45 protein-coding genes and 5 pseudogenes (1 of these 50 running past the window's edge) are annotated in these 57,671 nt (G+C 71.4%); 19 read left to right on the top strand and 31 right to left on the bottom strand.

Going from position 1 to position 57,671, the window contains the following annotated elements:
- On the top strand, positions 1-1,273 hold the 3' portion of the coding sequence (locus tag ACTWP8_RS13860; protein WP_443322443.1) for a VWA domain-containing protein. It extends 620 nt beyond the left edge of the window; the window shows 1,273 of its 1,893 coding nt (coding positions 621-1,893); its start codon lies off the left edge, out of view; the stop codon is at positions 1,271-1,273.
- 167 nt (positions 1,274-1,440) lie between these two features.
- Complete coding sequence (metG, locus tag ACTWP8_RS13855; protein WP_443322442.1) at positions 1,441-3,156, top strand: methionine--tRNA ligase; 1,716 nt, start codon at positions 1,441-1,443, stop codon at positions 3,154-3,156.
- Positions 3,157-3,294: 138 nt separating this feature from the next.
- Here metG and aspS read toward each other — a convergent pair whose 3' ends face one another.
- Complete coding sequence (gene aspS / locus ACTWP8_RS13850; protein ID WP_443322441.1) at positions 3,295-5,082, bottom strand: aspartate--tRNA ligase; 1,788 nt, start codon at positions 5,080-5,082, stop codon at positions 3,295-3,297.
- A 237-nt stretch (positions 5,083-5,319) separates the two neighbouring features.
- Between aspS and ACTWP8_RS13845 the strand changes: the two genes are divergently transcribed.
- Entirely contained in the window at positions 5,320-7,506 is a 2,187-nt protein-coding gene (locus ACTWP8_RS13845; protein WP_443322440.1) for an ATP-binding SpoIIE family protein phosphatase, read from the top strand.
- Here the strand turns inward: ACTWP8_RS13845 and ACTWP8_RS13840 are convergent.
- The 3 genes from ACTWP8_RS13840 to ACTWP8_RS13830 all read right to left on the bottom strand — a co-directional run bounded on the left by ACTWP8_RS13840 (position 7,410) and on the right by ACTWP8_RS13830 (position 10,367).
- Positions 7,410-8,537, bottom strand: coding sequence for an AI-2E family transporter (locus ACTWP8_RS13840; RefSeq protein WP_443322439.1), 1,128 nt, complete (start codon positions 8,535-8,537; stop codon positions 7,410-7,412). The genes ACTWP8_RS13845 and ACTWP8_RS13840 overlap by 97 nt on opposite strands.
- A 234-nt stretch (positions 8,538-8,771) precedes the next feature.
- Positions 8,772-9,746, bottom strand: coding sequence for a pirin family protein (locus tag ACTWP8_RS13835; RefSeq protein WP_443322438.1), 975 nt, complete (start codon positions 9,744-9,746; stop codon positions 8,772-8,774).
- Between the two features lie 147 nt (positions 9,747-9,893).
- On the bottom strand, positions 9,894-10,367 hold the full coding sequence (locus tag ACTWP8_RS13830; protein WP_443322576.1) for an SseB family protein: 474 nt from the start codon (positions 10,365-10,367) through the stop codon (positions 9,894-9,896).
- A gap of 480 nt (positions 10,368-10,847) precedes the next feature.
- Between ACTWP8_RS13830 and ACTWP8_RS13825 the strand changes: the two genes are divergently transcribed.
- Both ACTWP8_RS13825 and ACTWP8_RS13820 read left to right on the top strand, forming a co-directional pair.
- Complete coding sequence (locus ACTWP8_RS13825; protein WP_443322437.1) at positions 10,848-12,674, top strand: acyl-CoA dehydrogenase; 1,827 nt, start codon at positions 10,848-10,850, stop codon at positions 12,672-12,674.
- Between the two features lie 306 nt (positions 12,675-12,980).
- Positions 12,981-13,166, top strand: a pseudogene (locus tag ACTWP8_RS13820) (BBE domain-containing protein); the annotation flags it as partial.
- A 61-nt stretch (positions 13,167-13,227) separates the two neighbouring features.
- On the opposite strand, the gene ACTWP8_RS13815 reads toward ACTWP8_RS13820, so the two are convergent.
- Positions 13,228-14,052 (bottom strand): maleylpyruvate isomerase family mycothiol-dependent enzyme, encoded by an 825-nt coding sequence (locus ACTWP8_RS13815; RefSeq protein WP_443322436.1) that lies wholly within the window; start codon positions 14,050-14,052, stop codon positions 13,228-13,230.
- A 159-nt stretch (positions 14,053-14,211) separates the two neighbouring features.
- Between ACTWP8_RS13815 and ACTWP8_RS13810 the strand changes: the two genes are divergently transcribed.
- Positions 14,212-15,018, top strand: a complete 807-nt coding sequence (locus ACTWP8_RS13810) for a carbon-nitrogen family hydrolase (RefSeq protein ID WP_443322435.1) — start codon at positions 14,212-14,214, stop codon at positions 15,016-15,018.
- A gap of 22 nt (positions 15,019-15,040) precedes the next feature.
- On the opposite strand, the gene ACTWP8_RS13805 is transcribed toward ACTWP8_RS13810, so the two are convergent.
- Positions 15,041-15,544, bottom strand: coding sequence for an LURP-one-related/scramblase family protein (locus tag ACTWP8_RS13805; protein WP_443322434.1), 504 nt, complete (start codon positions 15,542-15,544; stop codon positions 15,041-15,043).
- Between the two features lie 74 nt (positions 15,545-15,618).
- Here ACTWP8_RS13805 and ACTWP8_RS13800 point away from each other — a divergent pair.
- Positions 15,619-17,515, top strand: a pseudogene (locus tag ACTWP8_RS13800) (NHL domain-containing thioredoxin family protein).
- Positions 17,516-17,776: 261 nt separating this feature from the next.
- On the opposite strand, the gene ACTWP8_RS13795 reads toward ACTWP8_RS13800, so the two are convergent.
- Complete coding sequence (locus ACTWP8_RS13795) at positions 17,777-18,133, bottom strand: hypothetical protein (RefSeq protein ID WP_443322586.1); 357 nt, start codon at positions 18,131-18,133, stop codon at positions 17,777-17,779.
- A 621-nt stretch (positions 18,134-18,754) separates the two neighbouring features.
- Positions 18,755-19,000 (bottom strand): annotated as a pseudogene (locus ACTWP8_RS13790) (helix-turn-helix domain-containing protein); the annotation flags it as partial.
- 244 nt (positions 19,001-19,244) lie between these two features.
- Between ACTWP8_RS13790 and ACTWP8_RS13785 the strand changes: the two are divergent.
- The 5 genes and pseudogenes from ACTWP8_RS13785 (at position 19,245) to ACTWP8_RS13765 (ending at position 24,503) form a co-directional block, all read left to right on the top strand.
- The gene (locus tag ACTWP8_RS13785; RefSeq protein ID WP_443322433.1) at positions 19,245-20,279 is read left to right on the top strand and encodes a peptidoglycan-binding protein; all 1,035 of its coding nucleotides are present in this window, start codon (positions 19,245-19,247) and stop codon (positions 20,277-20,279) included.
- 220 nt (positions 20,280-20,499) lie between these two features.
- Entirely contained in the window at positions 20,500-21,027 is a 528-nt protein-coding gene (locus ACTWP8_RS13780; RefSeq protein WP_443322432.1) for a hypothetical protein, read from the top strand.
- 1,133 nt (positions 21,028-22,160) lie between these two features.
- Positions 22,161-22,301 (top strand): annotated as a pseudogene (locus ACTWP8_RS13775) (helix-turn-helix domain-containing protein); the annotation flags it as partial.
- A gap of 567 nt (positions 22,302-22,868) precedes the next feature.
- Positions 22,869-23,525 (top strand): annotated as a pseudogene (locus tag ACTWP8_RS13770) (sensor histidine kinase); the annotation flags it as partial.
- 306 nt (positions 23,526-23,831) lie between these two features.
- On the top strand, positions 23,832-24,503 hold the full coding sequence (locus ACTWP8_RS13765) for a DUF2690 domain-containing protein (protein ID WP_443322431.1): 672 nt from the start codon (positions 23,832-23,834) through the stop codon (positions 24,501-24,503).
- Here the strand turns inward: ACTWP8_RS13765 and ACTWP8_RS13760 are convergent.
- The 6 genes from ACTWP8_RS13760 to ACTWP8_RS13735 all read right to left on the bottom strand — a co-directional run bounded on the left by ACTWP8_RS13760 (position 24,494) and on the right by ACTWP8_RS13735 (position 31,365).
- Positions 24,494-24,724, bottom strand: a complete 231-nt coding sequence (locus ACTWP8_RS13760) for a hypothetical protein (RefSeq protein WP_443316214.1) — start codon at positions 24,722-24,724, stop codon at positions 24,494-24,496. The genes ACTWP8_RS13765 and ACTWP8_RS13760 overlap by 10 nt on opposite strands.
- Before the next feature lie 164 nt (positions 24,725-24,888).
- Positions 24,889-25,659, bottom strand: coding sequence for a DUF4232 domain-containing protein (locus ACTWP8_RS13755; protein ID WP_443322430.1), 771 nt, complete (start codon positions 25,657-25,659; stop codon positions 24,889-24,891).
- Between the two features lie 82 nt (positions 25,660-25,741).
- Positions 25,742-27,853 carry a BTAD domain-containing putative transcriptional regulator gene (locus ACTWP8_RS13750; RefSeq protein ID WP_443322429.1) on the bottom strand — a complete coding sequence of 704 codons (2,112 nt, stop codon included), beginning with the start codon at positions 27,851-27,853 and terminating at the stop codon, positions 25,742-25,744.
- A gap of 1 nt (position 27,854) precedes the next feature.
- Positions 27,855-29,150: a M18 family aminopeptidase gene (locus tag ACTWP8_RS13745; RefSeq protein WP_443316211.1), complete on the bottom strand. Its 1,296-nt coding sequence runs from the start codon at positions 29,148-29,150 to the stop codon at positions 27,855-27,857.
- A 194-nt stretch (positions 29,151-29,344) separates the two neighbouring features.
- Positions 29,345-30,706: an MFS transporter gene (locus ACTWP8_RS13740; protein ID WP_443322428.1), complete on the bottom strand. Its 1,362-nt coding sequence runs from the start codon at positions 30,704-30,706 to the stop codon at positions 29,345-29,347.
- Positions 30,703-31,365: a GntR family transcriptional regulator gene (locus tag ACTWP8_RS13735; RefSeq protein WP_443316209.1), complete on the bottom strand. Its 663-nt coding sequence runs from the start codon at positions 31,363-31,365 to the stop codon at positions 30,703-30,705. The genes ACTWP8_RS13740 and ACTWP8_RS13735 overlap by 4 nt, the downstream gene beginning before the upstream one ends.
- A 206-nt stretch (positions 31,366-31,571) precedes the next feature.
- Between ACTWP8_RS13735 and ACTWP8_RS13730 the strand changes: the two genes are divergently transcribed.
- Both ACTWP8_RS13730 and ACTWP8_RS13725 read left to right on the top strand, forming a co-directional pair.
- Positions 31,572-31,832 (top strand): hypothetical protein, encoded by a 261-nt coding sequence (locus ACTWP8_RS13730; RefSeq protein WP_443322427.1) that lies wholly within the window; start codon positions 31,572-31,574, stop codon positions 31,830-31,832.
- A 14-nt stretch (positions 31,833-31,846) separates the two neighbouring features.
- Positions 31,847-32,764: a hypothetical protein gene (locus ACTWP8_RS13725; RefSeq protein WP_443322426.1), complete on the top strand. Its 918-nt coding sequence runs from the start codon at positions 31,847-31,849 to the stop codon at positions 32,762-32,764.
- A 38-nt stretch (positions 32,765-32,802) separates the two neighbouring features.
- On the opposite strand, the gene ACTWP8_RS13720 is transcribed toward ACTWP8_RS13725, so the two are convergent.
- The 4 genes from ACTWP8_RS13720 to ACTWP8_RS13705 form a co-directional block, all read right to left on the bottom strand.
- Positions 32,803-33,132, bottom strand: a complete 330-nt coding sequence (locus ACTWP8_RS13720; RefSeq protein WP_443322425.1) for a hypothetical protein — start codon at positions 33,130-33,132, stop codon at positions 32,803-32,805.
- 118 nt (positions 33,133-33,250) lie between these two features.
- Entirely contained in the window at positions 33,251-33,523 is a 273-nt protein-coding gene (locus ACTWP8_RS13715) for a hypothetical protein (protein WP_443322424.1), read from the bottom strand.
- A gap of 77 nt (positions 33,524-33,600) precedes the next feature.
- On the bottom strand, positions 33,601-33,804 hold the full coding sequence (locus ACTWP8_RS13710; protein ID WP_443322423.1) for a DUF397 domain-containing protein: 204 nt from the start codon (positions 33,802-33,804) through the stop codon (positions 33,601-33,603).
- On the bottom strand, positions 33,801-34,682 hold the full coding sequence (locus tag ACTWP8_RS13705) for a helix-turn-helix domain-containing protein (RefSeq protein WP_443322422.1): 882 nt from the start codon (positions 34,680-34,682) through the stop codon (positions 33,801-33,803). The genes ACTWP8_RS13710 and ACTWP8_RS13705 overlap by 4 nt, the downstream gene beginning before the upstream one ends.
- A 236-nt stretch (positions 34,683-34,918) precedes the next feature.
- Between ACTWP8_RS13705 and ACTWP8_RS13700 the strand changes: the two genes are divergently transcribed.
- Positions 34,919-35,449 (top strand): ATP-binding protein, encoded by a 531-nt coding sequence (locus ACTWP8_RS13700; RefSeq protein ID WP_443322421.1) that lies wholly within the window; start codon positions 34,919-34,921, stop codon positions 35,447-35,449.
- A gap of 96 nt (positions 35,450-35,545) precedes the next feature.
- Here ACTWP8_RS13700 and ACTWP8_RS13695 read toward each other — a convergent pair whose 3' ends face one another.
- The 3 genes from ACTWP8_RS13695 to pdhA (ACTWP8_RS13685) are packed head-to-tail and all read right to left on the bottom strand — an operon-like array spanning position 35,546 to position 39,360.
- The gene (locus ACTWP8_RS13695; protein ID WP_443322420.1) at positions 35,546-37,198 is read right to left on the bottom strand and encodes a dihydrolipoamide acetyltransferase family protein; all 1,653 of its coding nucleotides are present in this window, start codon (positions 37,196-37,198) and stop codon (positions 35,546-35,548) included.
- 21 nt (positions 37,199-37,219) lie between these two features.
- Positions 37,220-38,200 (bottom strand): alpha-ketoacid dehydrogenase subunit beta, encoded by a 981-nt coding sequence (locus ACTWP8_RS13690; RefSeq protein WP_443316199.1) that lies wholly within the window; start codon positions 38,198-38,200, stop codon positions 37,220-37,222.
- A 2-nt stretch (positions 38,201-38,202) separates the two neighbouring features.
- Positions 38,203-39,360, bottom strand: coding sequence for a pyruvate dehydrogenase (acetyl-transferring) E1 component subunit alpha (pdhA, locus tag ACTWP8_RS13685; protein ID WP_443322419.1), 1,158 nt, complete (start codon positions 39,358-39,360; stop codon positions 38,203-38,205).
- Positions 39,361-39,681: 321 nt separating this feature from the next.
- On the opposite strand from pdhA (ACTWP8_RS13685), the gene ACTWP8_RS13680 reads away from it, so the two are divergent.
- Together ACTWP8_RS13680 and ACTWP8_RS13675 are read left to right on the top strand one after the other, a co-directional pair.
- Positions 39,682-40,338 (top strand): response regulator, encoded by a 657-nt coding sequence (locus tag ACTWP8_RS13680; RefSeq protein ID WP_443322418.1) that lies wholly within the window; start codon positions 39,682-39,684, stop codon positions 40,336-40,338.
- A 102-nt stretch (positions 40,339-40,440) separates the two neighbouring features.
- Positions 40,441-41,478, top strand: coding sequence for a phosphotransferase (locus ACTWP8_RS13675; RefSeq protein ID WP_443322417.1), 1,038 nt, complete (start codon positions 40,441-40,443; stop codon positions 41,476-41,478).
- 60 nt (positions 41,479-41,538) lie between these two features.
- Here the strand turns inward: ACTWP8_RS13675 and ACTWP8_RS13670 are convergent, their stop codons facing one another.
- On the bottom strand, positions 41,539-43,149 hold the full coding sequence (locus ACTWP8_RS13670; RefSeq protein ID WP_443322416.1) for a protein kinase domain-containing protein: 1,611 nt from the start codon (positions 43,147-43,149) through the stop codon (positions 41,539-41,541).
- Between the two features lie 332 nt (positions 43,150-43,481).
- Between ACTWP8_RS13670 and ACTWP8_RS13665 the strand changes: the two genes are divergently transcribed.
- Positions 43,482-45,233 (top strand): protein kinase domain-containing protein, encoded by a 1,752-nt coding sequence (locus ACTWP8_RS13665; protein WP_443322575.1) that lies wholly within the window; start codon positions 43,482-43,484, stop codon positions 45,231-45,233.
- 58 nt (positions 45,234-45,291) lie between these two features.
- Here ACTWP8_RS13665 and ACTWP8_RS13660 read toward each other — a convergent pair whose 3' ends face one another.
- The 9 genes from ACTWP8_RS13660 to pdhA (ACTWP8_RS13620) form a co-directional block, all read right to left on the bottom strand.
- Positions 45,292-45,855, bottom strand: a complete 564-nt coding sequence (locus ACTWP8_RS13660) for a bacterial proteasome activator family protein (RefSeq protein WP_443322415.1) — start codon at positions 45,853-45,855, stop codon at positions 45,292-45,294.
- Positions 45,856-46,026: 171 nt separating this feature from the next.
- Entirely contained in the window at positions 46,027-46,767 is a 741-nt protein-coding gene (locus ACTWP8_RS13655; RefSeq protein ID WP_443322414.1) for a hypothetical protein, read from the bottom strand.
- Between the two features lie 194 nt (positions 46,768-46,961).
- Complete coding sequence (locus ACTWP8_RS13650) at positions 46,962-47,939, bottom strand: NAD(P)H-quinone oxidoreductase (protein ID WP_443322574.1); 978 nt, start codon at positions 47,937-47,939, stop codon at positions 46,962-46,964.
- 235 nt (positions 47,940-48,174) lie between these two features.
- The gene (locus ACTWP8_RS13645; protein WP_443322413.1) at positions 48,175-49,260 is read right to left on the bottom strand and encodes a potassium channel family protein; all 1,086 of its coding nucleotides are present in this window, start codon (positions 49,258-49,260) and stop codon (positions 48,175-48,177) included.
- Positions 49,257-51,626, bottom strand: coding sequence for a molybdopterin-binding protein (locus tag ACTWP8_RS13640; protein ID WP_443322412.1), 2,370 nt, complete (start codon positions 51,624-51,626; stop codon positions 49,257-49,259). Before ACTWP8_RS13640 ends, ACTWP8_RS13645 begins: the two co-directional genes overlap by 4 nt.
- Entirely contained in the window at positions 51,623-52,672 is a 1,050-nt protein-coding gene (locus ACTWP8_RS13635; RefSeq protein WP_443322411.1) for a DUF6457 domain-containing protein, read from the bottom strand. Before ACTWP8_RS13635 ends, ACTWP8_RS13640 begins: the two co-directional genes overlap by 4 nt.
- Before the next feature lie 223 nt (positions 52,673-52,895).
- Entirely contained in the window at positions 52,896-54,533 is a 1,638-nt protein-coding gene (locus ACTWP8_RS13630) for a dihydrolipoamide acetyltransferase family protein (protein WP_443322410.1), read from the bottom strand.
- Positions 54,533-55,585: an alpha-ketoacid dehydrogenase subunit beta gene (locus ACTWP8_RS13625; RefSeq protein WP_443322409.1), complete on the bottom strand. Its 1,053-nt coding sequence runs from the start codon at positions 55,583-55,585 to the stop codon at positions 54,533-54,535. The genes ACTWP8_RS13630 and ACTWP8_RS13625 overlap by 1 nt, the downstream gene beginning before the upstream one ends.
- Positions 55,582-56,739, bottom strand: coding sequence for a pyruvate dehydrogenase (acetyl-transferring) E1 component subunit alpha (gene pdhA / locus ACTWP8_RS13620; protein WP_443322408.1), 1,158 nt, complete (start codon positions 56,737-56,739; stop codon positions 55,582-55,584). Before pdhA (ACTWP8_RS13620) ends, ACTWP8_RS13625 begins: the two co-directional genes overlap by 4 nt.
- Before the next feature lie 219 nt (positions 56,740-56,958).
- Here pdhA (ACTWP8_RS13620) and ACTWP8_RS13615 point away from each other — a divergent pair, with 219 nt between their 5' ends.
- A complete protein-coding gene (locus tag ACTWP8_RS13615) occupies positions 56,959-57,447 on the top strand; it encodes an Lrp/AsnC family transcriptional regulator (RefSeq protein WP_443322407.1) in 489 nt (162 codons plus the stop codon).
- Positions 57,448-57,671: the final 224 nt, after the last annotated feature.

The following is a 57,671-nucleotide window of genomic DNA, read 5'->3' as shown; positions in this document are numbered from 1 at the left end:
CCCGCCCCAGGCCGAATCGCTCCCGGAGGACCCCGCACCGGCGAGCACGGGCGAGATCCCGCAGCAGCCCGAGCATGTCTCGGACGAGGCGCCCGCGGCCGCTGCCGAGGACGCCGACGCGCCGACCCCCGAGATGATCGCCGAGCCCTCGAGCCAGCCCCGCACCACGGCTGACACGGAGCCGGCGGCGGCCGGAGCAGGCGAACCCGCCGACGCAGAGCCCGCCATTGCGGCAGAGGCGCGCACGGCCACCGCCCCCGAACGGGCAGCCACCGCGCCCGAAACCGCCCCCGCGCCCGAGCCACTGGCGGCCGCCCTGGCCGACGCAACCACCACCGCCCAGCCCGCGGCAGGCGAACCCGCGGACGCCGAGCTCGATGCCGCTGGCGCGACCGAGCCGCCGGCCACCACCGAAGTGGCCGACGCCAACACCACCGCCCAGCCCGCCGCAGGCGAACCCGCGGCTGAGCCGCTGGCCGCCGCCCCGGCGTCCGGGGCCGCCACGACCCAGCCCGCCGCAGCCGCGATGTCGCCGGCCGAGGTCGAGGCGGTTGCGCCCGGGCTCGTCGAGCTCCGCGAGGCCGCCGCCGGGGCCGTTGAGGCGCAGGGGATCGCCGGGGAGCGCGCCGTCGTGTATCTCGTGCTCGACCGGTCCGGGTCGATGCGGCGGTACTACAAGGACGGCACCGTCCAGCACCTCGCCGAGCAGGCGCTCGCACTCTCCGCGGCCCTCGGCGGCAGCGGCAAGGGCGACAGCGACGGCAACGACAACCCCAACGCCACCGTCCCCGTCGTCTTCTTCTCCACCGACGTCGACGGCACCGCCGACCTCTCCCTCGACGCGTACGAGGGCCGGATCGAGGCGCTGCACGCGGACCTCGGCCACATGGGCCGTACGAACTACCACCGCGCCATCGAAGCCGTCGTCGAGCACTACGAGAAGTCCGGGTCCACCGACCCCGCCTTCGTCATCTTCCAGACCGACGGCGCCCCCACCTCCAAGCCCGCCGCCGAGAAGGCCCTCTGCGAGGCGGCGAAGCTGCCCCTCTTCTGGCAGTTCGTCGGATTCGGCGACCCCGAGGCGAAGGGCTTCGACTTCCTCAGGAAGCTGGACGCCCTCACCGTCCCCGAGCGCCGCGCGGTTGACAACGCCGCCTTCTTCCACGCCGGCCTCGACCCGCTCCTCCTCTCCGACGACAAGCTGTACGCGCAGCTGACGGCCGAGTTCCCCGGGTGGCTGGCCCGGGCCCGGGAGGCCGGCCTCATCGGCTGACCCGCGACAACCCCCGCGGCAGCCGCACCCACTGCAGCAGGCCGCCGTACGCAAGGGGCCGCCCGCGCGAGAAAAGGCCGCGCGGGCGGCCCCTTGCTGTCAAGTACGATATTGACAGCCTGTAGATCAAAAACTCACTCCGCGTAACGACTTGGGAGCAGCCGGCAATGGCTCGACACCTCATCACCAGCGCCCTTCCGTACATCAACGGGATCAAGCACCTGGGCAACATGGTGGGGTCCATGCTCCCGGCCGACGTCTACTCCCGCTACCTCCGCCAGCGCGGCCACGACGTGCTGTACATCTGCGCCACCGACGAGCACGGCACCCCGGCCGAGCTGGCCGCCAAGGAGGCCGGGCTCCCCGTCGACACGTACTGTGCCGAGCAGCACGACCTGCAGAAGGCGATCTACGACGGCTTCGAGCTGTCCTTCGACTACTTCGGCCGCAGCTCGTCCCCGGAGAACGTCGAGATCACCCAGCGCATCGCCCGCAGCCTCAAGGAGAACGGTTTCATCGAGGAGCGCTCCATCCGTCAGGTCTTCTCGATCGCGGACGACCGCTTCCTCCCGGACCGCTACATCGTGGGCACCTGCCCGCACTGCGGCTACGACAAGGCGCGCGGCGACCAGTGCGAGAACTGCACCCGCGTCCTCGACCCGACCGACCTGATCGACGCCCGCTCCGCCGTCAGCGGCAGCAGTGACCTCGAGGTCCGCGAGACCAAGCACCTCTTCCTCCTCCAGTCGAAGCTGCAGCGCGAGGTCGAGGACTGGCTGGACGGCAACGGCAGCAAGGAGTGGCCGACGCTGGCCTCCTCCATTGCCCACAAGTGGCTGACGGAGGGCCTCAACGACCGGGCGATCACCCGCGACCTGGAGTGGGGCGTGCCGGTCCCGGCGGACACCTGGCCGGAACTCGCGGCCGAGGGCAAGGTCTTCTACGTCTGGTTCGACGCGCCCATCGAGTACATCGGCGCGACGAAGGAGTGGGCGGACGCCGACCCGGGCAACCGCGACTGGAAGTCGTGGTGGTACGGCGCCGACGACGTCCGCTACACGGAGTTCATGGCGAAGGACAACGTCCCGTTCCACACGGTGATGTTCCCGGCCATGCTGCTCGGCACCCGCGAGCCGTGGAAGAAGGTCGACTACGTCAAGGCCTTCAACTGGCTGAACTACTACGGCGGGAAGTTCTCCACCTCCCAGAAACGCGGCATCTTCACGGACGCGGCGCTCGAACTGCTGCCGGCTGACTACTGGCGCTACTTCCTGATGGCGAACGCGCCGGAGTCGGACGACACCTCCTTCTCCTGGGAGCTGTTCTCGTCCGTGGTCAACAAGGACCTCGCGGACACCCTCGGCAACTTCGTCAACCGCGTGCTGTCCTTCTCGCGCAAGCGCTTCGGCGACACCGTCCCCGCGGGCAAGGATGCGGGAGAAGCGGAGACGCGGCTGGGCGAGGAGATCGCGCGGCTGCTGGCCGAGTACGAATCACACATGGAGACCCTCCAGTTCCGCAAGGCCGCGGCCGCGCTGCGCGCCCTGTGGAGCGCGGGCAACGCGTACCTGGAGGAGAAGGCCCCCTGGCTGGAGATCAAGACCGACCAGGAGGGCGCGGCGCTGACGCTGCGCACGGCGATGAACCTGATCCATCTTTACGCGGTGGTGTCCGAGCCGTTCATCCCGGCGTCCGCCAAGGCCATGCGGTCGGCGTTCCAGCTCGCGTCGGACGACGCGAGCTGGGTCACCGGCGAGCAGGCCCGCGCGCTGTCCTCCGTACCGGCCGGGACCGCCTTCACCGTGCCGCCCGTGCTCTTCGCGAAGATCACGGAGGAGGACCTGGAGTCCTACCGCGACCGCTTCGGCGCCGAGGGCGCGTAAACGAAAGGGCGTGGGCATTCGTTCCTCCCCCTGGGGGCACCTCCCGGGCCGTTAGGCCCATGGACTACCGCTGGGTGGGGGTGCCCCCGGCGAAGCCAGGGGGAGTGCCCCCAGGCGGAACGAATGCCCACCAGCGGGTCACTTGGTCGGCTTGTACGGCGTCGGCTTGGCCGGGCCCTTGTAGATGCTCAGGTGGAGCTCCTTCAGGCGGGCCTCGTCGACCTCGCTCGGCGCACCCATCAGCAGGTCCTGCGCGTTCCCGTTGAGCGGGAAGGCGATCGTCTCCCGGATGTTCGGCTCGTCGGCCAGGAGCATGACGATGCGGTCCACGCCGGGAGCGATGCCGCCGTGCGGCGGGGCGCCGAAGTGGAAGGCGCGGAGCATGCCGCCGAACTCGCGCTCGACCTCCTCCTTCGCGTAACCGGCGATCCGGAACGCCTCGTACATGACCTCCGGCTCATGGTTCCGGATCGCGCCCGAGGACAGCTCGACGCCGTTGCAGACGATGTCGTACTGCCAGGCCAGAATGTCCAGCGGGTCCTTGGTGCGGAGCGCCTCGAGGCCGCCCTGCGGCATGGAGAACGGGTTGTGCGAGAACTCGATCTCGCCGGTCTCCTCGTTCCGCTCGAACATCGGGAAGTCGACGATCCAGCAGAAGCGGAAGACGTTCTCCTCGAACTGCCCGGCCCGGCGCGCGGCCTCGACCCGGACCGCGCCCATGATCTTGGAGACCTCGTCGAACTCGCCCGCACCGAAGAAGACCGCCGTGCCCGGCTTGCCGCCGACCTCGGCGACCAGCTTCTCGACGTCGGCCTCGGTGAGGAACTTGGCGATCGGCCCGGTGAGCTTGTTCTCCTCGCCGATACGGACCCACGCCAGACCCTGCGCGCCCTGCTGGACCGCGAACTCGCCCAGCTGGTCGAAGAACTTCCGCGGCTGGTCCGCCGTGTCCGGCACCGCGAGGGCCCGTACGTGCTTGCCCGCGAAGGCCTTGAAGCCGCTGTCCGCGAAGACGTGCGAGACGTCGACGAGCTCGAGCTGCGCCCGCAGGTCGGGCTTGTCCGTGCCGTACTTCAGCATCGCCTCGCGGAACGGGACGCGCGGGAACGGCGAGGTGACGTGGCGGCCGTTGCCGAACTCCTCGAAGAGATCGGTCATGACCTTCTCGATGACCTGGAAGACGTCCTCCTGCTCGACGAAGCTCATCTCCACGTCGAGCTGGTAGAACTCGCCGGGCGAGCGGTCGGCGCGGGCGTCCTCGTCGCGGAAACAGGGCGCGATCTGGAAGTAGCGGTCGAAGCCCGCGATCATCAACAGCTGCTTGAACTGCTGCGGGGCCTGCGGCAGCGCGTAGAACTTGCCCGCGTGCAGCCGGGAGGGGACCAGGAAGTCGCGCGCGCCCTCGGGCGAGGTCGCGGACAGGATCGGGGTCGCCATCTCGTTGAAGCCGAGCGCGGTCATCTTCTGCCGGATGGCGGAGATGACGGCGGTGCGCAGCATGATGTTGCGGTGCATGCGCTCGCGGCGCAGGTCGAGGAAGCGGTATTCGAGACGCCGCTCCTCGTTCACGCCGTCCTCGGGGAAGACGGTGAAGGGCAGCGGGTCTGCCGTGCCGAGCACCTCGACGTCGCCGACCTCGACCTCGATCTCGCCGGTCGGCAGCTCGGGGTTCACGTTCTCGGCGCCGCGGGCCAGGACCTTGCCGTCGACCCGGAGGACGGTCTCCTTGGGGAGGTGGCTGAGCTTCTCGTTGACCGGGCTGTCGGGACGTACGACGAGCTGGACCAGGCCGTAGTGGTCCCGGAGATCGATGAAGAGGATGCCGCCCAGGTTCCGCCTGTTGTGCAGCCAGCCGCTGAGCCGTACGTCGGCGTCGACGTCAGCGGCACGGAGCTCGCCGCAGGTGTGGGACCGGTACCGATGCATCGTTCATCCAAGTCGTCTGGTCGGGGTCGTGGGCCCTGGGTGAGCGCTGGGCAGCACACGGCAGGGGCTTGTGCAAGGGTACCGGCACGCCTCCGTCGCCCCGCCCGCCGTCCGGCCGGCCGTCGCCCGCGATCCCCCGGCGCGGAGGGGCCCCCGTCGAGGCGCCCGGGCGCCTCCTGCGTACCCCCGGCGTCCGGCCGGTCGTCAAAGCCGGAGAAAGCACCATAATGTGGTGCAATGCGCACCGAGGATGTCCTGGCCTCCATCGCGACCGGCCTCTGGCGATGGGACAGCGCTTCGGGGGAAGTGACCCTGGATGCCGAGGCCGCCCGGCTCCTGGGCCTGCCCGCGGTGCCCGTCACCCTGACCGAATCCGCCGTACGCTCCCGCTTCCACCCCGTCGACTGGGTCGAGATCCAGGGCGTGATCAACCTGGCGGTCGCCGAGGGGACCCTCGCCGAGGCCCGGCTGCGGATCATGTCGGACGACGGCAAGGTCCTGCGGATCGTCCGCAGCCGCTCCCGCCAGTACCTGCGCGGCGACGACTACGAGCTGACCGGCACGCTTCAGGAGGTCCCGGAGCCGCAGCCCGGCACCGCCGCGGCCGTGCACAGCCGGGTCACCGGCGACTGGCGGCGCTCTCGCGAGGCCTTCCTGCTCGACGCGGGCCGGGCGCTCGCCGAGGCCCGCTCCACCTCCGAGGTGCTGCGCGTGGCCGCCACGCTTTCGATGCCCGGCTTCTCGCCGGACGGGCTCGCCGTCTTCGGGGTCGAAGGGGACCGGCTGAAGATCATCGGGTACCACGGCTACCAGGACGGCGACGAAGGCCCCTTTCTCCACATGTCGCTGGACACCGAGTACCCGGCCGCGGAGGTCATACGGAACGGCCGCGCGATCTATCTGCCCAGCCCCGAGGACTACCAGAGCCGCTTCCCCTCCACCTGGCCGCTGGCCGCCCGCTTCCACCGCAAGTCCTGGGCCTTCCTGCCGCTGATCGTCGGCGGCCGCACCATGGGCGCGTGGATGGCCGCCTTCAGCTACCCGGTCGCCTTCACACCCGACGAGCGCTCGGTCCTCACCACGGTCGCCCGGATGCTCGCCCAGGCCCTCTCCCGCGCCAGCGTCCAGGAGTCCGAGCGCGAGCTGACCACCGGGCTGCAGCGCAGCATGATGCCCACCGTCCAGCCGGACATCCCCGGCATGACGGTGGCCGCGCGGTACGTACCGACCGGCGGCGGCCTCCAGGTCGGCGGCGACTGGTACGACATGATCCCGCTGCCGTCCGGCCGCATAGCCCTGGTCATCGGCGACGTCCAGGGGCACGACGTACGGGCGGCCGGTCTCATGGGCCAGCTGCGGATCGCCCTGCGCGCGTACGCCGCCGAAGGCCACCACCCCGACGCGGTCCTCTCCCGCGCCTCGCGCTTCCTCGCCGGACTCGCCGAGCAGTGGCCCGACGGCGAGAGCGCGAGCGCGGGCGACCCCCGCTTCGCCACCTGCCTCTACATCGAGGTGGACCCGGAGACCGGCACCCTGGACATCGCGCGCGCAGGACACCCCGACATCGCCACCCGGATGAGCGACGGGACCATGCTGCTCCGGCCCACCGCGGGCGGGCTGCCGCTGGGCATCGACCCGGACAGCGACTACCCGACGACCCGGCTGGCGCTGGAGCCCGGCGAGCTGATGATGGTCTGCACGGACGGACTGATCGAGACCGGCGGCCACGACCTCGAGACCGGCTGGCAGCGGCTGCGCGAGACCGTCGAGAAGCACTCGGGCGACATGGAGTCGCTGGCCGACGCGCTGGTCCAGGCCGTGCACGGGCCGACCTCGCACCACATGACCGGGCCGCTCGCCGACCGCCGCGAGGACGACATCGCACTGCTGCTGCTCCGCCGCAACGCGCCCGGCGGCGGCTGTCACCCCGCCGAGGGCGAGGCGCCGCGGCCGATCCGCCGTACGGTCCTGTCCGTCCCGCAGGCGGCGCCCGAGCAGGTCGCGCTCGTACGGCAGCAGCTGCGAGAGCTGCTGCACGACTGGGCCGACGACGAGCAGATCGACGCGGCCGTCCTGATGATCTCCGAGATGGCGAGCAACGTACTGCTGCACACCGACGGAGACGCACTGATCATCGCCGAGCTCGTCGGCGCGCGCGGCGCGCGGCGGCTGCGCGTCGACGTCGCCGACGCCAGCGACGAGCTGCCGCACCGGCGCAGCCCCGGCGAGATGGCCTCCTCCGGGCGCGGTCTCGTGCTGATGGAGATGCTCGCCGAAGCGTGGGGCGTGGACCCGCGGGGCGAGGGCAAGTGCATCTGGTTCGAGCTCTACGAGTCGGGGCCGGTGTCGGGTCCGGATTCCGGTCCGGGGTCGGGTCCGGGTCCCGGGGGCGGGGAACTCGAGGGGGAGGAACCGGCCGCGTAACGGGCCCGGAGCTCGGAGATCACTCCGAAGGCAGCCGCGGACAGCGGCACCGCGAGCAGCATCCCGAGGACCCCCGCGATGCTCGCACCCGCCGTGATCGCGATCATCACCATCGCCGGGTGCATCCGGACCACCCGGCTCTGGATCATCGGCTGCAACACATGCCCCTCGAGCACCTGCACCGCGAGCACCACGCCCAGCACCCACAGCGCGACCGCGAAGCCGCGGTCGGCCAGTGCCACCAGGATGGCGACCGTGCCGGAGATGAACGCGCCGAGGTACGGGATGTACGCGCCGACGAACACCAGCGCCCCGAGCCCGACGGCGCCCGGAACCCGCAGGATCAACAGCCCGACGGTGATGAAGATCGCGTCGATGAGCGCGATGAACGTCGTCCCGCGCATGAACCCCTCGACCGCACGGAACGCCCGCCGCGCCATGGCCTCCAGCTGCGGACCGCCGCCGCGCGGCGCGAGCCCGTGCAGCATCGCGGCCGCGCGGTGCCCGTCGCGCAGGAAGAAGAAGGTGAGGAAGAGCGCGAGTACGGCGTCGGCGATCAGGTGCCCGACGATGCTGACGCCGGTGATCAGCCCGGACGCCGCCGTGCCGCCGAACCTGCCGATCAGGTCCTTGGCGTTGGAGGCGAGGTCGTCGAGCGAGGTGCCCGCGGCGCCGAAGTGGTCCGCGACTCCCTTGGCCGCGTCCCTGAGCGACGCGATGATCTGGTCACCGCTGTCGGCCAGCGCGCCGACCACGATGTAGACGGCGCCGCCGACGACCGCGATCAGCGCCACGCAGGTGAGGCCGGCGGCCAGCGAGCGGTTGAGCCTCAGCGTGAGCAGCCTGCGGTTGAGCGGGCCGAGGAGCGCGGTGCCGAGCATGGCCAGCAGGATGGGGGTGACGGCGGCCTCGAGTTCCACGCAGAGCCAGATGGTGGCGGCGGCGACACCGGCGACGAGCAGGGCGACGCCGCACCAGGCCGCCGTGCGGCGCGCCCCGCGCGGCAACAGCGGCGGCTCGCGATCGCTCACGGCCCCAGCGCACCAGCCGACTGGGGGCCGCGCCCCCCGGACAGGGCCACCCGGGTGTGGGCATTCGTTCCGCGGGGCTGGGGGCACCTCCCAGCGGTAGCTGGGGGAGGGTGGGCACACCCCGGCCACCGGGCCGCACCCGGTCACGATGCGCCAGCCCCCGCCGGAGCGCCCGTTTCGTACGCATCCACAGGCCGGTGGCCGGTTATGCTGCGCCCGGCCCCGGGCCAGGCGCTAGGAGTGGGTCGGGATGACGCCCAGGCGGCCCGCCTGGAAGTCCTCGAAGGCCTGCGCCAGTTCGGCATGCGTGTTCATGACGAACGGCCCGTACTGCATCATCGGCTCACGTATCGGCAGCCCACCCAGCAGCACCACCTCAAGGTTCGGGCTCCGCGACTCCTGCGTCTCGTCCGCCCGCACCGTCAGCGACTCCCCGTGCCCGAAGACGACCGCCTGCCCCATGCGGAAGGGCCGCCCCTCCGCGCCCGCACCGCCGGCACCGCGCGCACCGGCCGTACCGCGCCCGGCCAGCCCGTACGCCAGCGCGTTGAACTCCGCCCGCCACGGCAGCGTCAGCTCCGCGCCCGGGCTGACCGAGGCGTGGATCATCGTGATCGGCGTGTGCGTCGAACCGGGCCCGCGGTGGCCCTCGATATCACCGGCGATCAGCCGCAGCAGCGCCCCGCCGTCCGACGACGCCAGCAGCTTGACCTGACCACCGGCGATGTCCTGGTACTTCGGCGGGATCATCTTGTCCTTGCGCGGCAGGTTCACCCACAGCTGCAGCCCGTGGAAGAGGCCGCCACTCACGACGAGCGACTCCGGAGGGGCCTCGATGTGCAACAGCCCGGACCCGGCCGTCATCCACTGTGTGTCGCCGCCGTTGATGACTCCGCCGCCGCCGTGCGAGTCCTGGTGCACGAAGGTGCCGTCGATCAGATACGTGACGGTCTCGAAGCCGCGGTGCGGGTGCCACGGGGTTCCCTTCGGCTCCCCGGGCGCGTACTCCACCTCGCCCATCTGGTCCATCATGATGAACGGGTCGAGGTAGCGGTAGTCGATGCCGGCGAAGGCCCGGCGCACCGGGAAGCCCTCGCCCTCGAGACCGCTCGGCGCCGTGGCGACGGCGAGCACGGCACGCGGCTCGGACCCGGCCGGGGCGGTGACGCGCGGCAGGGTCAGCGGGTTCTCGACAGTCACTGCGGGCATGGCCGCCTCCTGGCCTCTCGCGAGGAATTTAGTTGAAGGCTTAACGTCCACGCAAGGCGCCGGTATTCCCCAGGCATGTTGCGGGCATGAGTAAGCCCCCACCGCCCATGGCGGTGGGGGCTTACTCGACCAGCCCGGGGCGGGCCGCTAGCCATACATGCGCCGCATCGCGAAGTCGACCATCTGCTCGACGGCCTTCGCATCGAAGACCATCCGGTGCTCGCCGTCCATGTCGAGCACGAACCCGTACCCGGTCGGCAGCAGGTCCAGCACCTCGGCGCCCGTGATCACGAAGTACTTCGACTCCTTGCCCGCGTAGCGCCGCAGCTCCTTCAGCGAGGTGAACATCGGGATCACCGGCTGCTGCGTGTTGTGCAGCGCCAGAAAGCCCGGGCCGTCGCCCCGCGGGCAGTAGACCTTCGACGTCGAGAAGATCTGCTGGAAGTCCTCCGCCGACATCGAGCCGGTGGTGAAGGCCCGCACCGCGTCGGCGAGCGACGGCGGCGAGGGCTCCGGGTAGAGCGGCTGCTCACCGTAGCCGCCGGGCGCCTGATGCTGCTGCGGGGGCGGCGGCGCGGCGTACTGCTGACCCGCGCCCGCGGTCTGGTCGTAGCCGTACATGCCCGCAAGCGTAGCCAACCACCCGTCGCTACAGTGCCGAGCTTGCACAACGGGCATCACTGGGTGTGATGCTGCGTTTGCGTCCAGTCCCACCGCGTTGGTGCCGTGGTGAGGCAGGGGCCGTTGACGGGGCCCCGCGTCGCCACAACTCCCACGCTCTGGCACGGATGTGGCGGGAGCCGTTCCGGTCTGCGTGATCAACGAATCCGCGGGGCCGGCATGCGAACCAGGCCTGACAGAGTCTCGCGATGGCATGTGGTTCAGGTCCCGGATCCCGGCTCGGGCGCAGCGGTGAACGCCACGTACCCACGACGGGAAGCGGCTCACGACGGCCCGCTGATCACCGGCCCGAACATTAGAGCCTCGTCACAGATGCCCCGATGGGGTTGATTCTTATTACCGGCCGGTAGCATCATCGTTAGGCATCTGCTGGTCGCATATGAGGAACCCGCCTCCCTGATCCCTAACGGAGCCGTCGCCATGGGGCACTACAAGTCGAATCTCCGCGACATCGAGTTCAACCTCTTCGAGGTGCTCGGCCGCGACGCCGTCTACGGCACCGGCCCGTTCGAGGAGATGGATGTCGAGACCGCCAAGAGCGTTCTCTCCGAGATCGCCCGGCTCGCGGAGAACGAGCTGGCCGACTCCTTCGCCGACGCCGACCGCAACCCGCCGGTCTTCGACCCCGACACCAACACCGCGCCTGTCCCCGACAGTTTCAAGAAGAGCTACCAGGCGTACATGGACGCCGAGTGGTGGCGTCTGGGCATCCCGGAGGCCATCGGCGGCACCGCCGCCCCGCGCTCGCTCCTCTGGGCCTTCGCCGAGACGATCCTCGGCTCGAACCCGGCCGTGTGGATGTACGCCTCGGGGCCGGCCTTCGCGGGTGTGCTCCACGACGAGGGCACCGAGGAGCAGCACGCGATAGCCCAGCGCATGGTCGAGCGGCAGTGGGGCTCCACCATGGTGCTGACCGAGCCGGACGCCGGCTCGGACGTCGGCGCCGGCCGTACCAAGGCCGTGCAGCAGGAGGACGGCTCCTGGCACATCGAGGGCGTGAAGCGCTTCATCACCTCCGGTGAGCACGACATGTCCGAGAACATCATTCACTTCGTGCTCGCCCGCCCCGAGGGCCACGGCCCCGGCACCAAGGGCCTCTCCCTCTTCATCGTGCCGAAGTACGACTTCGACTGGGAGACCGGCGAGCTCGGCGACCGCAACGGCGTCTACGCCACCAACGTCGAGCACAAGATGGGCCTCAAGGCCTCCAACACCTGCGAGATGACCTTCGGCGACCGCCACCCGGCCAAGGGCTGGCTGCTCGGCGAGAAGCACGACGGCATCCGCCAGATGTTCAAGATCATCGAGTTCGCGCGGATGATGGTCGGCACGAAGGCCATCGCCACCCTGTCGACCGGCTACCTGAACGCGCTGGAGTACGCCAAGGAGCGCGTGCAGGGCCCGGACCTGGCGAACTTCACCGACAAGACCGCGCCGCGCGTCAGCATCACCCACCACCCCGACGTGCGCCGCTCGCTGATGACGCAGAAGGCGTACGCCGAGGGCATGCGCGCCCTCGTGCTCTACACCGCCTCCGTCCAGGACGAGATCCTGATCAAGGAGGCCGCGGGCGAGGACGCCTCCGCCGCGAACCGCCTCAATGACCTGCTCCTGCCGATCGTGAAGGGCTACGGCTCCGAGAAGTCGTACGAGCAGCTGGCCCAGTCGCTCCAGACCTTCGGCGGCTCCGGCTACCTGCAGGAGTACCCGATCGAGCAGTACATCCGGGACGCCAAGATCGACACCCTCTACGAGGGCACCACCGCCATCCAGGGCCAGGACTTCTTCTTCCGGAAGATCGTCCGCGACCAGGGCCAGGCGCTGACCACCCTGTCGGAGGAGATCAAGAAGTTCCTGGCCGACGCCACCGGCGGCGAGGACCTGGCAGGGGCCCGCGACGAGCTGGCCAAGGCCGCGGTGGACCTGGAGGCGATCGTCGGCGCGATGCTGACCGACCTCGCGGCCACCGAGAAGGACGTCAAGTCCATCTACAAGGTGGGGCTCAACACCACCCGCCTGCTGCAGGCCTCCGGCGACGTCGTGATCGGCTGGCTGCTGCTCAAGGGCGCCGCGGTCGCGGGCGAGAAGCTCGCCTCCGCCACAGCGAAGGACAAGGCGTTCTACGAGGGCAAGATCGCCGCGGCGAAGTTCTTCGCGCACAACATTCTGCCGGGCGTCTCCGTGCAGCGGGGCCTGGCCGAGACCGTGGACCAGTCCCTGATGGAGCTGGACGAGTCCGCCTTCTAGAGCGGAGAGCGAAGAGCCGCTGAACTCGGCGCGCACGCCGCGCCGCCCGCTTCGGGGCCCCTGTCGGTCGGGCAGGGGCCCCGAGGCGTTTTTCGGCTCCTACTCCTGGGCACAGAGGCAGTCCCGCTCGCGGAGCGCGAGAAGGGAGCCGCGCGTGGCTGAACTCACCGCGCGCATGAAGGCTCCGGCTATGCCGCGGCGGGGGACGACCGGCCGGGTACGCCCCCTCGGCGGCGAGCCCGAGGCGCCGAGCACTGCTACCTCGCCTGGGCGGAGGCGGAGGAGGGGAGGCGATCGGCGACTGGGGTGCGCGACTACTCCGCCGCCCTCCGGCCGTACTCCACGGAGGGCGGCTACGTCAACTTCATGGACCACGACGACCAGGACCGCGTCCGCGTCAACTACCGCCAGAACTACGGCCGCCTGCCCGAGGCCGAGCGCAGCTACGACCCCGGCAACCTCTTCCGCCTGAACCACAACATCGCGCCGTGACAGGCCGCCCGGCGGGGCGTCCGGGCAGCGGCGCGGGTCAGGGCGTGGACTACGGCGTGGACTACGGCGTGACGGTGAACTCCTTCAGGATCGCCTGCGCCAGGGCCTGGTCGCCCTCGACCTTCACCCGCTCCATCAGCGCCTCCCGCCTGCCTCGCCCGCAGGCCAGCAGCACATACGCCTCCCAGTCCAGGGTCAGCGTCACCGCCGGGCCCAGCGACGGGCTGCCGTTGACCGACCCCTTCCCTTCGGCGTCCACCCGGACCGTGCGCATGAACTCCAGCGGGCCGTGCACATCGAAGACCACCGCCGAATTCGCGGGCGCGGCCGCGTCCTTGGCGACGACCTCCGGCAGGGCCTCCACCAGGTAGTCGCGGGTGACCAGTGCCCCCGGCGAGTCGAGGTTGCCCGGCTTGCCCAGCGCGCGGCGCAGGTCCTGCTCATGGACCCAGACGTCGAACGCCCGCCACTGCAGGGCCTCTTCGAGGGTCTGCTCGGCACCGAGCGGCCCGCGGATCTTCGTACCGGGATCGCGCGTCTCGTTCCGCAGCTGCCGCGAGCGGCGGATGATCGTGTACTCCAGTTCCGAGGTCATCTCCGGTGCGGTGTGGCACCGCCGTACGTCGACGGGGACCTCCATGTAGCGCTTCTGCTCGTTCGTCACGTGGTAGAGGTCGCGGGGCAGGGTGTGGATCGGGCGCGGATCGCCGAGCATTTCGCAGTCGACGCCGATGACATGGGAGACCACGTCGCGCACCGACCAGCCGGGGCAGTCGGTGGCGTGGTTCCACTCGCCCTCGACGAGCGGTGAAACCAGCTCGGATATCGCCTCGATGGAGTGAGTCCAGGCGTCGATGTAGGGCTGCAGACTTGGATGGACGGTCACGGGACCCCTCGGGCGGTTGGACGCGGGCTGGGTGCTCGAGCCTCTGCTCTGGCAGTTAAGTTACGCTGCGCACGGGCACCCCGGCAGTGCTTTCGGGACTGAATCGTAGGCCCCGTTGCTGGGCGAATCGAACACTCGAATGTCGAGGGTGGTGGTAGTGTGCGCGCCTCGTTGCTCCAGATCGACGTGAACCCCCATGAGTCGGTCGGATCGCGCCGCGAACGCGTGGCCGGGCTCGTCCGCGAGCAGGCCGGTGCCGACCTCGTCGTCCTGCCCGAGCTGTGGCCGGTTGGGGCCTTCGCGTACGAGGACTTCGACGCGAACTCCGAGCCCGCCGAGGACGGCCCGACGGCCCGGGCGATGGGGGCCGCGGCCACCGCGGCGCGGGTCTGGCTGCACGCGGGTTCCGTCGTCGAGCGGGCCGGAGACGGCACCCTCTACAACACCTCCCTGGTCTTCGGCCCCGACGGCGCGCTGCGCCGCACTTACCGCAAGATCCACCGCTTCGGCTTCGACAAGGGCGAGGCCGTGATGATGGGCGGCGGGGACGAGATCGCGACCGTCGAACTCCCGGACGCGGTCGCGGGTCTGGCCACCTGCTACGACCTCCGCTTCCCCGAGATGTTCCGGCAGCTGACGGACGCGGGCGCCACGCTCCTCGTCGTACCGGCCGGGTGGCCCGCCCGCCGCCGCGCGCACTGGACCCTGCTGGCCCGCGCCCGCGCCGTCGAGAACCAGGCGTATGTGCTCGCCTGCTGCTCGGCCGGCACCCACGGCGGGGTCGAGCAGGCCGGGCACAGCCAGGTCGTCGACCCGTGGGGTGAGGTGCTGGCCGAGGCGGGCGAGGCGGAACAGGTGCTGAGCGTCGAGCTGGATCCGGGGAAGGTGGCAGAGACCCGTGAGCAGTTCCCGGTCCTTCGCGACCGCGTCCTGGGCCTGCCGGAGCCGCTCCGCGGCCGGCTCTAGTCGTCCCCTCTGGTCGTCCCCTCTAGTCGTCCCCGCCCACGCCTCGCTCGCGTTCCGCGAGCCGGATCACGCACACCGCGACGGCGATGATCAGCGCCGCGTCCGCGTCCTCCCGCAGGACGTTCACGGCGTATGTGTCCCGCACCCGGAACCACTGCCGGGAGATATGGGCCAGCAGCTCGCCCTCGTACTCGACGGTGAACTCCCGGTCGAGGATCCTGCCGCTCACGTCGAGTTCGGTGCCGTCCACGAGCTCGACGCGGTAGTGGTTCCTGAGCAGCGAGAGGCGCTTCTTCCGGATCACGGCGAGCCTGCCGTCCTCGCGCTCGATCTGCATCGCGTCGCGCAGGCTGAGCATCTTCTTCCGGATGGTGACGAGCACCCGCCCCTGCGGGTCCTTCAGCTCGAAGGTCTCGCGCAGCCGCAGCGCCTTCCCGTCGACGAGGAAGGCCTTGCGGCCCTGCTCGTCCTCGATCCAGTAGTCCTCGCCGATCCCGAAGATCCGATCCCGCACCAGGTATTTCATGGGTGGGGTGTTCCCGTTCCGCCGCCCGGTGACTGCCGGAATAGGCCGTACGCCTGATGTGGTTGGCTTGAACCATGGCTCCACGTGCACGCGTCCGCGCCCCCGAGCTCGTCGGCAAGGGCGGCTGGCTCAACACAGGCGGTAACGATCTCACCCTCGCCGACCTGCGAGGACGCATCGTCATTCTGGACTTTTGGACCTTCTGCTGCATCAACTGCCTGCATGTCCTGGACGAGCTGCGGGAGCTGGAGGAGAAGCACCGCGACACCGTCGTGATCATCGGGGTCCACTCGCCGAAGTTCGTGCACGAGGCCGAGCACCAGGCGGTCGTCGACGCCGTCGAGCGGTACGAGGTGCACCACCCCGTCCTCGACGACCCCGAGCTGGCGACCTGGAAGCAGTACGCGGTCCGGGCGTGGCCGACGCTCGTCGTCATCGACCCCGAGGGGTACGTCGTCGCGCAGCACGCGGGTGAGGGGCATGCCCACGCCATCGGGAAACTCGTCGAGGAGCTGGAGACCGCGCACGCCGCCAAGGGCACGCTGCGACGCGGCGACGGTCCGTACGTGCCGCCGGAGCCGGTGGCGTCCGAACTGCGCTTCCCCGGCAAGGCGCTCGTCCTGCCCGGGGGCACCTTCCTCGTCTCGGACACGACGCGTCACCAGCTGGTGGAGCTCGCGGCGGACGGCGAGACGGTGGTGCGGCGGATCGGGACCGGTGAGCGCGGGCTGGCGGACGGCGGGCCGGAACGGGCACGGTTCAGCGAGCCCCAGGGTCTCGCGCTGCTGCCTGGGGGCACTCCCCCAGCTACCGCTTGGGGTACCCCCACCCGGACGGAGTCTGGGGGAGGCGCGGTCGCCGTCGCCGACACCGTGAACCACGCCCTGCGCTCGTACGACCCCGCCACCGGCGAGGTCACGACGATCGCCGGGACCGGGCTCCAGTGGTGGCAGGGTTCCCCCACCTCAGGGCCGGCCCGGGATGTGAACCTCTCCTCGCCGTGGGATGTGGCGTGGTTCGCCGGCCGGCTGTGGATCGCGATGGCCGGTGTCCACCAGCTGTGGACGTACGACCCGGCGGCGCGGACCGTCGAGGCCGTGGCCGGGACGACGAACGAGGGGCTGGTCGACGGCCCGGCCGCCGAAGCCTGGTTCGCCCAGCCGTCGGGGCTCGCCGCGACGGACGACCGGCTCTGGATCGCCGACTCCGAGACCTCGGCGGTGCGCTGGGTCGAGCGGGACGGCGACGGCTTCGCCGTGCGTACGGCGGTCGGGACCGGCCTCTTCGACTTCGGGCACCGGGACGGGCCCGCCGGGCAGGCGCTCCTCCAGCACCCGCTCGGCGTGACCGCGCTCCCGGACGGCTCCGTCGCCATCAGCGACACGTACAACCACGCCCTGCGCCGCTACGATCCGGCGACCGGCGAGGTGAGCACGCTCGCGACCGATCTGCGCGAGCCGTCGGGCGCCGTGCTCGCCGACGGCGACATCGTCGTGGTCGAGTCCGCACGCCACCGGCTGACCCGGCTGCGGCTGCCGGAGGAGGCCGTACGGGTCGAGGCCGTCGCCCACCGCACGCAGCGTGCCGCGACCGATGTCGCCCCGGGGAAGCTGCGCCTGGACGTGGTCTTCCAGGCGCCCGCGGGGCAGAAGCTCGACGAGCGCTACGGCCCTTCGACCCGGCTGATCGTCAGCGCCTCGCCACCTGAGCTGCTGGCGGACGGCGCGGGCACGGGCACGGACCTGAGCCGCGATCTCGTTCTCGCGGACGGGGCGGTGACGGAGGGCGTGCTGCACGTGTCCGCGATGGCCGCCTCCTGCGACGACACCGCGTCCGACAGCGGCTCCGGCGCGGGGTCGAACGAGTACCCGGCCTGCCATGTGCACCAGCAGGACTGGGGCGTCCCCGGTCCGTATCGCCGACGGCGGCGCGGACCGGCTGCCGCTGGTCCTGGCGGGCCTGGACGCCTGAGCTTGTCGTTTGAGGTCAGCGAAGGCTGGTGACCGGCGGTTCTTCTCACCGATGGTTAAGCGCGCCGGTCAGAGCGTTGCGCCGGACGCCGGGGCATGTCCGCAGCAGATCGAATCGCTCCGGTGGCCGTGGTCGGGTAGTAGATCACGGCCGGCACGGATGACCTCTTCGGTGGCGACGGTGGGGCGTCCGCCGACTCGGCCGCGGGCGCGGACATCTGGACCGACGGTGAGCCGGGCTGTGTGCCCGGTCAGATTGGCGTCAGTACGCGGCCATGCCCGTCGAGTTGTTGGAGCCCTTGAACACAAGCCAGAATTTCGTGCCGTCATCGACGTCATCGGCGACCACAGTCCACTGACCCACGTACGCCGGCGTCCAATCGTTGCAGCTGGCGGTCCGCTCGAAACACACCCTGACCCAACGGCTGTAGTTGGTCTTCACGTTGATGTCCGCGCAAGCCGAAGTAGTGGTGGCGTAGCTGTAGGCGCGCCACGTGGCGACGCCCTGGCTGGCATCGCCGACGGCGGTGTAGTCGCGGGCGCTGCCGTAGCAGGACTGGCCCCTGGAGTCGGTCTTCGGCGCGTCGGCGCTTGCCGGCTCCGTCGTCGCGGCCGTCATCCCTCCCCCCTCGGTAGGCGACCGGTCTGCCTTGGGGGTGGGCGGACGCTCGGCCTCGGGCTTGGCCTCTTCCGGGGCGGTCCCACCACGGTGGGATGGGACGGCCTCGGGGCTGGGCGGGGGACTTGTCCGTTGGGCCGCAGAAGGGCTGGACGGCTGCGGATGGTCGGAGCGTTCGCTGTGAGGACCGAGGAGTTGGCCGTCCGATGCGCTGTCGGACGTTCCCGCCATCTGGAGCCAGCCGCCAGCCACGGTCAGGGCGAGGGCTGCCGGGGCCAGGAGCCACCGGCGCCTGAAAGGAAAGCGGCCTGTGGGCCATATCGTCGCCAGGCGCTGACGGAATGGCGCCGATGCCGGAGCGGCGGGTGAGGCCGGCATGGGTGTGCCGGCTGGTGCCTGGTTCGGTGACGTGCTGTCCGCAGCGGGCGTTCTGGTGGCCGAGGAAGCGTCCTGGGCATCGGCGGGCTCCGGGACCGCAGCTTTCGCAGATGTGGGGTGGCCGCCTGCTGGGGCAGGTGTTGAGGTGCTTTCCGTCTTGGCGGCTACCGGCATGGACGTGGCAGTTGTTCTGCGCCGACGGGCTGCGTCCGCCTGGCCCCACAGCTCGAGAAGGTGCCCGCCATCCAGACCGCGCCGCGCGCATAACGTGGCGAGCGCATCGCGTGGCGGGCACGCGCGGCCGTTGAAGACCCGGTGCCACCCGGCTTTGGAGTAGCCGGTGTCGCGGGCAAACGCCTTCAAGGACAGGTCCCTGCTGCGCCAGATCTCTCTCAGCGCATCACACAGCGCGCGCTCTTCCGGCGCCGGTTCGTCCGGGAGTCCCCACCCTAACCTGCCACTCACGTATCTCTCTCCTTGGCTGATCATGGTGCCGCGCTTCTCAGGTCCGTCTCTTTCTGCAGGTCAGGCTCTGTGAGACGGGGTGAGATGAGATGGAACGCAGCGAGACGGGTTCAGGCTACCGATGGGACGACGGGACGTGGATGGTCGTTTTGGCGAGCGGCGAACAGCTGCCGCCGAATGCATCCGCAACCCCCTCGCCGACAGCGCAGCGGACTTGGCCGCACCTGACGGGAGGGGACTGTGACCGAACGCCTACCGAAAGGCCATCATGTCCATATCGCTCCACGTTCCCCGGCTGGATCAGGCCGGAAGCCTCAGCCGGGACACAGCCAGGGCATCCACCACGGTTCACCGTCTGCTGCTGTTGTTACTCGTCCTGCTCATCGCCCTCTGCGGGCTGCTGCTCGCACCGTCGACAGCCACGGCCGCACCCGCCCTGTCCGTCCAGGCGCTGAGGAATCTCCCCTACCCGTCGTCGCACACCCTGCAGGTGCAATGGAATCTCGCCGGGACGGGATACCTTCCCTGGTCCGGAGTGGACGGCATCACCGGACCGCAGACCCGCGGAGCCGTCCAAGCCTTTCAACGGGACGCCTGCATTGCAGTCGACGGCATTGCCGGGCCGGTGACCGACTCACGTATGGCACGACAGGTGCGCAAGGTGCAGGCGGCGGCCGGTGTCACCAGGGACGGTGCGTACGGCCCCGACACCAAGAGGGCTGTGGAGAGGTACCAGCGCGCCCACGGCCTTGCCGTGGACGGGATCGCCGGGCCCAACACCCTGCGCTCCATGGGCATCAAAGGGAGCATGACGTGCAGCGGAAACGGCTCCGGCTCCAGCTCCGGCTCCGGCTCCGGCTCCGGCCAGAACCCGGCCCCACCGGCACAGGGTTCTACACGACAGAAGATCGTCTCCATCGCTGCCAGCCAGCTCGGAGTCCGCGAAACAGGCTCCAACTGCAACCCCTACGGCTCGTGTGACGCCTGGTGCGCGATGTTCGGCACCTGGGTCTGGCAGAAGGCCGGCGTGAACGTCCCCCACCGCGCCTTCACCGGTGATTGGTTCACCTGGGGCCTGCGCAATGGGCACTCCTCCTGGGGCTACCGCGGGTTGCGCCCCGGCGACGCCGTGATGTACGGCTCCGGACCAGCTAGCACCAGCACCAGCAAACACGTCGATCTCGTGGAGCAGGTGCACGCGAACGGGACCATCACCGTCATCGGCGGCAACGTCTCCGACAAGGTGACCCGGCGCGTCAAGAACCCGGCCACCGCAGGCATCTACGGCTACGTCCGCCCCTGAACACCGAAAGGACTGGCGCCACAGGCTCGACGGCACCAGGACGACGGAGTGGACTGCCGGGCCGCCGGCCCAGCGGTATCCCGTGCACCAAGGCAGGCGATCAACAGCCGCCGTAAACATCCGCCTCCCGCCTCCCATTCAGTGGTGCGACTGCACCGCACTCAGGGAGAACGGGGCCTGACTGGAGGACAAGATCATGCGAAACCCATGGGGATCACACATGCGCAATACCCTGGCCGCGGTAATCGCCGCGATTCTCATCCTTGCCGGTCTCACCGCAGGAACGGCACACGCGAGCACCACGGCGGCGACCCAGGCCGCGGAGACCTGCCGGACCTGGACGTGGAATTACGACATCGAGAACCGCGTCACCGGTATCACCGCGACCAAGGTGCGGCTACCGGTCACGGAGTGCTGGGACGAGACGGGGCTGACCCGCGGGTCCAAGATCTCCATGGACTTCCGCAACACCACGGCCGGAGACTTCTTCTGGGGCGTCGAGGGTGATCCCGGTACGCCGACGGTCAACTACTACGACCCGAGCATGGTGCAGCTAAGCCAGCGCGCCGACTGGAAGGACTGCCTCGCCACCAGCTACTCACCCTTCTGCTATCACCATGTGATCGACTTCGCGGTGACGATGCGACCGAACGAGCCCATCCAGGTGACCGGTGAAATCTACACTGAGGGCTACGGCGGATGGCCGGAGGAAACCGACTGGAAGCTGGTACCCAAGGGGATCTCGTAGTCGGCCTCGATCTCCGCGACGGCCCGCCGGCTCACCGGCGGGCCCTGGTCGTACCGTCGGGCGTCGCTCAGGAGGTGTTTGAGATCTGCTGACCCTCTGGTCGTGATGTCCGAGCCGGGCGCACCATCGGGGTGTGGCGACTGGCGGCGTGGGTGCTGCACCGCATGAGGGAGGCGCGGTCCGGCGATACACCGGACACGACGTTGCTCGACGGCCAGGCCGACTAACGTCCAGCCCTCCCCGCGCGGCGGGAGCCGCACGGCCGGGGCACAGGGAGCAGACGGCCCCGGTGCCACCAGCAGCCGCCGTACGGCCGCCCACCCCCGCGGCGACCAACGACGCCGTGATGCGAAGCGCCGCGGGTCTCTGCCCGCGCGCTGGGGTCGCTGCCCGGCAGCCATCACCTCATCCTGCACCTGCCCCGGCGATGGCCCTGGCAGGACGCCTGGACACGGCTGTTCGACACCGTCCACCGCCCACCCGAACCGGCCTGACGTCCCCGTCCACCCGCCCACCCGGGCCAACCGGGCTGAATTCGTGGAATAGTTGGACAGACCAGCGGATATCCCCTGCCCACGCTGGACCAACGGCCCCGGACACCGCCCGCTCCCCGCCGAACACTTTTCAGCGCCTCGGCGCACTCGGCCTGTGGGACTGAGTGGGGTCTGTCGGCAAGACTGGAGGAGTTGGCGGGGATTGGCTCGCGTCGTCACGGCGCTCCTTCCGGAAGTACAGCCAGACGGGAGTGATAAGTGCCGCGATGGTGACTAGGCCGCCCGCCATCATCATCAGCGTGGTGCGGCTCATGACGGAGCCGATTAGGAAGAGCGTGAGCCCGGCGGTCGTGAACAGTAGCGCGAGGATGAACGCCGCTTCCTCGGCTGGTGACCATCGTGGGCGGGGAGAATGAGACACGGACTCTCCATCTGGATCAGCACGGTGCCCAGTGCGCCGGCTTTGGACTCCTCCACCGTGACCGGGGTGTCTTTGCTGCACTAGCCGCAAGAAAGATCTTGCGAGGGCGCGGCAAGATTCTCGGCAAGAAAGCTAGGGGTGAGGAGTTGTTGCACGTGGAGCAAGAAGCCCGGCGGGGCCGTCGGCTGGGCCGGTTAGACCCGAAGCTGGATGCGTCCATGCATGCTTGGGTGATCAGGCTGCGGGAGTTCTACGACGCCCTTAACATGACGCTGGCGCAGCTTGAGACGGTGCTCGGGACCGATGCCTCCACCTTGTCCCGTTACCTCAATGGCAAGCGCCTTCCCGAGGTGGAGTTTCTCGGCCGCTTGTTCGCTGCGGTCGAACGCAAGACGGGCGCGCAGGTTCGGCCTGAAGTCGCTAGCTCAGTGCGGCAGGTGTATTACGCGGCGTGCCGGGTCCACGACCCCACCCGGCATGAGGTCTATGTCCTCAAAGACCAGCTGGACGAAGCCAGGCGGCAGGCCGAGGCAGCAGAGGAGCAGGTGTGGAGCCTGCGGGCACAGCTGCAGGCTGAGGAGACTCGCCGTGGGCAGGTGGAGGCCGCCCTGCGGCAGTTGCAGGCCCACGCCAGTGACGTCGGCCTCGCAGGCATCAGGATCGAGCTGCAGGAAGCCACGCGCGAACGTGACCAGCTGAAGAAGTTGGTGGCCTTGCACAAGCAGGAACTGGTGCAATCCCTGCAGGACCTCCGCACCATCGAGCATGCTCGCGCACACACGGACAGAGCCTTGAAGGCTGCTGAGGAAAGGCTCAACGCCGAACTCGAACGTCGATGGGCAGCCGAACAGCAAGAACCGATACGTCTCCGGCGGTGGTGGCGTCGAAAGACCCAACCGGAGCCTGCAACCCTTGCACCGACACCAGACCAGGAGGGCCTGAGGAAGGTCCTGAACGACATGTTCGTCAATCTCTCGCGCCGCAGCCAGGTCCTCATCCAGCGCCAGATCACCCTGCTCGAGGAGCTGCAGAGCCGCGAGGATGACCCGGACCAGCTGTCCTCGCTGTTCAAGCTGGACCACCTCGCGACCCGTGTGCGCCGCAACGGCGAGAACCTCCTCGCCCTTGCCGGCGAGGATCCGGTCCGCCGCTGGACCCGCCCGGTCCCGCTGCTCGACGTGCTGCGCGCCGCCGCCGCCGAGGTGGAGCAGTACGAGCGGATCGAGCTGACCGGTGTGCCGTCCACGGGCATCGCGGGACGCGTCGTCACCGACCTCGTGCACCTGCTCGCCGAGCTGCTGGAGAACGCCACCTCCTTCTCCAGTCCGCAGACCCAGGTGAAGGTCTCCGGCCAGGCCCTGCACGACGGCCGGGTACTCATCGAGATCCACGACACCGGCATCGGCCTCTCCCCGGAGGACCTCTCCGAGATCAACGACCGGCTGGCCAACCCCCCGGTAGTGGACGTCTCCGTCTCCGGCCGCATGGGCCTGTTCGTGATCGGCCGTCTGTCCCTACGCCACGGCATCCGCATCCAGCTCCGCCCGTCCTTCTCAGGCGGCATCACCGCACTCGTCATGCTGAACCAGGCGACACTCCAGGTCGACGCCTCCGGCCAGCCATCCGTGTAGTCATGTAGAGCTCAGACACAGCTTCTGAGGCCGGCCGAGGGCCGGAGAGCCCGAGACCGTGACTGCCTGAGGGCAGGGGGGGTGCCCGGGTGCCGCCGCCGGGCTTCGTGCCGGGGGCTTCACCGTCCGAGCACCTCACACATTGACCCAAGCAGGTGGCGTAAGGGGGGAGTTGCCGGGGTACGGCGTTGCCCGCGACCGAGCAGGTCGCAAGCATGGATCACTCCAGGATGTGATGTGGCTCACCCGGGAGGGATCGTGGCTGTGGGCAATGGTGGCACTCCGAACCCGCCGGACCCGCCGGCCCCCGCTCCCTCGCCAGGACCCTCCTCTCCGGGCCGCGGGCAGCGGCTGCGTGCCTGGGTCCGCGGCCACGGGCCGCAGACGCTCGCGGGCGGCCTCATCGTGGCCGTGGCCGCCGCGGCCGCAGGGGCCTTCGTGACCGGGCTCTTCGACAGCGGCGGGGACGAACCGGCAGGGAAGCCTCCCGTGAACGCCGGCCCGAGCCGGCCGGGCGCGGATGGCCCGCTGCGCGACTGCATCGGCGGCGCCTGCCAGGGGCAGGACCCCTCTGAGTTCGGGTGCAACGCCGACGCGCAGGTGCTCGCGGAGCGGACCGAGCCCGTACGCCTGCAGCTCAAGTACAGCCCGACGTGCCGGGCCGCCTGGGGCAGGATCCTGGAGGCCGGGATCGGGGACCAGGTAGTCATCTCCCCCGCAGTCGGCAAGGCGGCCAAGGCCGTCATCTCGTCCGGGCACGACAATTACACGAAGATGGTCGCGGCCGAAGGCCAGTTCAGGCTGACGGCCTGTGCGGAAGCCGACGAATCGAGTGGATCACCGGCCTGGACGCGGTTCTGCGTCGACGCCGGGCCCGAGAAAGTGAGCCAAGCCCCCGTCTCCGGGGCCGCCGAAGCGGCTCACCGGTAGAAGCGGTTGTGGTCCTCGACCTCGACGACCGGCGCGCCGGGGGACGGGGGCTGGACCCGCCGCCGCTTGAGGATGCTCACGTATGCGGCGAGGCCGATGAAGCCGACGGCCATCATGATCAGGCCCGCCAGATCGAGGTTGACTCCGGCCATGTTCCAGTCCGTCGCGAACGTGAGGATGGCCCCCACCGCGATCAGGACGATGCACCCGCCGATACCCATTCTGTCCGCCTCCCGTGATCATTGGTTGTTCCGGGCTGGACCGCTTCCGGGTACCCGGGCCCGGAACGGCCATGCCGCGGCAGGGGAGTTCGAGGCCTGTCGCGCCTTTGTCCGGGTCGCCGGGCCTGCCGCCGGGCCGGTCGCCGGGCCGGGCCACCAGGCGGTCACCAGACGAGGGCGTCCCCCGCACTGTCCAGCCAGTACGTGACCCGGCCGCTGTCGTCGACGTGGACCGAGCCGCCGGGCGCGGGCAGCGTCACCGGGCGGCCCGGGTCCCCGGCAGCGTCCACCTCGGCGAAGGCGACCGCGATTTCGGATGCCTCGCGGCCGTTCGCGCCCGAGCCGTCGGCGGCGGAGAGGCTGATTCCGGCGTAGGCCGTCTCGCCCGGGGCGATGGTGGTGACGGCCTGCGGCTTGCTGTCCTCCACCGCCTTGAGGCCCGCCTTGTCGCCGTCGAAGGTCACATACGGGTGGGCGTACGCGTTGCAGGCCCTCCTGGACGTGTTGGTGGCGGTCAGGATCATGTGGTTGACGGGCCGTTTCATCGCCTGGAGTTGGACCTCGACGTTCGCGGGCGTGCAGGTCGGAACCTTGCCGCCACGACCCTGCCCGGCCGTCGTGCCGGATCCGTCGGCGGAACCGCCGCCCGCCGTGCCTCTCTTACTGCCCTTTCCGGAGCCGGTGCCCGTCCCGGCGGAGCTCCTGGCCGCCCCGGAACCGCCGGACAGCTGCTCCGCGGAGTCCTTGGCGCCGGTGCGCTGCGCGGCCGAGGCGTCGTTCGCGCCGCCGGAGGTCCGCACCCCCGAGCCGGAGTCCCCGCCGCAGGCGGTGAGCGTCAGGGCTGCCGCGGCGGTCAGGCATACGGCGGTGAGGCGCAGCGAGCGGGAACGGCGGGCGGCGGCGGTGGAAGTGGCGCGGGCAGTGGCGTACGGCATGTCAGGTCTCCCCGGACTGAGGGCGGTCGGTGGGTACGGCCTGAACCCTGCCGACGCCCGCTGCCGTACCGCTAACCTCCGGCTAACGCTCCGCTGCCCCGGCCGAATCGGCCCCGGACGCATCCCCCTCGCCCGGCTCCCCGCCCCGCGCGAAGAGCTGCACCAGCGCGCTGATGACGTAGCGGTCGGTGGCCTCCTCGTCCACGAGGTGCATCTCGGCGAGCCGGTCCAGGCCGTCCCGGGTGCGGTCGGGGTCGGCGCCCGCGAGTGCGGCCACCGCGGACGCGTCGACCTGGCGGCCCGAGCCGGTGGCCAGCGCGCTCAGCAGCCGCGCGTCGTCCGCCGAGAGCCGGGCCACGGACGTCCGCAGCGCGGCCGCGATTCCGGTGTCCTCGGCGGACAGCAGGGCCAGCCGCCGCCGCTCGTCGCGCAGCGCCGCGGCCAGCCGGGACAGCCGCCAGCGCGGGCGCGCCGTCAGCTGCGCGGCCGCCGCGCGCAGCGCGAGCGGGAGCCCTTCGCACAGACCGACCAACTCGCGGGCGGCGTCCGGGTCGTCGGCGATCCGCTCGGGGCCGAGCACGGTGCCGAGCAGCGCCATGCCCTCCTCGGTCGCCAGTACCTGTACGGGTACGGGCCGGGCGCAGTCGGTGGCGACCAGGCCGTCGAGGCGGCTCCGGCTGGTCACGAGCGTGGCGCAGCCCGCCCCTCCCCCAGACTCCGTCCGGGTGGGGGCACCCCCAGCGGTAGCTGGGGGAGTACCCCCAGGCAGCAGCGGCCGTACCTGCGCAGAACTGCGTGCGTTGTCCAGGACGACCAGGATCTTGCGGCGGGCGACGATCGACCGGTAGAGCGCGGACGCGGCCTCCGCCGACGGCGGGATCTGCCCGGGCGGTGTTCCGAGTGCGAGCAGGAACTCGCGCAGCACGGCCGCGGGCGCCGCCTCGTCGCCTTCGCCGAAGCCGCCGAGGTCGGCGAAGAGCTGCCCGTCGGGGAAGGCGTGGGCGTGCAGGTGTGCCCACTGCACGGCGCACGCGGTCTTGCCGACACCGGCCGGGCCGGTCACGACGGCGACGGGGCTCTCGCCGTTCGCCGTCGCCGTGATCCAGCGGGTGAGGTCCGCGAGTTGTGCCTCCCGGCCGAGGAAGCGGGCCGGGGGCCGCGGCAGGTGGCGGGGGACGGCGTGGCCGGCCGCGGGCGGCGGGGGGCTGTCCGGTGGCGGGCTGCCCTGGGCCGCGCGCGCCGGGTCGCTCCGATCCGCGCGCGCCTGCGGGTCCGCGTGCCCCTGCGGGTCGCCGTACGCCTGCGGGACGCCGTCTGCCTGCCGATCGCCATGCCCCTGCGGGACGGCCTGTGCCTGCCGGTCGCCGTGCCCCTGCGGGTCACCGTGCGCCCGCAGGCCGTCGTGCGCCCGCGGATCGGGGTGGGCCTGTGGAGCGGACGGCGCCGCGGCCACCGCCTCGGCGCGCAGTATCTCCTCGTACGCCCGGCTGAGCCGCTCCCCGGGGTCGACCCCCAGCTCCTCGCCGAGCAACTGCCGGGTCCGATGGAACCAGTTGATCGCGTCCGACTGGCGGCCCGCCCGGTACAGCGCCCCCATCAGGGCCGCCACCAGCCCTTCGCGCAGCGGGTTCGCGGCCGCCTCGACGTACAGCACGGCCGCGGCCCGCTCGTGTTCGCCGAGCGCCCCGTGCGCCCTCGCCAGCGCCTCGACCGCCGCCAGCCTCCGCTCCTCGAGCGCGTGCGCCGCGGCGGCGAACTGCGGTCCCGCCACCGTCCCGCTGAGCGCCGGTCCGCGCCACAGCCCCAGCGCCTCGCGCAGCAGGGGCACGGCGTCCTGCGGCGCCGCCTCGGGCCGCGCGAGGGCCAGCAGCTCGTTGAACCGGTGGGCGTCGATCAGCTCTTCGGGCAGCCGCAGCAGATACGCGCCGGCCCGCGTGGCGAGCTCGATGCCGTACGCGTCGGCTCCGCCCTCCGCCAGGGCCGCGCGCAGCCGCGAGACGTGGCCCTGGACGACCGTACGGGCGTGGGCGGGCGGTTCGTCCTCCCAGAGGCAGGTGATGAGCTGCTCGACGGAGACCGTGATGTTGGGCTGCAGCAACAGCATGGCGAGCACGCTGCGGCGCTTGGCGGGCCCGAGCGGAAGCTCACCGGAGCCGGTGGTGACACCGACCGGGCCGAGCAGCGCGAACTCCAACTCAGTCCTCCAGGAAGGCCGCCAGCACATTCGCCAGCAGAAACGGATCCTCCGCCCCGCACAGTTCACGGGCCGAGTGCATGGAGAGGATCGCGACACCGATGTCGACCGTGGCGATACCGTGCCGCGCGGCGGTGATCGGGCCGATCGTGGTGCCGCAGGGCATGGCGTTGTTGGACACGAAGGACTGCCACGGTACGCCCGCGCGCTCGCACGCGGAGACGAAGACCGCGCGGCCGCGCCCGTCCGTCGCGTAGCGCTGGTTGACGTTGACCTTGAGGATGGGGCCACCGCCCGGCACCGGGTGGTGACCGGGCTCGTGGCGCTCGGCGTAGTTGGGGTGCACGGCGTGACCGGTGTCGGAGGACAGGCAGACGGTTCCGGCGAAGGCGCGCGCCCTGTCCTCGTAGCCGCCGCCGCGCGCGAAGACCGACCGCTCCAGGACGTTGCCGAGCAGCGGTCCTTCGGCGCCCGTGTCGGACTGGCTGCCGTTCTCCTCGTGATCGAAGGCGGCCAGGACGGGGATGTACGGCAGGCTCCGGCCGGAGGTCGCCATGGCGGCGAGCGCGGCCGTACCGGCGTGCACGGACAGCAGGTTGTCCAGGCGCGGCCCGGCCAGCAGCTCGCGGTCCCGGCCCAGGTACGCGGGCGGCTCGACGCTGTGCACCATGAGGTCCCAGCCGGTGACCTCCTCGGCCGGGAGGCCCGACTCCTCGGCCAGGAAGCGGATGAGGTCCCCCTCCTGGACTTCCCCCAGGCCCCAGACCGGCGTCATGTGCCGCTGCTTGTCGAGCTTGAGGCCCTCGGTGTTGACGGACCGGTCGAGGTGCACGGCGAGCTGCGGCACGCGCAGCAGCGGCCGGTCGACGGATACGAGGTGCTGCGCTCCGCTGCGGAGTGTGAGCCGTCCTGACAGGCCGAGGTCGCGGTCGAGCCAGGTGTTGAGCAGCGTGCCGCCGTAGATCTCGACGGCGATCTGCCGCCAGCCGTGCGCGCCGGTGTCGGGGATGGGCTTGACGCGGAGGTTGGGCGAGTCGGTGTGCGCGCCGATGATCCGGTACGGCGTCTCGGCCCCGGCCCCCTCCGGCACGTACCAGGCGACGATGGCCCCGCCCCGCAGCACGTACTTCCCGCCTGCCGCCCCGTCCCAGACGGCGGTCTCCTCGACCTTCCGGAACCCGGCCTTCTCGAGCCGCTCGGCGGCGCTCGCCACGGCGTGGTACGGCGAGGGGCTCTGGGCGAGGAATCCGATCAGGTCGTCGGTATGGCCGCGGTCGAAGCGGGGGTGGGGGCTCATGCCGACAGCATAGAGAGGGGGGCGCGGGCGGCTCGGGTGCGCTACGCGATGCGGCCGCTCGGTTCCTCACGGTGGCGGCTGCTGGGTTCCTCGGCGGCCGATCGGTGCCTCACGGTGGCGGTCGCTCGCTCCGTCCGGGCGGCGCGGCCGGGGGGAAGCCGGCGGCCGCGGCGGGAGGCCGGGGGCTACGCCCGCTACGCCGGTACGTGGACCGTCTCCACGCGGCTCGCCACCACCCGTTCGCGCTCGCGCCGGTCCGCCCGCCCCCGCAGCCGCAGGATCTGCGCGACGCCGACCGCCTCCAGGACGAAGACCGACGCGAAGGCGATCCGGTAGTCGTCGCCGGTCGCGTCGAGCAGGACGCCGATCGCGAGGAGCGTCGCCATGGAGGCGGTGAAGCCGCCCATGTTGACGATGCCGGAGGCGGTGCCGAGGCGCTCGGGAGGGTTGGCGGGGCGGGCGAAGTCGAAGCCGATCATGGATGCGGGGCCGCAGGCGCCGAGGACCGTGCACAGGACGACGAGCAGCCACATCGGTGCGTGGCCGCCCGGCCAGCCGAGAGCCGCGCCCCAACTCAGGGCCGTCACGCCGACCGTGCCGAGCGCGAGCGGCGTACGGGCCTTGTGATGGCGGGCGATGATCTGCCCGTAGACGAGGCCCACGGCCATGTTGGCGAGGACGACCAGGGTGAGCAGTTCGCCGGCCTCGGCCCGGGACAGGCCCTGGGCCTCGACCAGGAACGGCATGCCCCACAGCAGCAGGAAGACCATGGCCGGGAACTGGGTGGTGAAGTGCACCCACATGCCGAGCCGGGTGCCCGGCTCCCGCCAGGCCGCCGCGATCTGCCGCCGTACGAAGCCGCCACCGCGCGCGTGGTCCTGCGCGTGGTGCCGGACCGCGGGCTCCGGCTCGTAGCCCTCGGGGTGGTCCTTGAGGAAGACCAGCAGGAGCACGAGCACGACCGCGCCGCCGATCGCGCTGCCCGCGAAGGCCGGCGTCCAGCCGAGGCTGTGCAGGAGGCGGGAGAGCACGAGCGTGGAGATGAGATTGCCCGCCATCCCGAACAGCGCGGCGATCTGCGCGATCAGCGGCCCGCGCCGGGCCGGGAACCAGCGCGAGCCGAGCCGCAGCACGCTGATGAAGGTCATCGCGTCGCCGCAGCCGAGGAGCGCGCGGGCGGCGAGCGCGGTGGCGTACGAGTGGGAGAGCGCGAAGCCGAGCTGGCCGGCCGTGAAGAGGACAACGCCCAGCGCCAGGACCTTCTTGGTGCCGAGCCGGTCGACCATCAGGCCGACCGGTATCTGCATCCCGGCGTAGACGAGCAGCTGGAGGATCGAAAAGGTCGACAGGGCCGAGGCGTTGATGTCGAAACGATCGGCCGCGTCGAGGCCCGCGACGCCCAGGCTGGTGCGGTAGGTGATGGCAACGAAGTAGACGGCGACGCCGATGCCCCAGACGGCGACGGCCCGCCGTCCGCCGGGGGGATCACCGGGCAGGCGTATGGCAGAGCCAGCGGCTGCGTCGGAGCCGGAGCCGGAGCCCGAGCTGGAGCTCACCGCTCATCACCCCGGACGAGGACGCGGACCCAGCTGACATGCTGGTGTACGGCCTCGGCCGCGGCGTCGGCGTCGCCGGTGCGCAGGGCTTGGAGGATCTCGGCGTGCTCGGCGATGTTCTTGGCGATCCGGTCGGGGTGCGCGTGCATGACCGCGACGCCCATCCGCAGCTGGCGGTCGCGCAGTTGGTCGTAGAGCCGGTCGAGGATCCGGTTGCCCGCGCTGCGGACGATCTCGGCGTGGAAGCAGCGGTCGCTGGCGGCCACGGCGGCGAGATCGCCCTGGGCCGCATACCGCCGCTGCTCCTCCAGCAGCTCCTCCAGACGCGCGATGAGCCGCGGCCCGGCGGGCACGGCCTTGCGGGCGGCGTGCTCCTCGACGAGCAGGCGGGTCTCGACGACATCCCCGATCTCCTGCGCGGAGACGGGCAGCACGAGCGCGCCCTTCTTCGGATAGAGCTTGATCAGCCCTTCGACCTCGAGCCGGAGCAACGCCTCGCGCACGGGCGTACGGGATACGCCGACGGCTTCGGCGAGGTCGCCTTCGGTGAGCAGGGTGCCGCCTTCGTAACGGCGGTCGAGTACGGCCTGCTTGACGTGGGCGTAGACCCGCTCTGCGGCGGGCGGTTGCTTGACGGGGGCGGGGACGGCGGACGGCATGCGCACATCTTAGATACAACAGGGATGCGTCAGCATCGGCCGTCCGCGATACGGACGGGGAGGGGCGCGGTCCGCGCGTTCGGCACACACCCTGCGCACAGCAACTCCCTTGCCACACAAGGGCGGTGATCACTTGTCCTGACGGCCGTAGCGGACCATCGGCTTCAGCCGGCTTCAGCCGGCAAGGACACGGGGGAGGTCCGGGCTTGTCGGAGAGTGCGGCGGACCCGCATACGGATACGACGGATACGGCGGACCCCGCCCTTTCCGGCGAAGGTGACCGCCGCTCCCGGCTCAAGCGCTTCGCCCAGTGGCACTCCCGGATGGGCACCGCGAACAGGATCGCCCTCTACGGCGTGGTCTGCGCCGTACTGGCCTACGTGACCCCGCTGGGACAGGTCCTGTACGAGAAGGTGTTCCCGGACCGCGCCATCGCCCTCCTCTGCTGTTTCTCGGACTGCTGCTGAGCGCGGCCCGCGCGGTGGCGCGCCGTACCGCCGAGGTGCCCGCGCAGCCGTTCCCCTTCTGCCTCGCGCTGCTCACGTTCGCGCCGCTGGCCAATCTGCTCGCACTGACCGTGCTCGAGCTTCCGCGGCTCGCCTTCGAACCGGTGCTGCGCGGCGTGCGGATGGAACAGCTGCTCAATGACGCCCAGAAGAGCTCGGCACACGTGATGCTGCTGGCCAGCGCCGGGGTGTGCGCAGCCATCCTGTGCGCCGGCGTCCGGAGCCGGGGCAAGGACCCGGAGGTCGAGAAGGGCACGGAGAACGAGGAGGGTGAGGAGACCGAGACGGGCGAGGAGGCCGTACGCGGACAGTCGTGGGCCCGGGGTCAACTCCTTGCGTTGCTCGGCCCGAGGGAGACCCTCTGGCGGAGGATCGGCGCGACCATAGTGGTCACCTGCTGCGCGATGCCCTTCCTCAAGCTGCTGACGTCCGGCGCCGCCGAAGCCCTGTTCGCGCTGCCCGCCCGCTCACTGTGCGCCGCAGACGGGGACACCGGTTCCTGCTCCGACGCACTGGTGAAGCTTGTGACCGGTCCGCTGCCGGAGAACGAGATGCCCCCGGTGTCCCCGATCCTCTTCGCCTACGCCACGGTCTACGCCTTCCAGGCATTCGCGCTCTGCTTCGCCTTTGTCATCTTCGGCTTCAGCGCGCCGCCCGGCATCCGGCGCGGCCCGCTCACCACACTGCTGTCCACCTGGGCCGCGTACACCGCGGGCGCCACCGCGTACGCCGCGCAGCTGGACGTTGCCCTCGGACTCGGACGCAGCGTGCCCCTGTCCATGTCCGCCGCCTGGCAGTTCGTACTTCCCCCGAGCGGCCTCCCCCACACCCTGCTCGCGCCCCATTGGTCGCCGGCATCTTTGCCTCGTTCTCATGGGCTCGCGCCCGCCTGAAGGGCCCGCAGAAGAGACCCGCGTCCGGCTGTGAGCCACTACCGCTGCGGCAGTACTTCCAGATGCTTCTCCCCGGCCTTGCGGGGACTGATCGTGTGCCGGTAGTGGCCATCGAACGACAAGATCACCGGACGCCTGAGTTTCCACGCCAGACAAGCGTTGACGGCGTCTGTCAGTCCGATCGCTTGTCCCTGGTACTGGCGGAGAACATCTGCTGCCTCCCGGATCGCCACGTGGTTGACCTGCGCGATGCGCACTTGTCCAACCGAAGCGAGGCCCGCAATGCGCTCTGCTGCCTGCACCGCCGTGGTCTCTCCGGCCCTCGCCATCAACAGGTAGTCGAGTTCCGCGAGTACCAGGGGAGACACGATGAGGATGCGGGATGTCGTGAGAACACCACAACAGCTTCCTTGTGCTGATGGTCGCTGCGATTGAAGGCGGCGAGAAGCACGGAGGTATCGGCGACGGCAAACGGGATCCGCTCGGTCACTGCCCGAACCCGCCGCGCAAGTACTCATCGGCTCGCGCGGACAGATCCGCTGGCCCGTCGAACAGCTCCCAATCCTCAGCACTCGCTGGCCCGGCAGGAATCACCACCCTGCCCGCCACCCACTCCTGCACCATCTCTTCCGGGGTGCGCCCATCAATGGCTGCAAGATCACGCAGTATGTCGGCAACCGCACCGGACACGGTGACCTGCGCTGTGATCGAATCTTCCGGGACGTGAGGCGGCAGGGCTGCCGAGTCTGCGGGACTCATCGCGGATGCTCCCCCTGATTGCGGGTCTCCTTCGTACGGTACCGGGCGCTGCCGGTATACGCCCGAAGGCCGTGTCCCTACGCGGGGTCGAAAGCCCCGCGCACCACGTCGGCACGGAACGTGGACCACTCGGCCGCGCCGAAGCGGAGTATCGGACCCTCCGGGTCCTTGGAGTCCCGTACGGCCACCGTGCCGGGGACGTTGGTCGCGACCTCGACGCACTCGCCGCCACCCGGACTGCTGAAGCTGGACTTCACGAACTCGTACGCGGACACTGTCACATCCCCTTGCGAATGCTGTCGATCAATACTGCGGAGTCGCGCTGCGCCAGGCTCAGCCTGGCCGTCCGGTCGAAGAACGTGCTGTAGATCGCGCCCTCGGCCTCGTTCTCCACCCACACCGTATTCGCAATGGTGTCCACGTGGACCACATCCACTGCCTCCGTCTCAGCAAACGAGAGGATGTTGAACGGCCCCGTGATGCAAGGGTGGCCACCGGCGCGATACGGCAGAACCTGCACGCGCACGTTGGGCAACCGCGCCACGTCCAGCAAACGCTCCAGCTGCGCGCGCATGACCTCGCGCCCACCGACCAACTGACGGAGCGCGGCCTCCCAGACCACCGCGTACACCTGCAAGGGACGCTCGCCAGCGATTCGAGCCTGGCGTTTCATTCTGACCTCGACGATCCGCTCGATCTCATCGGGGTCTTCCCATCGAGCGTCGGTGACGGAGAGCGCGCGGGCGTACTCAGCCGTCTGGAATAGCCCAGGAATCAGGGATAGCTGCCAGGTGCGCACGCGGTTCGCAACGTCCTCCATCGCGATGTACTCAGCCAACGCCCCGGCGTTGGGGGAATGCTGCCACCAGCCCTTGGCCTTGCGGCGCTCGCGGTCGAGCCGGGCCAACTCCAAGAAGCCGCCGACGGTCTTGGTATCGCTCACGCCATAGAGCTCGCACAGCGCCCGGACGTCGGGATCCCGGAAGGGCACCCATCCCCGCTCCATCTTCGCGACCTTGGCCGCCGTAGCACTCAAGGCGGCCGCAGCTTGCGGCTGTGTGAGACCGGCAGCGTCCCGAAGCCTGAGCAGTTCGCCGCCCAACTTTCGTGCCAGCACTGTCGATACGCGATTGCCGAGGCCGGTTGCACTCTCCGCCACTCGCACCACCTCCCAGGAGTCGCACACAGTGTGCAAGCGATCTCAGGGTGCCACAACAGATGGAGATATATATCTCCGAGACTTCTTGCGAAGCGAGCCCGACGACACTACGGTCGGTGCGCAACCGCTCGCACAGCGGAGCCAGTTCGCGGAAGTGCACCGCCTCGCCATGCCTGGCGACGGCGGCAACGCCACCGCCGCACCAAGATCCCCAGCACAACCGGAGGCGTAAGCCCATGGCCGTCCCGCAATCCGACGCCGTCCTCCGCGAGGACGCGCTCAACTACCCCCCGAGCCCGCGCAGCGTCTCCCTCGCCCGCCGACGCGCGGCACGGCTGGTCACCGAGTGGGGGCAGCCCCCATTCGCCAGCGAAACCGCGCTGGTCGTCAGCGAGTTGTCCACCAACGCCCTGCTGCACGGGTCCCTGCGGGGCCGCCTCTTCCGCATACGGCTGGCCCTGACCGCCTCCGCCGTACGCATCGAGGTCAGCGATACGCGCAGAAAACGCCTGCCCCGCGTACAGACCCCCGCCGCAGACGAGCCCTTCGGGCGCGGCCTTCTCCTGATCGACCGCCTTGCTGACCGCTGGGGCACCATGCCGCGCAACCCCGGCAAGACCGTTTGGGCCGAGCTCGACATATGTCGGCCCGCCACTGCCGCGGCGACGCGGCCTCTGCGAGGAGCCGGACAGACTCCACCGGGCACAACAAGCAGTGTGGCCATGGACGACATCGTCGCTGAGCAGCGCAAGATGCGCGGCAAGTGACCGTCGTAGCTACTCGGTCCTGGTGTTCGCACTCGGGTCATGGGACGTCAGGGCCCGGCACATTCCGTCCGGGCCCTGATCATGCATTCGCTCGGGCTACGTCCAGGTGATCAGCCGCTTCGGCTGTTCCAGGACCGCTGCGATGTCCGCGAGGACCTTGGAGCCCAGTTCGCCGTCGACCAGGCGGTGGTCGAAGGACAGCGCCAGCGTCGTGACCTGGCGGGGCTTCACCTTGCCCTTGTGGACCCACGGCTGCAGCTTGACCGCGCCGAAGGCGAGGATCGCCGACTCCCCGGGGTTGAGGATCGGGGTGCCGGTGTCGACGCCGAAGACGCCGACGTTGGTGATCGTGACCGTGCCGCCCTGCATGGCCGCGGGGGACGTCTTGCCCTCGCGGGCCGTGGACACCAGCTCGCCGAGCGCGGCGGCGAGTTCGGGCAGGGTCTTTTCGTGCGCGTCCTTGATGTTGGGCACGATCAGGCCGCGCGGGGTGGCCGCGGCGATGCCCAGGTTCACGTACTCCTTCCGCACGATCTCCTGGTTCGCCTCGTCCCAGGCCGCGTTGACCTCCGGGTTGCGCCGGATCGCGACGAGGAAGGCCTTCGCGACCAGGAGCAGCGGGTTGACCCGCAGACCCGCCATGTCCGGGTCCTGCTTGAGCTCCTGTACGAGCTTCATCGTGCGGGTCACGTCCACGGTGATGAACTCCGTGACGTGCGGCGCGGTGAAGGCGCTGGCGACCATCGCCTGGGCCGTCGCCTTCCGTACGCCCTTGACGGGCACGCGGGTTTCGCGCGGCGCGGCGGGGGCGGCGGCGGGCGCGGGCGCCGGGGCCTCCACCGGTGCGGCCTCGGTCGCCGCCATGGCGGAGGCGGCGGCCGCGTGCACGTCGTCGCGCGTGACGATCCCGTCCGGGCCGGTCGGGGTGACGGTTGCCAGGTCCACGCCGAGATCCTTGGCGAGCTTGCGGACCGGTGGCTTGGCCAGCGGCCGCCCACCCGGCACCGAAGGAGCCGCCGTCCCGGCAGCCCGCGCCCCCGGCTGCGCCACGGCGGCGGCCTGCGGCCCGCCGGGAACCGCGTCGGCCGCACCGGCGTGGCCGTTCAGCTCGGACTGCAGCGCGGCCGCGGCCGGCTGCGCCGCGGGCGCTGCCCCGCCGGCACTGGCGGAAGGCTGCCCCTGCGGCGCCGCGGGTGCCTGGGCGGCGCCACCGGCGCCCGGCTGGGCCGGGACACCCGGGGCCTGCCCCGGCTGCGGCTTGCGCGGGCGGCGCTTCGTCGAGGAGGCGGACACGCCGTAGCCGACGAGGACCGGCTGGCGGCCCTCGGGCTCGGTCTCGCCTTCACCCTCGCCCGGGACCGTCGGCGTGGGCGCGGGGCCGGGCTCGGCCGCCTCCCGGGCCGCCTCCTCCGACTTCGGCGGGTAGTACGCCGGCTGCCCCGCGGCGCCGGGCGCCGCCCCGCCCTCGCCCGGTGCGGCGGAGCCGCCCCCGGGCTCGGTGTCGACGGCGATGATCACCGTGCCCACGTCCACCGTCGTCCCCTCGGGGAACCGCAGCTCATGGACGGTCCCGTCGAAGGGGATCGGCAGCTCCACGGCCGCCTTGGCGGTCTCGACCTCGCAGACCACCTGCCCGTCGGTCACCCTGTCCCCGGGCTGGACGTACCACTTGAGGATCTCGGCCTCCGTCAGTCCCTCGCCCACGTCGGGCATCTTGAACTCGCGGAAGCGCTGACCAATATCCGTCATCGTCACGATCTCCTCGGCCCCTCAGTACGCCAGCGCGCGGTCGACGGAGTCCAGCACCCGGTCGAGCCCCGGCAGGTACTCGTCCTCGAGCCGCGCCGGCGGGTACGGCGCGTGCATCCCGCCGACCCTCAGCACCGGGGCCTCCAGATGGTAGAAGCACCGCTCGGTGATCCGGGCGGCGATCTCCGACCCCGTCCCCAGGAATACCGGGGCCTCGTGCACGACGACCAGCCTGCCGGTCTTCTCGACCGACCGCTGGACGGTGTCGAAGTCGATCGGCGACATCGAGCGCAGATCGACGACCTCGACGGACTTGCCCTCCTCCGCGGCCGCGGCGGCCGCCTCGAGGCAGACCTTCACCATCGGCCCGTACGCGGCCAGCGTCAGGTCCGTGCCCTGCTGGACGACGCGGGCGGAGTGCAGCGGTCCGGGGATGGCGCCGGTGTCGACCTCGGCCTTGTCCCAGTAGCGCCGCTTCGGCTCGAAGTAGATGACCGGGTCGTCCGACTCGATGGCCTGCTGCATCATCCAGTACGCGTCGGCCGCGTTGGAGGGCGAGACCACCTTCAGCCCCGCCACGTGCGCGAAGAGCGCCTCGGGCGACTCGCTGTGGTGCTCGACCGCGCCGATCCCGCCGCCGTACGGGATACGGATGACGACCGGCAGCTTGACCTTGCCCAGGGCGCGGGCGTGCATCTTGGCCAGCTGCGTGACGATCTGGTCGTACGCGGGGAAGACGAAGCCGTCGAACTGGATCTCGGCGACGGGCCGGTAGCCGCGCAGCGCGAGGCCGATCGCGGTGCCGATGATGCCGGACTCGGCGAGCGGGGTGTCGATGACCCGGTCGTCGCCGAAGTCCTTCTGCAGCCCGTCCGTGACGCGGAAGACGCCGCCGAGCTTGCCGACGTCCTCGCCCATGATGAGGACCTTGGGGTCGGCCTCCATGGCCGTACGGAGCGATTCGTTGATCGCCTTGGCGAGCGAGAGCTTCTCGGTGGCCATGGTCAGTTCTCCTCCGCGTCCGCGAACGAAGCCTGGTACGCGGCGAACTGCGCGCGCTCCTCGTCGACGAGCGCGTGCCCGTCGGCGTAGACATGCTCGAACATCGCCATGGAGTCCGGGTCGGGCATGGCGCGTACGGCCTCGCGGACCCGCTTGGCGAGCGCGTCGCTCTCCTGCTCCAGCTCCTCGAAGAAGGCGGCGTCGCCGAAGCCCTCCCGCTCCAGGTGGGTCCTCAGCCGCAGGATCGGGTCCTTGGCCTCCCACTCCGCGCGCTCGTCGTCGCCGCGGTAGCGGGTCGGGTCGTCGGAGGTGGTGTGGGCACCCATGCGGTAGGTGAATGCCTCGATGAGCATCGGGCCCTGGCCGCTGCGGGCCCGCTCCAGCGCGGCGCGGGTGACGGCGAGGCAGGCGAGGACGTCGTTGCCGTCGACGCGGACGCCCGGGAAGCCGTAGCCCTGGGCGCGCTGGTAGAGGGGGACGCGGGTCTGCCGCTCGGTGGGCTCGGAGATCGCCCACTGGTTGTTCTGGCAGAAGAAGACGACGGGGGCGTTGTAGACCGCGGAGAAGGTGAACGCCTCGGCGACGTCGCCCTGGCTGGAGGCGCCGTCACCGAAGTACGCGATGACGGCCGAGTCGGCGCCGTCCTTGGCCACGCCCATCGCGTAGCCGACTCCGTGGAGCGTCTGCGAGCCGATGACGATCGTGTAGAGGTGGAAGTTGTTGGTTGTGGGGTCCCAGCCGCCGTGGTTTACACCGCGGAACATGCCGAGCAGATTGGTCGGGTCGACCCCGCGGCACCAGGCGACGCCGTGCTCGCGGTAGGTCGGGAAGACGTAGTCGTCGTCGCGCAGCGCCCGGCCCGAGCCGATCTGGGCGGCCTCCTGGCCGAGCAGCGAGGCCCACAGGCCCAGCTCGCCCTGTCGCTGAAGTGCGGTGGCCTCGGCGTCGAAGCGCCGGGTCAGCACCATGTCGCGGTACAGGCCGCGCAGCTCTTCCGGGGTCACCTCGATCGAGTATTCGGGATGCTCGACCCGCTCGCCCTCCGGCGTCAGCAGCTGTACGAGTTCGGGGCGGGCGTCGGTCGGCGGCTTCTTGACGCCGGCGCGCTTGCCGGTGCTGCTGCGACGCGGTTTCCGCGCGGCAGTGCTCTCCACGGTCACGGTGTGCTCCTCCGTCTGTCCGGCCCCCGGGATCCGCCGGTGGCCAGTTTGGGGCTCACCCGCTTCGAAACGGCGCACGGGGTATGTGCGGCACGGCCGAACCGGGCGTGACAGGTGTCCGGACGCGGCCTGCAATAGGCACGTTACCCAGTGCGCCACATGTCTGCGAAACCCCTCTGACCTGCGATTTTGCTTGGATTTCCAAGTAAATCGCGAGGTGAGCGGGAACTGCACTGGTCACGGCCTTGCGGTTCGCCGGACAACGGCACGTTATCCCGGAGCACAAGAGCACGGGAAGAGTTGGTGTGTGAGACTGACGGCGTGCGCGATGAAGGACAAATCAGGGTATTTCTGCTGGACGACCACGAGGTGGTCCGCCGCGGAATCCATGACCTTCTGTCGGTCGAGGAGGATATCGAGGTGGTCGGCGAGGCCGGCACCGCGGCCGAGGCCCTGCCCCGTATCCCGGCCACCCGCCCGGACGTCGCCGTACTGGACGTACGGCTCCCCGACGGCAGCGGCGTCGAGGTCTGCCGGGAGATCCGCTCCCGGGACGAGGACGTGAAGTGCCTGATGCTCACCTCCTCCGCCGACGAGGCCCTCATCGACGCGATCGTGGCGGGCGCCTCCGGCTACCTGCTCAAGGCGGTCCGCGGCCATGAACTGCTCTCGGCCGTACGGGAGGTGGCGGCCGGGAAATCGCTGCTCGATCCGGCCGCGACGGCCCGCGTGCGGGAGCGGCTGCACGACGGAAACGGCGCGGAGAGCGATGAAAAACTCGTGCACCTCACCGAGCACGAGCGGAAAGTCCTGAAGCTGATCAGCGAGGGCCTGACCAATAGGGCCATCGGCGAGCGCCTGCACCTCCCCGAAAAGACGATCAAGAATGATGTCTCCGGCCTGCTGGTGAAACTCGGATTGGAGCACCGCTCCCAGGCCGCGGCATTCAGGGCCCGCATGCAGACGGAAAAGGGCTGACCGGAAGATCGAGCCGCAGTTCGTCGCCGTCCACTACCTCACCGGAGTCCCCGCGCGCCAGGCCGACCACGCTATGTAACCCGGTCATCTAGCATCTGGCGCGTGCCGCGCTCATATGACGCCTCTGGCGCTCCCGAGGCCCCCGTCGCTCTCGATGCCCTGCTCCGCCAGTACGAGGGCGCCGGCGAGCCGCTGTCCTGCGAACCCGTCGCCCAGGGCCTGCTCAACCGCGGCTACCACCTGGCCACCACCAGCGGCCGCTACTTCCTCAAGCACCACCTCGACGGCGACAGCGACGCCATCACCCACCAGCACGGCGCCATCGCCCGGCTCGCGGCGCTCGGCCTGCCGGTCGCCCCGCCCCTGGCCGACACGGACGGCCGTACGGTCGTGGTGATAGGCGGCGGCTGCTACGCCCTGCACCCCTGGGTGGACGGCAGACACCGGGACGGCGCCCAGCTCAGCTGCGCCCAGTCCCGGCGGCTCGGAGCGCTGCTGGGGCTCGTCCACACCTGCCTGGAGCGGGTGATGCTGCAGTCACCGGTCCCCGAGGCCGAGGCCCGGGTCGAGAGCGCCGACCCGACCGACACCTTCGAGCTGATCGAGGAGTTGCTCGGCCTCGCCCGCGCCAGCCGCCCGCGCGACACCTTCGACGAGCTCGCGGAACACCGGCTCCTCGAGCGCAGGGCCCTGCTGGAGCGGCACGCCCACCGCCGCCCCGAGGCGGGCGCCGAGCCTGCGACGGGCTGGGTGCACGGCGACTTCCACCCGCTGAACCTGCTCTACCGGGGCGCGGAGCCCGCGGCGATCATCGACTGGGACCGGCTCGGCGTCCAGCCCCGCGCCGAGGAGGCGGTACGGGCCGCGGCGATCTTCTTCGTACGGCCGCGGGGGACGCTGGAGCTGTCGAAGGTACGGCCGTACGCCCGCGCATACCGGGCCGCGACCGGCGCCACCCCGGACGAACTGGCCGCGGCGGTCCACCGGGTGTGGTGGGAGCGGCTCAACGACTTCTGGATGCTGCGCTGGCGCTACCAGCTGCGCGACCGTCGCGCCGATCCGCAGTTCCCGGCGGCGGCGGCGCTGTCGGTGTGGTGGACGCGCGAGTACGAGGCGGTCTGCGACGCCTTCACGGGGTGACCCGGGACGGTGGCAATACGGTGCCGGCGGTGGCAATACGGTGCCGGCCGCTGCCCCCGGTCAGTCTTCCTCGCCGGGGTCGGGGAGGGTCGGGCCGCCCGACGGATCCCCGTTGCCCGGGTCGTCCGTGCCACCGGGGCTGGACGGGTCGTCGGTCGGATCGCCGCCGCTGGACGTGCCGTCCGTCGGGGTGTCGGTCGGATCGTCGGTCGGCGCCGTCTGGGACGGCGTCGTCGACGGCGTCTGGCTCGGCTTCTGCGAGGGCGTGTAGGACGGCGTGTAGTCGTCCTGGCCGCCGACGACCGCGCCCGGGTCCGTGCCCTCCGTCGTCTCCTCGTCCTCCGACTGGGACGGCTTGTTCTCCGTCTTCTCGGGGGCCGTGGTCGAGGGGGTGTCCTTCTTGTCCCCGCCGGCCTGCTGGCCGGTCCTGTCCAGCGCGTAGGCGGCACCGAGGATGATCGCGATCACGGCGAGCGCCGCGAACAGCCACATCTTGCCGCGGCCGCCCCGGCCCTTCCCGCCGCCCGGCCGGCGGCCGTCGAAGCCGCCGTCGTCGGCGCGGGCGCCGGGCAGCAGCGAACCGCCGGAGCCCATCTGCGCGGTGTTGCCCGTCCTGAAGCCGACGGGGGTGTCGCCATGGCTCGGGTGCGGCAGGACGGTCGTGCCGGCCACGCCCATCGCCGGGGTGTTCGCGCCGGTGTGCGCCACGGGACCGGTGTCCCAGACCCCGCTGTGGCCGCCCTTCTCCTGCAGCATCTGCAGCGCGTACTGGACCAGGCCGCGCATCTCCTCGGCGCTCTGGAACCGGTCGTCAGGGTCCTTGGCGAGCGAGCGCATGACCAGCCCGTCCAGCTCCGGCGGCACCCCGTCGGCGGTCTCGGACGGCGGGACCGGGTCGTCCTGGACGTGCTGGTAGACGACCGAGAGCGGGGTCTCGCCGGTGAACGGCGGGCGCTGCGCGAGGAGTTCGTAGAGCAGGCAGCCGGTCGCGTAGAGGTCCGAGCGGTGGTCCACGGCCTTGCCAAGGGCCTGCTCGGGGGAGAGGTACTGCGGGGTGCCCATGACCATGCCCGTCTGGGTCATGGTGGACTGCGCGCCGTGCAGCGCACGAGCGATGCCGAAGTCCATCACCTTGACGGCGCCGGTGTTGGTGATGATGACGTTCGCGGGCTTGATGTCCCGGTGCACGATGCCGTGGTGGTGGCTGTAGGACAGCGCTTCCAGCACCCCGGAGACGATGATCAGCGCCTGGTCCGGCGGCGGCGCCTCGGCGTTGAGCAGCAGATCGCGGATCGTCCGGCCCTCGACGAGCTCCATGACGATGTACGGCACAGTGTGCGGGCCCACGACGTCCTCGCCGGAGTCGTAAACGGCCACCACCGCATGGTGGTTGAGGCCCGCGACCGACTGTGCCTCGCGCGTGAAGCGCGCCTTGGAGACCGGGTCCTCCGCGAGGTCGGTGCGGAGCAGCTTCACCGCCACCGTACGGCCGAGGCGCACGTCCTCGGCGGCGAATACCTCGGCCATGCCGCCGCGGCCGAGGCGGTGGGTGAGGCGGTAGCGGCCGTCGCCGACGAGCCCGCCGACCCCCCACGCCTCCGGCGCTTCGGGGACACCCCCGCCGGTGGCGTCGGGTTCGGACGGGCCCTGGGCGCGCTGCGTCTGTGCCATCAGTCCTCGCCGTCGTGTCTGTCCGCGTGCTGTCGCTGCGGTCCTTGCGGTCTTCCCTAGGGCACGCTACAGGGTCCGGGCCGTGGTCCGGTTCGTGATGGACCGGCCATCCAACCCCCCGCAGGTCGCGCGAGGCAAATCACGTGGTGCCGCTGTAACGCTTCAGAGACGCTTCTTGCGCATCCGGTCACGGAACGGGCATGCAGCTTGACGTGTCCCCGCCCTCCGGCAGACTTGGCCGGGAATCACTGGTAATCATGCGTGACGGGATCGGCACGCCGGGGCCGCAGCGGCCGCAGCGCAAGGCCGTGCGCCACGGGGGGAGCAGAAAGATGAGCCAGGACGGCGCACAGGGCCGTTACGAGGGCCGTTCGGTCGGCGGCGGCCGCTACCAGCTGCGCGACCTGCTCGGTGCGGGCGGCATGGCGTCCGTACACCTCGCGTACGACACCGTGCTGGACCGGCAGGTCGCCATCAAGACCCTCCACACCGAGCTCGGGCGCGAGCAGTCCTTCCGCGAGCGGTTCCGCCGCGAGGCCCAGTCCGTGGCGAAGCTCTCCCACACCAACATCGTCTCGGTCTTCGACTCCGGCGAGGACGCTCTGTCCGACAGCGCCTCCGGCGCGGGCGACGGCGCGGTCGTCCCGTACATCGTCATGGAGTACGTCGAGGGCCAGCCGCTGCGCTCGGTCCTGGACGCGGACGTGGCGCAGTACGGCGCGATGCCGGCCGAGAAGGCGCTGAAGATCACCGCGGATGTGCTGGCGGCGCTCGAGGTCAGCCACGAGATGGGCCTGGTCCACCGGGACATCAAGCCGGGCAACGTGATGATGACCAAGCGCAATCTGGTCAAGGTCATGGACTTCGGCATCGCGCGCGCGATGCAGTCCGGGGTCACCTCGATGACCCAGACCGGCATGGTCGTCGGCACCCCGCAGTACCTCTCCCCCGAGCAGGCGCTGGGGCGTGGCGTGGACGCCCGCTCCGACCTCTACTCGGTGGGCATCATGCTCTTCGAGCTGTTGACGGGACGGCTGCCGTTCGACGCGGACTCGCCGCTGGCCATCGCGTACGCGCATGTGCAGGAGGAGCCGCCCCCGCCGTCCTCGATCAACCGGTCGGTCCCGCCTGCGGTCGACGCGCTGGTCGCGCGGGCGCTGCGGAAGAACCCCAACGAGCGTTTCCCGACGGCCGAGGCGATGCGCGACGAGTGCGCGCGGGCCGCGCGCAGCGGGCAGACCGGGGTCGCGCCGATCATCATCGCCGGCGGGCCCGCGGCGCGCAGCGGCTCGGGGGTCGGCTCGGCGGTCTTCCCTCCGGTGGACCAGCAGACCCCGGCGCCGCCGAATGTGCACACGCCGTACCAGCAGCCCGCGCAGCAGCCGCACTCGGGCCAGCAGATGGGCGGCTTCGGCCCCTCGACCCCGCCGCCGCCCTCGCAGCCGATGCAGCAGCCGGGGCAGCCGGGCTACCACACCCCGGGTACCCCGGGCCTGCAGACACCCGCTCCCCCGCCGTACGGCAGCGGCTCGCAGACCCCGCCGCCGTACTCGATCACCCCGCCCCCGCACGGCCCGTCCTCGGGCGGCAGGAGCAACATGCCGGTGATCGTGGCGTCGGTCGTCGTCGCGCTGCTGGCGATCGGCGGCCTGATCACCGCGATCGTGCTGAACAAGGAGAACGGTGATGGCGGCCAGGCGGACGGCAGGGAGAGGACGCAGCCCACGACGGACGAGACGGCGAGCCGGCAGCCGGCGGGCTCGGGCGGATCTGCGAGCGGCGGGGGCGAGTTCAACCCCGGCGACAAGACCCGGGTCATCGACACCGAGAAGTGCACCGAGGCGAACGAGTACTGGGACGACAACAGCAAGATCTCCGCGCCGCAGTTCCAGTACTACGACGTCACGTCGGTGAAGGAGTGCCTGAACGCAGCGGGCTGGAAGTACAGCGTGGTGTACGAGAACGAGAACTCCTGGGGCAAGGGCATCGTTCTCCGGCAGACCCCGCTGACGGGCGACCCGTTCGACCCGAAGGACAAGACGGAGAAGTTCGTGCTGACGGTGTCCACCGGCAAGCCCGCCTGAGGTACGAGGAGGGCCCCGGCGCGCGGTTGCGTGCCGGGCCCTTCTCGTTTACAGGTGCTTACAGGTACGGACCTGAGCGGGCGCCACCCTGTTGGGATCGCTCCTCGTCGCCCTCGGCTGTCATCACGCCCGGCGGCAGCGCCCGGCGCATCTGCTCCAGCTGGGCCCGGGCCGCCATCTGCTGGGCGAACAGGGCCGTCTGAATGCCGTGGAACAGTCCCTCGAGCCAGCCGACCAGCTGAGCCTGCGCGATCCGCAGCTCCGCCTCGGTCGGGACGGCGTCATCGGTGAAGGGCAGCGAAAGCCGCTCCAGTTCCTCGACGAGCTCGGGCGCCAGGCCGTCCTCCAGCTCCTTCACGGAGCTGTGGTGGATCTCCTTGAGCCGGACCCGGCTCGCCTCGTCCAGAGGTGCCGCACGGACTTCCTCCAGAAGCTGCTTGATCATGCTGCCGATGCGCATGACCTTCGCGGGCTGTTCGACCATGTCGGTCACAGGAACCTCGCGCGACTCCTCGTCGCCCTCCCCGCCGCCGGAGCCGGGGTTGCCGAGAGCCATCCCGTCGGGTCCGACGACCAGCACCTGGGGGTTCTCCTGCGACCGTTCATTCCTCGGCATCTCCATGCCGCCATTCTCTCGCACACGGACTTGTAAACGGTTCCGCCCCCGGGTACGGCCGATCCACCGCTTTCGATGGGCTCCCGTGGCGAGGGAAGGGCGGGGGGCGGCGGGGGTGTGAGGTGCGTGCGCGGGTGTGTGCTCGGGGACGTGCGCGGGTGTGTCCTCAGGTGCGGGTCAGTGCTGCCGCAGCCGGATGCCGATGTAGGCGAGGCCGAATCCCATCAGCGCCAGACCGGTCCCGATCGGCAGCACCCGCAGCATCCGTCCGCTGGAGTGCGCCCCGGTCCGCTGGCCGCTTTCCTCGGCGCTCGTGCTGGGGGCGGCGCTGTCCGGGTCCGGTGTACCGGTCGAGGACGGGTCTGCGGGCGCCTCGCTCACCTCGGTCCACTCGGGCTCGACCGGCTCCTGCTGCTGCGGCTCATACGGCAGCGGGGGCCGCCACGCCCCCTCCAGCTCGTCACGGTCGGGCGGGGACGGCAGGTCAGGCGTCGGGCCGGGCGGGTGCGGGGCCGCATGGGTGGGCGGGGAGGGCTCGGCGGCGCCGCCGCTGGGGGGCTCGGCGGACGGTGGGCCGGGCGGATCGCCCGGGGGTATGCCCGGGCCCGGCGGAGCGCTGGGTTCCTCAGGCGGGCCGGTCTCCCTGGAGCCGGAGCCCGGCCGGGAGGGGCCGCCGGGCCGGAATGAGGGGTCGGGGCCGGGAACCTGGGCCGCCCAGGGCGCCCTGCCGGACGGATACGGGGCGGATATGCCCAGGCGGCCCATCGAGTGAATCAGCGGGATCTGTGGCCCGGTGACGGACGTCCTGCGCTCCACAGGGAAATGAGCCTGTTCGCGGGCGAGCGCGGTGGGGGCCGGCAGCATGGCCGCCCCCACCAGGAGCCCGATGGCGAATCGCGAGCGAAGCGCTGGAGCCACAGTGGTGACCCCCTCCCGTGCGAGCCGTCAGGGTGACCCTTCCGATGCAGTGTTCAGAGTCACATGACGGATGAAATCCGGCATCTCGGACGGGAGTCGGGCGAGAGTCCGGCGAGGCTCGTTGGAGGTCGGAGCCGGCCGGAACGTACGGGATTTCGGAGGAAGCCCGAGGGGCCTGCGAGTCGCCCCGGCCGTCACACCGTGAGCAGGACCTTCCCCACGTGGGCGCTGCCCTCCAGCACCCGGTGGGCCTCCGCCGCGTCCCGCATCGGGAGCGTACGGTCCACCACCGGCCGTACCCGCCCGGTTGCGAACAGCGGCCATACGTGCTCGCGCACCGCCGCCACGATCGCCGCCTTCTCCGCCAGCGGCCGCCCGCGCAGCGAGGTCGCCGTCACCGCGCCGCGCTTGACCAGCAGCGCGCCCAGGTCGAGCTCGCCCTTGCGCCCGCCCTGCAGGCCGATGACGGCGATCCGGCCGCTCACGGCGAGTGCCTTCACATTCTGGCCGAGGTACTTCGCGCCGATGATGTCGAGGATGACGTCCGCCCCCGCCCCGTCCGTGGCCTTGCGGATCTCCTCGACGAAGTCCTGCTCGCGGTAGTCGATGAGGATGTCCGCGCCGAGCTCGCGGCAGCGCTCCAGCTTCTCCTGGCTGCCCGCCGTCACCGCGACCCTGGCCCCGACCGCCTTCGCGAGCTGGATCGCCATCGTGCCGATGCCGCTCGATCCGCCGTGCACCAGCAGCGTTTCGCCGGGGCGGAGGTGGGCGACCATGAAGACGTTCGACCAGACCGTGCACACCACTTCGGGCAGTGCCGCGGCCGACACCAGGTCCACACCCTCGGGGACGGGCAGCAGCTGGCCGACCGGGACCGCGACCTTCTCCGCGTAGCCGCCGCCCGCGAGCAGCGCGCACACCTCCGCGCCGACGGACCAGCCGGAGACTCCGGGCCCGAGGGCCGCGATCCGGCCGGCGCACTCGAGGCCGGGGTACGGGGACGAGCCGGGCGGCGCGGCGTAGAAGCCCTGGCGTTGCAGCAGGTCGGCGCGGTTGACGGCGCTGGCCACGACCTCGACCAGCACTTCGCCCTCGCCGGGCACGGGGTCCGGGACCTCGGCCCACACCAGGGCCTCGGGTCCACCGGGTTCGGGGATGGTGATCGCGTGCATAGGCATGGCCGCGAGGCTACTCCGGTTGCAGGTCCGGGCAATTCAGCCGGTCCTGGTGGTTCAGCAGTCCTGGTGGTTCAGCGGGTCCTGCTGGTCCGGCTGGTCCTGCTGGTCCGGCTGCTGGTTCAGCGGGCCCCGCCGGTCCAGCCAAGTCCCGCCGCTTCAGCCAAGTCCCGCCGGTCCAGCCGCTTCAGCCAAGTCCCGCCGGTCCAGGTCCAGCCGGTCCGGGCAGCGGCTACTGCTCCGGTTCCCGGTCCAGGGTGTTGGTCTGGGGCCTGGCGCGGCTGATGGCGATGATCCGGTCGGTCGCCTGGAGCGGGCTGGCCTTCGGGTCGTCGTAGCCGAGGAGCCGGTGCCCGCGCAGCACGGACACGACCAGGTCGTCCACCTCCCGTACGGACCGGCCGACCTCGGCCTTCACCACCGGGCGCTCGATCAGGTCCAGGCCGCTGCCCTGCTGGATCAGGTCCTCCATGACCGTGACCGAGCTGGGGCTGACGACGGAGAGGCCGAGCAGGCGGCCCGCGGCGCTGGAGCTGGTGATCACAGCGTCCGCTCCGGACTGGCGCAGCAGCGGCGCGTTCTCCTCTTCGCGGACCGCCGACACGATCTTCGCGCCCCGGTTGAGCTGACGGGCCGTCAAGGTCACGAGGACGGCCGTGTCGTCGCGCTGGGTGGCGATGATGATGCGTCCGGCCCGCTGCGTCTCGGCGCGCAGCAGGACATCGCTGCGCGTGCCGTCCCCGACGACGCCGACGAAGCCGTCTGCGGTGGCCGTGTCGATGACTTTCTGGCTCGGGTCGATGACCACGACCTTTTCCTTGGACAGGCCCTTGGCGGTCAGGGTCTGGAGGGCGGTACGGCCTTTGGTGCCGAAGCCGATGACGACGGTGTGATCGCGCAAGGCGGACCTCCAGCGGTTCAGCCGCCACTGTTCGCGGCTGCGTTCGGTGAGGACCTCGAGGGTCGTGCCGACCAGGATGATCAAGAAGAGCACGCGCAGGGGTGTGATGAGGACGACGTTGGTGAACCGGGCGCCGTCGCCGTACGGGACGATGTCGCCGTAGCCGGTGGTCGAGAGCGTGACGGTCGCGTAGTAGACGCAGTCGAGGAAGTCGACGTCCGCGTCGGCGTTGTCGTGGTACTCGTCGCGCTCGGCGTAGACCAGGAGCACCGTCGCGAGGAGGACGAAGAGGGCCATCAGCAGGCGTCCGACGACCTGTTGGAGCGGTCCGCGGACGGTGCGGCGCGGGAGCTGTATGCGGTAGCCGCCGGGCTCGGGTGCGACGCGGGCGGCGGCGTCCTGGCTGGGCAGCTTCACGCGTCGGTCCCGCGGTGCGGAGGGCTGACGGGGGCGACTGGGCTGGTGGGGCCCTCGCTGGTGGGGGTGGGGTCGGCGCCGCCGGTGGAGTTGGGGCTGGTGCGGCTGTGGCCGGTGGGGCTGTGGCCGGCGCCGGTGGGGCTGATGTGGCTGGTGGACCAGGGCAGTTCGAGGTACTCCACCGCGTCCCCGGGCTCCGCGCCGCCGGGCGGCACGACCGCCAGCCCGTCGGAACCGGCAATTCCGCGGAGCATCGCGGGCCCGTGGAAGTGCAGCGGCACGGCGCGGCCGCCGCGGAGGGCGACGGGGACGAGCCGGGTGTTGTGCGGATGGCCCTGAACGGCGGCGGTGAGGCCGACTGTTGCCGTCGTGGCGGCGGTTCCCGCCTCGTCGGTTGCCGAGGCCGCCCGGCCCGAGAGCGTACGGAGCAGGGGCTCGGCGAGCGTGAACAGCCCGGAGACGGCGGCGAGCGGGTTGCCGGGGAGCCCCACCAGGTGCTTACCGGGGGCGAGTCGCGCGAGCAGCATGGGGTGCCCGGGGCGTACGGCGACTCCGTCCACCAGCAGCGTGGCACCGGCGCGGTGAAGCGTCGGATGCACGTGGTCGACGGGGCCTGAGGCGGTGCCGCCAGTGGTGACGACGAGGTCGGCGGTGGATGCGGTGACGGCCTTGTGGAGGATGTCGGCTTCGTCGCGGAGGTGGTGCGTACCGATCACCTCCGCGCCGAGTGCGCGCAGCCAGGGGCCGAGCATCGGACCGAGCGCGTCGCGGATCCGGCCCTCGCGGGGGAGGCCCGCGTCCAGCAACTCGTCGCCGAGGACGAGGATTTCGACGCGAGGGCGGGGGAACGTGCGCAGCTCGTCGTAGCCCGCGGCGGCGGCGAGTCCGAGCGCGGCGGGGGTCACGAGCGTCCTGGCGGGCAGCAGCCGGTCGCCGCGGCGGCATTCCTGGCCGCGGGGGCGGATGTCCTGGCCCGGCGCGACGGGTCCCCGGCCGGGGAGTACGTGCAGCCAGGCCTCGCGCGAGGCACCGCGCACCGCGCGGTACGGCTCGTCGGCGGGCGGTTCCTTGGCGGGCGGCTGGTCGGCGGGCGGCTGGTCGGCGGGCGGCTGGTCGGCGGGCGGCTGGTCGGCGGGTGTTTCGGTGCCGTGCGGTCGTGGTTGCGGCTCGTCGCGGACCGGCTCCCGCGCCTCGCGCTCCCGCACTTCGCCGTGCTCGCTGCGCAGCACCGCCGTCGTACCGGCCGGGACCCGTGCGCCGGTGGCGATAGGGACCGCCTGGCCGTCGGGCAGCGGCGGGGGCGCGTCATGGCCGGCGAGGATGCCGTGCTCGGAGCCTGCGGTGTACGGGACGTCCCGGGAGGACGTGGCGTCCGCAGCGTCCGCGACGTCGGCGGCGTTCGTGGCGTCGGCGGCGTTCGTGGCGTTCGTGGTGATCCGCCAGGGCCCGGGGCCCGCGACTGCCCATCCGTCCATGGCTGAGGTGTCGAACGACGGCAGGTCGGTCAGTGCGACCAGCGGCTCGGCCAGCACATGCCCCAGCGCGTCCCCGAGCCCCCGTACGACGGAAGGCAACGGCCCACCCGCGGCCCGCGCGGCCACGTCCCGGGCCTCGCTCCAGGACGTAGCGTGATGGGCATGATGGGCGTGATGGGCGGTATCGGTGCCCTGCGCGCCATGGGCGCCATGAACGCCATGAACGCCATGGGCATGGCCGGACCGCCCGGCCGCCGCCTCCGCGGGCTGTGCGGCACCGGACCGCGGTGTTCCGCCCTGCGGCACGGAGATCTGCTGCGGCGCGCTGTGGTGGAACGCTCCCGGCCACAACTCGTCCGACTCCGGCTCAGCGGAATCCCGCGCCCGCTCCCGACTCGGCGTGCCATGGTGCCCGCCGCCCTGCTGCGATTCCGGCCGGATCACTCCGCCCCCGGCGGGCTCGGCGGCGTCTCCCGCGTCGTTCGGCCCGGCTGCCCCGCCCTCGATACGTACCAGGTGCGCTGCGCGGCGGGTGCGTGACGCGGAACCGCCCGGCTCGCGCCGGGCCGCGCTGCCCGTGCCCTGCGCGGCGGAGCCGCTGTGTCGCCCTTCGTTGGCGATGGCCAGCGCGTCGTCGACCTCCAGTCCGTCGTCGGCCTTCCGCGGCTCGTCGGCATCCAGCGCGTCGGCTGCCTCCAGCGCCGCGGCTACTTCCAGCGGGTCGCCGGGCTCGAGCGCATGGCCCACCTCAAGGCCGGCATGGCGACGGTCGGCATGCAGGCGGTCGGCATGCAGGTGGTCGGCATGATCGACGCCCGCTCGGCCGCCTTCACCGGCCGCCGGGTGTTCCACGTTCCACGGCATGTCGCGGCCCACGCCCGGGTCCGTCATCCCGCCGTCTTCTCCGGGCCGTTGGCCGGGCCGTCGGGGGACTCCTCGGCCCAGCGCTCGGCGAGCGCCGCCGCCTTGCGGGCGGCGGTCGCGACCTCGGCCGCGCTGCCGCCTGCCCGGCCCGCCGCATACCCCACCAGGAAGGTGGTCAGCGGCGCTGCCGGCCTGGCCACGCCGTGCGCGGCATCGCGGGCGAGGTCCAGCAGGACGCCGGTGTCGACGTCCAGCTCGATCCCGAGTTCGTCCTTGACTGTGGCAATCCATTCGTCCAGCACGTTTCCATGCTCCCTGATACGAGCCCTGGCCGCGGCGATGTCCTCCCAGGTGTCGCAGTCGAAGGAGGAGGCGGCGGCGTCGGGGCCGGGCAGGCGGTGAAGGGTGAGCTCGGCGGTGAGCAGCCGGAGGGGCAGGTGGGCGAGGCCGCCGTGCTCGGCGGCGAGCAGGGCGAGTTCGCGGCGCAGCGGCTCGGTGCGGTACGCGGCGACCAGCGGCTGGTCACGCCCGTCGGCGTCGACGAGGACGACCGCGTCGGCCTTGTCCCCGGCACCCGGAGCGCCCGTGGCACCCGGAGCGCCCGTGGCATCCGGAGCGCCCGTGGCACCCGGACCGCCCAGCGAACCCGGACCGCCCGCGGACCCTGGACCGTCCGCAGGCCCCGGACCGCCCCGGGAACCCGGACCGCCGGAGTCCGCGGGACCGTCCGCCGGACCCTCCAGTGCCGCGAGCAGCCCCCGCACCGTAGCCGCCGACAGGAACGGCAGGTCGGCGGAGAGCACGAGCACGACCGGTGCCGTGACCTGCCGCAGGCCCGCGTCGAGGGCAGCCAGCGGCCCGCCGCCGGGCGGGTCCTCGCGGGTCCAGCGCACGACCCGTGCGGTCGGCCGCCGGGAGCCGACGACGACCGTGACGGCGGCGTCCGCGCACGCGCCGAGCACCCGGTCCAGGAGCCGGCGCCCGCCGACCCGAAGGCCGGGCTTGTCGGCGCCGCCCAGCCGCTTCGCGGCTCCTCCGGCCAGCACCACCGCGTCGTACGCATGCGCAGTCATGCACCCGAGTATGGCCGGGCGCGCCCCGTAGTCGCCCCGGAGGTACGCGGACGGTGTGCGGGGGTCGGGGCGGAACGGGGGCGGATGGCGGCGGAAGCCGGGCGGAAGCCAGGACAGAAGCCGGGCGGAAGGCACACGGAAGAGTCCCAGGAGAGATCGGGAAGGCCCCGGTGTTGCCCTCGGTCACACCGTGCGCAGCTCGGTCACACGGTGCGCAGCTCGTTCACACGGTGCGCAGCAGCACCGCGGGCTGCTCGACGCAGTCGGCCACGAACCGCAGGAAGCCCCCGGCCGTGCCGCCGTCGCACACCCGGTGGTCGAAGGTCAGCGACAGCTGTACGACCTGCCGGACCGCCAACTCTCCCTGGTGCACCCACGGCTTCGGCACTATTCGTCCGACACCGAGCATCGCCGCCTCCGGGTGGTTGATGATCGGCGTGGAGCCGTCGACGCCGAAGACGCCGTAGTTGTTGAGCGTGAAGGTGCCGCCGGTGAGCTCGGCGGGCGTGAGCGCACCCGCCCGCGCTGCCTCGGTCAGCCGGGCGATCTCCTCCGTCAGCCCGGCCGTCGTACGGGCCTGCGCGTCCCGGACGACGGGCACGACCAGGCCCCGCTCGGTCTGCGCCGCGAACCCGAGGTGCACGGCGGGCAGCCGCACGATCTCGCGGTTCCCGGTGTCCACGGTGGAGTTCAGCTCGGGGTAGCGGGCGAGCGCAGCGGTGCAGATCCGGGCCAGCAGTGCGAGCAGCGACACCTTGGGCCCGCCGGAGGCGTTCATGGCGGTCCGGGCGGCCATCAGCTCAGTGGCGTCGGCGTCCACCCAGCAGGTCGCGTCGGGGATCTCGCGGCGGCTGCGGGACAACTTGTCGGCGACGGCCCCGCGCACGCCGCGCAGCGGGATCCGCTCCTCGCGCTCCGGGCCCCCTACGCCCGCGGGCTCGCCAGTCGGCCGCCCGGCGGGCGCCCCGGCGAGGACGGGCCCTGGGCCGGTCGTCCCGGCCGCGGCGTACGGAGCCGCCTCGCCGTGCGCCGCGGTCACGGTCATCCTCCGCGCGGCCTCCTCGACATCGGCCCGCAGGATCAGCCCTTCGGGCCCGGACCCCTTCACCGCCCGCAGATCGATCCCGTGCTCCCGCGCGATCCGCCGCACCAGCGGCGAGATCACGGCGACGGGCCCGCCTGCCCGTTCTCCTGCTTGGCCTGCGGACCATCCGCCCGCGGAGGACCCGCCCGTGGGTTGCCCGGCCACGGCTTGCGCGACCGCGGACAGCCCGCCCCCGGTCTGCCCGCCTACTGTCTGCCTGTCCCCGGTCTCCCCGCCCGACGCACGGTCCCTGGGGCCGGTACCCGCGGCGCCGGACGGCGCCCCCGCCCCGGCGCGCCCGCCCCGGCCACCGCCCGCGTACGCCACGTGCGCCACGTCCGCCGCCCGCGGCTCCCTCTCGCCCTCCGTGGCCGACCGGGAGAACCCGCCCGAACGCCGGACCCGGCGGCGGCGCGCGGCCGGCGCACCCGTGCCGTACCCGACCAGAACGTTCCCCGAGCCCTCCTCGGCCGCCGAGCCCGGCCGCCCCGCGGGCTCCGCGGGCTCCTCCGCCCGCGAGGCCGTGGAGTCCACGCCCACGGCGACCGTCAACAGCGGTGCCCCGACCGGCAGTTCCGTCCCTTCCTCCCCGAAGCGCGCGGTCACCACGCCCCCGTAGGGACACGGCACCTCGACCGTCGCCTTCGCCGTCTCGACCTCCACCACCGGCTGGTCGACGGCCACCACATCGCCCACCTGCACGAGCCAGCGGACGACCTCGGCCTCCGTCAGCCCCTCGCCCAGGTCGGGCAGCGTGAACTCGCGCACCACAGCCATCAGCGCATGCCCTCCGCCTCGGTCCAGCCCGACTCCCACTGGAGCCGGGCGACCGCGTCGAGAACGCGGTCCACACCCGGCAGATGGTGCCGCTCCAGCATCGGCGGCGGATACGGGATGTCGAACCCGGCGACGCGCAGCACGGGGGCCTCCAGATGGTGGAAGCACCGCTCCGTCACCCGCGCGGCGATCTCCCCGCCGGGACCGCCGAAACCGGTGGACTCGTGAACCACCACCGCCCGGCCGGTCCTGCGGACCGATGCACTCACCGTCTCGTCGTCGAATGGCACCAGGCTGCGCAGATCGAGGACTTCGAGGTCCCAGCCCTCGTCCCGCGCCGCCTCCGCCGCCTCCAGGCACACCGGCACGGAGGGTCCGTAGGTGATGAGCGTGGCGCTGCGGCCCGTACGGCGGACGACGGCCCGCCCGATGGGCGGCACCCCCTCCGGCTCGTCGGCCGACCAGTCGGCCTTGGACCAGTACAGCCGCTTCGGCTCGAGGAAGATCACCGGATTGTCGGAGGCGATCGCGGCCCGCAGCAGCCCGTACGCGTCGGCGACGGTCGCCGGTGTGACGACATGGAGTCCGGGCGTCGCCATGTAGTACGCCTCGGACGAGTCGCTGTGGTGCTCGACCCCGCCGATCCCGCCGCCATAGGGCACCCGTACGGTGATCGGCAGCGGCATGGCGCCCCGCGTCCGGTTGCGCATCCGCGCGACATGGCTGATGAGCTGCTCGAACGCCGGGTACGCGAAGGCGTCGAACTGCATCTCGACGACGGGCCGCAGCCCGTACATCGCCATCCCGGCGGCCGTGCCCAGGATCCCGGCCTCCGCAAGCGGCGTATCCGTGCAGCGGTCCTCGCCGAACTCCTTCGCGAGGCCGTCGGTGATCCGGAAGACGCCGCCCAGCGTGCCCACGTCCTCTCCGAGGACGTGCACGGACGGGTCCTCGGCCATCGCATCCCGCAGCGCGCGCCCCAGGGCCTGTGCCATGGTCGCGGGCTTGCGCACGCCGGAGCCCGGCTCTGCGGTGGCTGGTGCCGTGGTCACTGCCCGCCCTCCCCTTCGCTGCCGGCCTGCTCGTCCTCCGCCGCGTCCAGCTCGGCACGCAACTGCTCGGCCTGCTCGCGCAGCTGCGCGGTCCGCTCGGCGTAGACGTGGGCGAACAGGTCCATGGGGTCCAGGAGCGGGTCCTGATTCATCCGCGCCCGCAGGTCGGCGGCCAGCCGCTCGGCGGAGTCGCGCGCGGCCTCCACCACGGCGTCGTGCAGCAGGCCCTGCTCGCGCATCTCGCGCTCCATGAGGGTTATCGGGTCGTGCTCGCGCCACTCCTCCACCTCGGAGTCCGAGCGGTAGCGGGTGGCGTCGTCCGCGTTGGTGTGGGCCTCGATCCGGTAGGTGACGGCTTCGACGAGCGTCGGCCCGCCGCCGCTGCGCGCCCGCCGCATGGCCTCGCTCAGCACCTGGTGAACCGCCACCGCGTCGTTGCCGTCGACGAGCCGGCCCGGCATGCCGTACCCGACCGCCTTGTGGGCGATGGAGGGCGCGGCCGTCTGCTTGGCGAGCGGCACGGAGATGGCGAAGCCGTTGTTCTGGACGAGGAAGACGACGGGGGCGTGCCAGACGGCGGCGAAGTTCAGCGCCTCGTGGAAGTCGCCCTCGCTCGTGCCGCCGTCGCCGACCATGGCCAGCGCGACGACGTCGTCCCCCTTGAGACGGGCGGCGTGCGCGAGGCCGACCGCATGCGGCAGCTGGGTGGCCAGCGGCGTACAGAGCGGGGCGACGCGGTGCTCGTACGGGTCGTAGCCGGTGTGCCAGTCGCCGCGCAGCAGCGTGAGCGCCTGCACGGGATCGAGGCCGCGGGCGACGGCCGCGAGCGTGTCGCGGTAGCTGGGGAAGAGCCAGTCCTGGTCCTCGAGGACGAGCGCCGCGGCAACCTCGCAGGCTTCCTGGCCGGTACTGGACGGGTAGACGGCCAGCCGCCCCTGCCGGGTGAGCGCCGTCGCCTGCGTGTTGTAACGGCGGCCGCGCACCAGCTCGGCGTGGAGCCGCCGGAGCAGGGACGGGTCGGCGTCCCGCGCCGCAGGGGTCCCCAGGATGCGGTACGGCTCCGCGTCGGGCAGCAGCGGCGCGGGATCGACGCGGGGCCGCCAGGAGGGCGGCGGGGCGGGGTGGTACGACCCGGGCTGTTCGAGGACCGTCATATCGAGCACCTCCTGGAGGTCCCATGCCGGTGGGCCGGGACGGGCAGGCTTCCGGCGGACGCGGTTTGGGGGTCCCCCGGCTGAGCCAGGGGAGCGTCTCACCTACCGATTGTTCGGTCGTCGGCACATTTTGGCTACAGGCGGACCCAGCCTGTGGACAAACGGTTCTCCACAGCCTGAGATGAAGACAGGACGTCCATATCGGGGAGGCACAGCGGGATGGCAGCTGAACGGATGGCCCAAGAAGACCGGATTCCGCCCTCACGCCCCCTCGATGCGATCGACCGCGCGATCCTCGGGATGCTGCGCACCGACGGCCGCGCCTCGATACGCTCCGTGGCCGAGCGCGTGCACGTCTCGCGCGCCAACGCCTACGCGCGCATCAACCGGCTCATCGAGGACGGGGTGATCCGCGGCTTCAGCGCCCGCATCGACCAGGAACGGGCAGGCCAGGGCGCGTCCGCGTACATCACCCTCAAGATCGTGCAGAACTCCTGGCGCACGGTGCGCGAGCAGCTGCAGGAGCTGCCGGGCGCCGCCCATATCGCCCTGGTCAGCGGCGACTTCGACGTCCTGCTGCTGGTCCACACCGAGGACAACAGGGCGCTGCGCGAGCTGGTGCTCACCCGCATCCAGTCCATACCCGAGGTGCTGAGCACCCGCACGCTGCTGGTCTTCGAGGAGACGGACCTCTGGCCGGAGGAGTGATTCCTTTCGGTCGGACTCTCCGCCACCGATGAGTTCCGGACAACCGCGAGGTCTATCCCTTCCGAAGCAGCACCACACGCCGAGCAACGAGAGAAAAGAGAATCTCAATGATCGTGTCAAGCCGTCTGCGTGACCGGCGGGACGGAGGTGAACAGCCTCTTGTCACGCAGCATCGCCCACAGCACATCGACCCGGCGGCGGGCGAGCGCGAGCAAGGCCTGTGT

It is taken from the genome of Streptomyces sp. 7N604, from assembly GCF_052245475.1.
In the GTDB taxonomy this organism is placed as follows: Bacteria; Actinomycetota; Actinomycetes; order Streptomycetales; family Streptomycetaceae; genus Streptomyces.
Note: the sequence above shows the minus strand (reverse complement) of the source record. Positions and strands in the feature narration are given on the sequence as shown.

Bases quoted from the DNA above. Each gene is read 5' to 3' on its own strand.
- metG (WP_443322442.1), top strand. From the start codon at position 1,441: ATGGCTCGACACCTCATCACCAGCGCCCTTCCGTACATCAACGGGATC.
- ACTWP8_RS13700 (WP_443322421.1), top strand. From the start codon at position 34,919: ATGGCCGTCCCGCAATCCGACGCCGTCCTCCGCGAGGACGCGCTCAAC.
- ACTWP8_RS13650 (WP_443322574.1), bottom strand. From the start codon at position 47,939: ATGCACGCGATCACCATCCCCGAACCCGGTGGACCCGAGGCCCTGGTG.
- ACTWP8_RS13715 (WP_443322424.1), bottom strand. From the start codon at position 33,523: ATGAGTCCCGCAGACTCGGCAGCCCTGCCGCCTCACGTCCCGGAAGAT.
- ACTWP8_RS13695 (WP_443322420.1), bottom strand. From the start codon at position 37,198: ATGACGGATATTGGTCAGCGCTTCCGCGAGTTCAAGATGCCCGACGTG.
- ACTWP8_RS13640 (WP_443322412.1), bottom strand. From the start codon at position 51,626: ATGACGGACCCGGGCGTGGGCCGCGACATGCCGTGGAACGTGGAACAC.
- pdhA (WP_443322408.1), bottom strand. From the start codon at position 56,739: ATGACGGTCCTCGAACAGCCCGGGTCGTACCACCCCGCCCCGCCGCCC.
- ACTWP8_RS13665 (WP_443322575.1), top strand. From the start codon at position 43,482: ATGAGCCAGGACGGCGCACAGGGCCGTTACGAGGGCCGTTCGGTCGGC.
- ACTWP8_RS13795 (WP_443322586.1), bottom strand. From the start codon at position 18,133: ATGACGGCCGCGACGACGGAGCCGGCAAGCGCCGACGCGCCGAAGACC.
- ACTWP8_RS13690 (WP_443316199.1), bottom strand. From the start codon at position 38,200: ATGGCCACCGAGAAGCTCTCGCTCGCCAAGGCGATCAACGAATCGCTC.
- ACTWP8_RS13635 (WP_443322411.1), bottom strand. From the start codon at position 52,672: ATGACTGCGCATGCGTACGACGCGGTGGTGCTGGCCGGAGGAGCCGCG.
- ACTWP8_RS13830 (WP_443322576.1), bottom strand. From the start codon at position 10,367: ATGTACGGCTACGACCAGACCGCGGGCGCGGGTCAGCAGTACGCCGCG.
- ACTWP8_RS13745 (WP_443316211.1), bottom strand. From the start codon at position 29,150: ATGAGCCCCCACCCCCGCTTCGACCGCGGCCATACCGACGACCTGATC.
- ACTWP8_RS13805 (WP_443322434.1), bottom strand. From the start codon at position 15,544: ATGAAATACCTGGTGCGGGATCGGATCTTCGGGATCGGCGAGGACTAC.
- ACTWP8_RS13660 (WP_443322415.1), bottom strand. From the start codon at position 45,855: ATGGAGATGCCGAGGAATGAACGGTCGCAGGAGAACCCCCAGGTGCTG.
- ACTWP8_RS13845 (WP_443322440.1), top strand. From the start codon at position 5,320: ATGCGCACCGAGGATGTCCTGGCCTCCATCGCGACCGGCCTCTGGCGA.
- ACTWP8_RS13670 (WP_443322416.1), bottom strand. From the start codon at position 43,149: ATGGCACAGACGCAGCGCGCCCAGGGCCCGTCCGAACCCGACGCCACC.
- aspS (WP_443322441.1), bottom strand. From the start codon at position 5,082: ATGCATCGGTACCGGTCCCACACCTGCGGCGAGCTCCGTGCCGCTGAC.
- ACTWP8_RS13835 (WP_443322438.1), bottom strand. From the start codon at position 9,746: ATGCCCGCAGTGACTGTCGAGAACCCGCTGACCCTGCCGCGCGTCACC.
- ACTWP8_RS13630 (WP_443322410.1), bottom strand. From the start codon at position 54,533: ATGGCTGTGGTGCGCGAGTTCACGCTGCCCGACCTGGGCGAGGGGCTG.
- ACTWP8_RS13755 (WP_443322430.1), bottom strand. From the start codon at position 25,659: ATGCCGTACGCCACTGCCCGCGCCACTTCCACCGCCGCCGCCCGCCGT.
- ACTWP8_RS13735 (WP_443316209.1), bottom strand. From the start codon at position 31,365: ATGCCGTCCGCCGTCCCCGCCCCCGTCAAGCAACCGCCCGCCGCAGAG.
- ACTWP8_RS13785 (WP_443322433.1), top strand. From the start codon at position 19,245: ATGTCCATATCGCTCCACGTTCCCCGGCTGGATCAGGCCGGAAGCCTC.
- ACTWP8_RS13825 (WP_443322437.1), top strand. From the start codon at position 10,848: ATGGGGCACTACAAGTCGAATCTCCGCGACATCGAGTTCAACCTCTTC.
- ACTWP8_RS13760 (WP_443316214.1), bottom strand. From the start codon at position 24,724: ATGGGTATCGGCGGGTGCATCGTCCTGATCGCGGTGGGGGCCATCCTC.
- ACTWP8_RS13615 (WP_443322407.1), top strand. From the start codon at position 56,959: ATGGCAGCTGAACGGATGGCCCAAGAAGACCGGATTCCGCCCTCACGC.
- ACTWP8_RS13780 (WP_443322432.1), top strand. From the start codon at position 20,500: ATGCGCAATACCCTGGCCGCGGTAATCGCCGCGATTCTCATCCTTGCC.